We start from the raw sequence: 57,671 nt of genomic DNA, 5'->3' as shown, positions 1-57,671 counted from the left end.
ACGCGGCACTGATGGAGCCGAGGCGGGTCGGCGACGCCGCTGCGCAGCAAAGCGCGTGGCCGGAAGCTGGCAGTTGGCCAGAGGAGCTTCATGGACAGCAGGATAATCAACCAGCCCCGTCATTTTTCATTGCTCCAGGGAAGTTGCCCGCTGGACTGGATAACCTCAACAGCATAGGGGCGGGCGCTTTCGGAGCAGCCGGCTCTCGGCAGTCTGGGGTTCAGGCTGCCACCCGGCCGTTGTTAGCGGTCAGCGAACAGCAGATTCGGCGCTCGCCTGGCGCGATTGACAGGGGCAACCTCCTGCCAACCGAGTGGGTCATCATCAACAATGAACATTCCACAGCGCTGTTGAGGCCAGCGAAGCGGCAGAGGACCCTGAATGCGCCGTCAACCGTCGCCATTCAGCAGCAGCTGAGCGAGATCGGCAATTCAGGCGGCCGCATGCCGATGCAGCCCTCCACCTACCCGGTGGGCGCATTGCCATTGGAAGGGCAGCCCGTTATGCGGGAGAGAGAGGGCGAATACATCCCAAGGCTGCATGCGGAAACTAGCGGGATCGGAGGCGCCACTGCGCAGCTCAGTGCCCCGCATGAAGCTATCGCTTTGCCACCCATGGAAGATTACGATCAGGATCTGCTTTGGGGGGGATTGGATAAGGCCGGCCCACTGCCATCTCTAGGGTCAAGTGCGAGCCATTATCAACCGCCGGCTTCTGCAGGAGCCGTTCATGCTTTGAACGGGCGCCACGACTACCAGTCGGCCGCGGACGAGTTGGCCGGGAGCAACGTCCTGCCGAGGCGGCAGGACGGCGGGTTCGAGGCAATGGTCCATCAGAATCCGCCCACACCATTCGAGCTCAATGCTCGGGTTCCGGCGCCTGATTTTCCTCCGCCGTTTACCGGGCCAGTACCGGTTCATCACCAGGGCGCTCGACAGCCCGGCTCGCAGGAGCTTTCTCCCGTGCCAGCGTCCTCGGACGATGAAGCTTTGGCGTGGTTAAGCGAGGAGTTGGCGCGGCGGCGGATGCAAGAACCGGCGTCACTATCAACTGCCAGAGCTCAGGATCTCTATGCTGGCTTTGAGGCATTGGTTGATCCAGATCCGGCTGAGTTGGGTTACAATGCTCACGTTGCGCCGGCGCCTTCTGTCAGAGCTCCCTCCGACACCTTCGGCGGTCTTCAGTCCTTTGTTGATCTGAATGCGTCCACGCCGTCCGACTTGCGTGATGCTCATTCTGCACCGGTGCGTCCGCGCGGGCAGATGCTCCGCGAGAGGGAGTGGCAGCCCACGATGCAAGGGACAGGGTCCGCCGCCGTCTTGAGGTCGGGAAGGCCCGACGACACCCAGTTCATCCCTCACGGTCAACTTTGGCCGATGGGTGAAGCTGCGCCAGCGCCGCCGGCAAGAGCTCCCCAACCCGCCTCGCCAGTAATCGCTAGGTTGCCAGACACCTATAGCGGTGTTCCCGTGGTTGATTTGACCACCTCCTCCTATGTTGAGATCGAAGCCTTGGATGCGACCGCATTGGCCGAGGCGACGGTGCTCGGCCCCATCGAACACCTCAGCGACGCCCACATCGGCAGGGATTACCTGTTGCTGGCGCAGGAACTGCAGGGGGCCAATCCAGCGCTCGCCGCCCGGACGCGGCTGCTGGAAGGGCTGATGTCCGTGCAACTGCGCTCGCCCCACCTGGACGAGAAGCAGGTGCAAAGCAGATTGAAGGGCATCTATGGTCGCGACAACGACACAGCCGACTTCCTGTTCCTGCCGGTGAACAATGCCAGTCCTGATGATCTTAGCTCCCTCGGCACCCACTGGTCGCTGCTCTTCGTTGATCGCCGCAGCCGGGAAAGAGCGGTCGCCTATCACTACGACTCCGCCGGGCACTACAACCGCAGCATTGCACAACAGCTCGCAGGGCTCCTGAAGGCCACCTTGGCGCCAGCCCCCATGGCCCGACAGCCGAACGATTACGATTGCGGCGTCTATGTGCTGGACGGCACGTGGGCGCTGGTTGGACGATTGATCGCCGAGCAGTGGCCGGACCACGAGCCGCTGCGCCTCGACAACCTCATCGCCGATCGGCAGGCGCTGCAAAACCGACTGAGGGGGCGCATGCCGCACGAGGAGGAGCCCTGGCAGCTATTGGATGATGAACCCGCCTCCCCACCAATGATGGCATTCGAGCCAGGGGAACTCCGGCAGCTGTTGGATGATGAACCCGCCTCCCCACCAATGATGGCATTCGACCCAGCGGAACTCCGGCTACTGTTGGATGATGAGCCTGCCTCCTCTTCGCCAAGAGTTAATTCGACCCCACATGCGCGAACGGACGGTGTTCATCAGCCAACCCAGGCGCAGTGGCTCCCTGAACGCAAAAGATCAGCATGAAGTCGAATTTGAAACGTTTTGCCCAAGCAACTGCGATCGCCTCGCTCTGGACGGTAACCGCTACGTCGGCGAACGAAGGGCTGTGGATCACAGGGTAGGCAAACCCTTCCTGTAGAAGCGCAGGCCCGGTCCGAACTGAACTATGGTGGCAAGCAGCAAGAACACGTACAGCGCCTGCTGCCCGACATTGCCGGGAAGATGTGGTCTGTGGTTGGACCGCTCCCAAGCTGATCGACCTCGCCGCATCGGCAAAGACGCCGACACGATTTACGCCGCGACTGAAGGAGGCCTGTCGGTCAGTAGGAACGGAGGCCTGATCTGGGAAACGGTCGTCGATGGCGGGCCCGTCAATCTCGGAGCTGACGGCCGACGGTTCCGTCTAGGCCCTCCGTGGCCTTTATCGCCGATGATATAATGGAGACCTTCGACCACGTCCGATCCGAGGAGGTCTTCAAACTGTTTGGTGAGATGGCATGTGCCGTCAGGTGATCTACCTGACGCATAACCGACACCTGTGCGAGATCGCCAAGGCAGCTATTCCCAGCGTGACGATCCATGAGCTTGGCCAGTTGTGCTCGTTTTCCGTTGGTGCAAATGCTCGCCTTGGGGTCAATCCAAGCGTATCAGCAGAAATGGCAGCCAAGCCTACAGGACGTCTGGTGCGAAGAAGCAAACCTCGCGATCGCGAAGACAAAGGCTGAACCGCGCGGGATCAAAAGCAGCCTGGGGCGATACACAGCTACGCGTGGACCGAAGTCTCTGCAGCAGGTCTCTCGACCAAAGCGCCTTAACTCGCTGCTCCAACTTGCTCCGGACACCGAGGTCAACCTGTAGCGGTCTCGAGCAGCGCCATCCGATCTTTCTGTCGCCTTTGTCGCGTCCGCTACACGGGCTTGTTCCGACAAGCACTGTTTGCCCTCAGGCTAAATAGCTGAAAAGCAACATCAAACTTTTTTCTTGTGTCCGATCAAGCCAATTGGCACGCATCTTGAGACCCTTTGGGTGTGAGGCGGCGAGAGCTGCCGACCGGCATGTCGCGGGCAGCCGCGATGGATGGAACGAAGGAAGGAAAAGCTACATGTCAGCTCTGCGTCAGATCGCCTTCTACGGCAAGGGGGGCATCGGCAAGTCCACCACCTCCCAAAATACGCTCGCCGCACTTGTCGACCTTGGGCAGAAGATCCTCATCGTCGGCTGCGACCCCAAAGCCGACTCCACCCGCCTGATCCTGAACTCGAAGGCGCAGGATACGGTCCTGCACCTCGCGGCAGAGGAAGGTTCGGTCGAAGACCTCGAACTCCAGGACGTGCTCAAGGTCGGCTATAAAGGCATCAAGTGCGTGGAATCCGGCGGGCCCGAGCCGGGTGTCGGCTGCGCCGGGCGCGGCGTCATCACCTCGATCAACTTCCTCGAGGAGAACGGCGCCTATGACGATGTCGACTATGTCTCCTACGACGTGCTCGGGGACGTGGTGTGCGGCGGCTTCGCGATGCCGATCCGCGAGGGCAAGGCCCAGGAAATCTACATTGTCATGTCCGGCGAGATGATGGCGCTCTATGCCGCCAACAACATCGCCAAGGGCATCCTGAAATATGCCCATTCGGGCGGCGTGCGGCTCGGCGGCCTGATTTGCAACGAGCGTCAAACCGACCGCGAGCTCGACCTCGCCGAAGCACTGGCTTCCAGGCTCAATTCCAAGCTCATCCATTTCGTGCCGCGCGACAACATCGTCCAGCACGCCGAGCTCAGGAAGATGTCGGTTATCCAGTATGCGCCGGACTCCAAGCAGGCGGGGGAATACCGCGCGCTGGCCGAGAAGATCCATGGCAATTCGGGGCAGGGCACCGTGCCGACTCCGATCACCATGGAGGAGCTCGAGGACATGCTGCTCGACTTCGGCATCATGAAGACCGACGAGCAGATGCTTGCCGAGCTTCAGGCCAAGGAAACGACGAAAGCGGCCGCCCAGTAACGAGCGCTGCCGCCACGAGGCGCCGCGTTGAGCTGACGCGCCTTTCAAAGAACGGCGCCTCGTCGGTGAGGCGTCACTCGAACCTTTAAAGGGGTCCCATGAGCCTAGATTACGAGAATGACGGCACTCTCCATGCGAAGCTTATCGAGGAGGTGCTGTCGCAATATCCCGACAAGGCGGCGAAGCGCCGCAAAAAGCACCTCAGCGTCGCAAAGAGCGGGGACGAGGCTGGCGAGGAAGGCGAGGTCGTCTCCGAATGCGACGTCAAATCGAACATCAAGTCCATTCCGGGCGTGATGACGATTCGTGGCTGCGCTTATGCCGGCTCTAAGGGCGTGGTGTGGGGTCCAATCAAGGATATGGTCCATATCTCGCACGGCCCGGTCGGCTGCGGGCAATATTCCTGGTCGCAGCGCCGCAACTACTATGTAGGCACGACGGGCATCGACACGTTCGGGACAATGCAGTTCACCTCCGATTTCCAGGAGAAGGACATTGTTTTCGGCGGTGACAAGAAGCTGGAACAGATCATCGACGAGATTGAGGGACTGTTTCCCCTCAACAACGGCATGAGCGTGCAATCCGAATGCCCGATCGGCCTGATTGGCGACGACACCGAAGCAGTATCCCGCAACAAGGCCAAGGAGCACGGAAAGACGATCGTGCCGGTGCGCTGCGAGGGCTTCCGCGGCGTCTCGCAATCGCTCGGTCACCACATCGCCAACGACGCGATCCGCGACTGGGTCTTCGAGAAGAAGCACGTGGAGTTCGAGGCCGGCCCGTACGACGTCAACGTGATCGGTGACTACAATATCGGCGGCGACGCCTGGGCCTCGCGCATCCTGCTCGAGGAGATAGGGCTGCGCGTGGTCGGCAACTGGTCGGGCGACGCCACGCTCGCCGAGATAGAGCGCGCGCCGAAGGCCAAGCTCAATCTCATCCATTGCTACAGGTCGATGAACTACATCTGCCGGCACATGGAGGAAAAGTATGGCGTCGCCTGGATGGAGTACAATTTCTTCGGCCCCTCCCAGATCGAAGCCTCCCTGCGCAAAATAGCCAGGCATTTTGGCCCTGAAATCGAGGAGAAGACGGAGAAGGTTATCGCCAAGTACAGACCGCTTGTTGATGCCGTCATCGCCAAGTACCGGCCGCGCCTCGAAGGCAATACTGTCATGCTCTACGTCGGCGGACTGCGCCCCCGCCACGTCATCACAGCATACGAGGACCTCGGCATGGTGATCGTCGGCACAGGCTACGAGTTCGCCCACAACGACGACTATCAGCGCACAGGCCATTACGTAAGGAACGGCACGCTGATCTATGATGACGTGACCGGTTACGAGTTGGAGAAGTTCATCGAGGGGGTTCGCCCTAATCTCGTTGGCTCGGGCATCAAGGAAAAATACCCCGTGCAGAAGATGGGCATACCGTTTCGTCAGATGCACTCCTGGGATTATTCAGGACCGTATCACGGCTATGACGGCTTTGCCATTTTCGCCCGCGACGTGGATCTTGCCATCAACAACCCGGTCTGGGGCCTTTACGACGCGCCTTGGAAAAAAAGCCCGAGCCGTGGGCGGGCGATGGCTGCCGAATAACACCCGGCCTTAGCCTGGTCTCCCCAAGGAAGACGATGAACGCCCGCGGCCCCGTGGCCCGCGGGACACCTGAGACGTCTCGACGTCCCTGAGCTGCCTTATGGGGCGGCCAGAAGAAAAAGAGGTAATCACCAATGGCACAGTCGGCTGAAGAAATTCTCGACCACGCTCTCCTGTTCCGCGAGCCGGAATACAGGCAGATGCTCGCCGAGAAGAAGCTGAATTTCGAATGTCCGCACCCGGATCAGATCGTTACCGATCAACGAGAGTTCACCAAGACGTGGGAATACCGCGAAAAGAACCTCGCCCGCGAAGCGCTTGTCGTGAACCCCGCCAAGGCCTGCCAGCCGCTGGGCGCGGTGTTCGCGGCCGCCGGCTTCGAACGAACCATGTCCTTCGTCCACGGCAGCCAGGGCTGCGTGGCCTATTACCGCTCACACCTGTCGCGCCATTTCAAGGAGCCTGCGTCGGCGGTTTCCTCCTCGATGACCGAGGATGCGGCCGTATTCGGCGGCCTGAAGAACATGGTCGACGGGCTCGCCAACACCTACCAGCTCTACGAGCCGAAGATGATCGCCGTCTCGACCACCTGTATGGCGGAGGTCATTGGTGACGACCTGCACAGCTTCATCGAGAACGCCAAGGACGAAAACTCGGTTCCGCGCGACTTCGACGTGCCCTTCGCCCACACGCCGGCCTTCGTCGGCAGCCATGTCGATGGCTATGACGTAATGGTCAAGGGCATTTTGGAGCACTTCTGGAAAGGCCAGGAGCGCACGAAAGCCGGGGGAACCATCAACATCATTCCCGGTTTCGACGGCTTCTGCGTTGGAAACAACCGGGAACTCAAGCGCCTGCTCGATCTGATGAGCGTATCCTACACCTTCATCCAGGACGCCTCTGACCAGTTCGACACGCCGTCGGACGGTGAATACCGCATGTATGATGGCGGCACGAAGATCGAAGACGTGAAGGAGGCGCTCAACGCCGAGGCGACACTTTCGCTGCAGCATTACAACACCCGAAAAACGCTGGACTACTGCCGGGAAGTCGGGCAGGCGACGGCCTCGTTCCATTACCCGCTCGGCGTCCAGGCGACGGACGAATTCCTGATGAAGGTCTCTGCGATTTCCGGCAAGGAGATCCCCGAGACGATCCGCCTTGAGCGCGGCCGACTGGTTGACGCCATGGCGGACAGCCAGTCCTGGTTGCACGGCAAGAAATATGCGATCTACGGCGATCCGGACTTCGTCTACGCCATGGCCCGCTTCGTCATGGAGACCGGCGGCGAGCCGACCCATTGCCTCGCCACCAACGGCAGCTCGGCATGGGCAGCCGAGATGAAGGTACTGCTTGCATCCTCGCCCTTCGGCAAGGATGCCCAGGTCTGGCCGGGCAAGGACCTTTGGGCGATGCGCTCGCTGCTCTTCACCGAGCCGGTGGACCTGCTGATCGGCAATTCCTATGGCAAGTATCTGGAGCGCGACACCGGCACGCCGCTGATCCGGCTGATGTTCCCGGTCTTCGACCGGCACCATCACCATCGCTTTGCGCTCATGGGCTACCAGGGCGGGCTGCGCGTCCTGACGACGATCCTCGACAAGATCTTCGACAAGCTCGATCGCGAGACCAGCGAGACGGGTGTGACGGACTATTCTTATGACCTCACCCGCTAGCAGCGGCGGCCGGCCTTTCGCCGAGGCTGGCCGCCTTCCAATGCACTTTTGGAGACCGACGCAATGTCCTCGCTCAGCGCCAAAATCCAGGATGTCTTCAACGAGCCCGCCTGCGATAAAAACCGCGGCAAGGATGCCAAGGCGCGCAAAGAGGGCTGCTCGAAGCCGCTGACGCCGGGGGCGGCAGCCGGCGGCTGCGCCTTTGACGGCGCCAAGATCGTGCTGCAGCCGATCACTGACGTCGCGCACCTGGTCCATGCGCCGCTCGCCTGCGAGGGCAATTCCTGGGACAACCGCGGCGCGGCTTCGTCAGGGGCAACGCTTTGGCGCACAAGCTTCACAACCGATCTGACCGAACTCGACGTGGTGATGGGGCAGGGCGAGCGCAAGCTTTTCAAGGCGATCCGCGAGATCAAGGAAGCCTATGCGCCGTCAGCGATCTTCGTCTATTCGACCTGCGTGACGGCGTTGATCGGCGACGACATCGAGGCCGTGTGCAAGCGTGCGGGGGAAAAATTCGGCTTGGCCGTGGTGCCGGTCAATGCGCCGGGCTTGGCCGGCTCCAAGAACCTCGGCAACAAGCTCGCCGCCGAGGCGTTGCTCGATCACGTCATCGGCACGGTAGAACCCGACGACGCCGGGCCGTACGACATCAACATCCTTGGCGAATTCAACCTCTCCGGCGAATTCTGGCTGGTGAAGCCGCTGCTTGATCGGCTAGGCATCCGGGTGCGCGCCTGCATTCCGGGCGACGCGCGCTACCTTGACGTTGCTTCCGCGCACCGCGCCCGGGCGGCTATGATCGTGTGCTCGACGGCACTCATCAATCTTGCCCGCAAGATGGAGGAGCGCTGGGACATCCCGTTTTTCGAAGGCTCCTTCTACGGCATTACCGACACCTCGGAAGCACTTCGCAACATTGCTGAGCTGCTCGTGAGGAAGGGCGCCGATCGCGAGATCCTCAACCGCACACGGACGCTGATCGCGGTGGAAGAGGCGATTGCGTGGAGGAAGCTCGAAGCCTATCGGCGGCGGCTTCAAGGCAAGCGCGTGCTGCTCAATACAGGCGGCGTGAAGTCCTGGTCGATCGTCCACGCGCTGATGGAGATCGGCATGGAGATCGTCGGCACCTCGGTCAAGAAATCGACAGTCGAAGACAAGGAGCGCATCAAGCAGATCCTGAAGGACGACAACCACATGTTCGAGCAGATGGCAGCGCGCGACCTTTACGCCATGCTCTCAGAACACAAGGCCGATATCATGCTGTCGGGCGGGCGCACGCAATTCATCGCGCTCAAGGCCAAGACACCCTGGCTCGATATCAACCAGGAGCGCCAGCACCCTTATGCGGGCTATGACGGCATGGTGGAACTCGTACGCCAGATCGACCTCGCCATTCATAACCCGATCTGGTCCCAAGTGCGCGAGCCGGCACCGTGGGATTGCCAGCCTGCGGTGGAGGACGAACTGCCGGGCACGAGGAGCGAGACCGCGACGTTGCACGCTGTCCAGGAAGTCGCCGGCACGACGGCCGACGATTGCGGCCAGCGTTGAGGAAGCCGATGGCCCGCATCCTTTCCCAGACCAAATCGGCAGCCGTCAATCCGCTGAAATCGTCACAGCCGCTGGGTGCGGCCTTGGCCTTTCTTGGGGTCGACGGCGCGATGCCACTGTTCCACGGCAGCCAGGGCTGCACCAGCTTCGCGCTCGTGCTCTTCGTGCGGCATTTCAAGGAAGCGATCCCCCTGCAGACCACCGCGATGGACGAAGTGACGACAATCCTCGGCGGGGCGGACAATCTGGAAGAGGCGATCCTCAACCTCAAGGTCCGCACAAAGCCAAAGCTGATCGGGGTCTGCACGACGGCGCTGGTGGAAACCCGTGGCGAAGATTGCGCAGGCGATATCGCCAGCATCAGGCTGAAGCGCGCGGAAGAGATCGCGGGTACGCAGATCGTGCTGGCCAACACGCCGGATTTCGACGGGGCGATCGAAGAGGGCTGGGCCAAGGCTGTCACCGCGATGATCGAAGGCATTACACGGCCTGGCGAGCAGGTGCGGCAGTCAAAGAAGGTCGCGATCCTGCCCGGCTGGAACCTCACTGTGGCTGACATCGAGCATTTGCGTGAGATGGTTGAAAGCTTTGGGCTGAAGCCGGTGATTTTGCCGGACGTTTCAGGCTCGCTCGACGGCACCGTGCCCGACCGTTGGGTCACGACCACCTATGGCGGCACCAGCGTCGAGGATATCCGCGAGCTTGGCACGGCCGAGCACTGCATCGTTATCGGCGAGCATATGCGCCGCCCGGCCGAGGTGCTGCAGAAGTTGACCGGCGTGCCTTACGTGCTGTTCCAGTCGCTGACCGGATTGAAGGGCGCCGATCGGTTCGTCTCGCTGCTGTCCGCGATTTCGGGCGCGTCGGTGCCGGCCGGGGTGCGCCGTCGCCGGGGCCAATTGCAGGATGCGTTACTCGACGGACATTTCCATTTCGGAGGCAAGAAAATTGCGATCGCTGCTGAACCAGACCAACTCTATCAACTCGCGACGTTCTTCGTCGGCATGGGCTCCGAAATCGCGGCGGCCGTCGCCACGACCGATATGTCGAAAATTCTGGAAAAAGTACCGGCGCAGTCGGTTCAAATCGGCGATCTCGGCGATTTGGAAGCTCTTGCCGCCGGCGCTGATCTCCTCGTCACCCATTCCCATGGACGCCAGGCCGCGCAGCGCCTTGGCATTCCGCTCATGCGCGTCGGCTTTCCCGTCTTCGACCGGCTCGGCAGCCAGCACAAGCTCACAATCCTCTATCAGGGCACCCGCGACCTGGTCTTCGAAGTTGCCAACATTTTCCAGGCTTACTGGAAGGCGCCGACACCTGAAGAACTTGATCCCCTCCGCAAGCGAGAAACGCCAGATGGGCCCCGTCCGTCGCCTCTCACTCGTCACTGACGAGGTTCACGCTGTGATGCCTACACGACGAACAGGCGCATTGCGCGTGGCGATCGCCACGCAAGACATGAAGGACCTCAATGCCCATTTCGGGTCGGCCAAACGCTTTGCTGTCTACGACGTGACGCGCGAGGAGTGGAAGCTCGTGGAAGCCGTGGCCTTCGACGACGTTTCCGACGAAAGCGGGGAGCATCGGAGCGAGGGCGATGACCGCATCACGCCGAAGGTGGAGGCGCTGAAGGGCTGTCATCTGCTGTTTTGTCTGGCGATCGGCGGACCTTCGGCAGCCAAGGTTGTTTCCGCAAAAATCCATCCGATCAAGGTGCCGCAGCCCCAAAGCATCCAGGAGGTGCTGTTGCGCACGCAGATGATGCTCAGGACGTGTCCTCCCCCTTGGCTGCGCAAGGTGCTGGCGGAGGCAGGCGTCACCGAGAAGAAGCCATCCTTCGAGGACGACTGAAATGAGGAGAAGGCGAAATGTCTGATGCCGCGGCTAGCACTGCTGTCGCCGAGGACGAGGCGGCCCTTGCCACCCCGTTCGTCAAATGCCTCGTGCGGCTGATCCGTGCTCAGGATTCCTACGGGTCATGGGAAGGCAAACCGGATGCCGAGTTGCTGGGCGACTTCATCATCACCAAGGAACAGCGCCGTGCGATCCCGATCATCGGCGATCCCGATCCGGACGTGCTGTGGAGGCTCGACAAGTTCTACGCCGCCGTCGGGCTTGCGATCGAGGAGCGCTGCGGCCTGATGGCATCGCCGATGATGGAGATGAGCCATGAGGGCTTTGGGCGCGTGCTCTTCGCGGCCGGACGGCTGGTCGTCCTGTCGAAGACCCTGCGCGACGTCCACCGGTTCGGCTTTGAGACGTTCGGGAAGCTCGCGGCGGCCGGCACGAAACTGGTCGGCGATGGCATCGCAGCTATTGAAGCCTATCCCGACGTGGCACGGGCGTAATGGAACCGAGTTTCGAACAGGGGGGTCATGTCAGGTCTTGAGCAGCCGCGATGGCCAGCCCACTCAACCGACGCGGTCGAGACGGATTTGGTTCCTGGGGTAGCGCTGATGAAGCCACTCGTCCTGATCTGTTCGCAAGATGCCGAGTTCTATCTGTTCCTCAGCCACATATTGGAGGTGGACGGCTTCACCAGTGAGCCGGCAGGCGGCGCGAAGGAAGCACTTGCATTGGCCGACGAACGGGACTTCCAGGCCGTGGTGCTGGACTGCGGGCCAGCGAGCATAACCGGGTCCGCAATCTGCGCCCGGTTCAAGCGGGAGCCCCGGACCGGCGGCCTGCCCATTATTGCCCTGATCGCGCCCGGCGCCGAGAACCAGCACCTCGATCTCCTGAAGGCAGGCATTGACGAGAGCTTTGTGCGGCCGATCGCCCCGGCCAAGCTGCTCGACTGTCTACGGGCGAGGCTGGCGCTGACGAAGCGGGGTGCAAACGGGGTTGAAAACGGCGGCTGGCTCTCCTGTGGCGACCTTGAAATGAGGCTCGATGCCCACCGGGTTCGTGGCAATGGCCACGAGATCCATCTCGGGCCGATCGAGTTCAACCTGCTGCGGCTGCTGCTTGAGACTCCCGGCAAGGTCTTCACTCGGGACGAGCTGATCGGCGCGGCCTGGCCGGCCAACATCCACGTCGGTGTGCGCACCGTCGATGTCCATATGAGCCGGCTCAGAAAGGCGCTGAAGGCGGCCTCGCCCTCCACCGTCATCCGTACCACCAGGTCGGCCGGCTACTCGCTCGAGAGGCCGGACGGCTGAACGGGTACCAGGTGTGGTGCCATCCCATCTCCATCGCGCTGAGAGCCGGTCTTGCGGCTTTGAAACGCGCCTAAACGAATATTCAGGAAGAAGCAGGCAAATGGGTTTTAAAAGCGTACTGTGTGTGACCGGGGCTGACCATTCCGATCAGGACGTCAGAACAGCTGCCGGCTTGTGTGCCGAAGTCGGCGCGCACCTTTCCGTACTGATTATGTCGCCTTCGCCGCTCCTTATGCCGCCTCCGACGCTCAGCGATAGCATCCCCGAGTGGCCTATACTACGCGCTCAGGCCGTTGCCGGACCAGGAACCCGGTTTAGGCAAATCGAGAGATTTTCTAATGACATGGCCAGTCTGGAAAAAACATCCAGGGAAATTCAGAAACTGCTGAAAGCCATGCGGCTTTGCTATGACGTCGATACCGAATACTGCGATCAGACCAGTGTCGGTGACGCGGTGCGACAGCGGGCGCTCTGCGCCGACCTGACAATCGTCGGCCCCGCACTTCTCAACGACGATAAGCTCGGACCTTTCGTAATCAACGGCAGCTTGTTCGATACGGGAAAGCCAGTGCTTGTTGTGCCGAAGGGCGCTGAGGCGACCCTGTCGCCACGGCGCGTGCTGGTCGGCTGGGATTCGCGAGTAGAGGCGTCCCGTGCGGTTCGGGAAGCCCTGGATCTCCTATCCGGTGCTGAGGAAGTTTGTGTCGCCCTGGTCGATCCGAAGGCGAACTACAACGGGAACGGCGCGGAGCCCGGAGCTGACATCGCTACCTATCTCACTCGGCACGGTGCCCGGGTGTCGGTTGACCTGCTGCCGAGCGCCGGCAAACCGGCGGCCACGGTGCTTGCGCAGCACGCAATCGACATGTCCGCCGACATGATCGTCATGGGTGCTTATGGCAGCCGTCGGCTGCGTGAGCGGATCTTCGGAGGCGTGACGAGATGGATCTTTGACAAGCCGACATTGCCGCTGTTTTTGGCCCGATGACTGGTTCCGGGTAGCATCGATGCTGTTCGACGCTTTACTCCCCTGGGTCACCGATCCCGGAGAAAGGTCGCGGCAAACGCGGGAAATTTCGCGAAGCTCCTCGGAGCCAATGTGCACGCGCCGTCGCCGAGAACATCCCGGACGTGTCTAGCGCGCGCTCGGGGGTTCTGCTCGCCCGAGGTGATCCGTACGCGGAGACCGCCCGCGGCGCAGAGGTAGAGGCGCTCCTCAATGGAGCCAAAACCACGGCTTCGCAGGTTGGCATCAGGAGAGAAGGAGAGCCGTTTCAGCGCGGCAGGCCGAGTTTGGAGCCTTAGCGGCATCGCATGCGCGCTATCGCGATCTCCTTCACTATTGGCTGGGAGCTGAACGACGCAAAGACCGTGCCGTGGCCGAGGCTCTCAACTTCAAGTCGAGACGGTTGTGCTCTTGGCCGTAGTCGGCGTGAATCGTCAATCACGTTGTCATCGCCTGGGAGGGTAGCCACTAGCGGCGAGGACGGCCGCATCTTCAGCGTTTTCAGCCGGTCCGGCCCGACCGCGTGGCGACTGAGCGGTCTTTGGGCTGGTCAATTCCGACAACGCTCATATTCGCACCAGTCGGTCCCTGTGGCGCCTGTGCATAGGCGCCATCGAAGATAACGACACGAGAGCAGCAAAATCCCGGAGAGTTCGCCGCCCGGCACATGCCGGCACTCATCCTGGCCTTTTTCGCCACGATCATTATCGTCATCTGACGATGGCGGTATTTGCGAGCCGCAGCTGGACCGGCTTCGTCGTGAAGAACTCCTATGCCGCCAGCTAGGAATTCAATCGCAGGGCGGAAGAGGGCAGGGCACAGGCTCGGATCGAGTAGCCACCTTGCAATCGCAATGGCGGGATGCGCTACCGCCTCAGGGACCGGAACGGCAAGAAGGTCAAGCCAGGTGGCGTGAAGCGGACGATGATACGAGCATGGCGCCAGCCAACGCAGTCATGATGTCCATCTACCGTCCCTCAATCCGAATATATGTTGCGTCGTCCGCAGCCACGCTTTTTCTGGCGGCGCGAAGCGCGTGATGCGTGTCCAAAACCTGACAGCGGCAGAAAACATGTCGGGTTCAATACAACCGGCCATCTTGGCCACTTGGAGGTTTTTCAAAGCGCAATCATGGGCTTATTGCGCGCTGAGCGCGCTGGCACGGCCTTTGCAAATTGAGATGCGGCAACACTGAGTGAAGGCTGACTGCATGCAGACGAACAAGACGAGCGATGCTCTCCTTTCCTTGAACCTTCTGCCCCGTCTCTAAGGGGGGAAACAAGCTCGCGCATAAAGTCGCGCGACCTTTGGCAATAGCTTTGGAGAGCAACATGATATTGCAGATGGAGTCCCCGGCTCCTTCGATCAAAGTGGAGGACTGGCTGCGTGGCGAGCCCCTCACGAACTTCCAGCCCGGCAAAGTGTACATCGTCGAATTTTGGGCGACCTGGTGCGGACCATGCGTGGCGGCGATGCCCCATCTGGTGCAGCTGCAGGAGAAATACAAGGACAGCGGACTTGAGGTCGTCGGGGTCGCGGCGGATGAAGACGCTCCAACGGCCGTTGAGGCCCGAACCAAGTTGGACGCGTGGTTGACCGAAAAGTGCTCAAATCTGAACTATCGGATCGCGTTCGACTACACAGGCGAAATGAACAAGCTTTGGATGGAACCCAGCTTGTCTGTCGGGATTCCGGCCTCGTTCGTGGTCGACCGAGACGGCCACATCGCCTTTATCGGTCATCCGATGCAACTCTATGAGGTTTTGCCGAAAGTGCTTAACGGCAGCTGGCGTACCAGTGATGAAGCGAAAGCCGCTGATAAGGAGCGGATTGCCAGTCACCAACGCACAGCGCGCGAACAATCGCTGACCAAGCCGATATACGCCAAACTTCGGCCGGCGATGGAGGCCAAGGATTGGACGGCGGCACTCACGGCCATCGAAGAAGGCCTCGCCTTGATGCCAGACAATATCGAGTTCCGGCGCACTCATGCGAATCTACTGCTTCACGAGCTGCGCGACATGCGGGCCGGCTTGCCACTCATGCGCCAGTTGGTCGAGGACGCGATCGACAAAAAGTTCGAGGCCGTGTCTTGGATGGCCATGGCCCTGAACCAACTCTTCGATCCCGAGATGGACAACTCCCATCTCCCGCGTGCTGAGCGCTTTGCGATGGGCGACAAGCTCTCGGAACAGATACTGACCCTGAATCCTCCACAAGGCGACGGCCCCCTTAAATTCCTTTGGTACGTCCCGCTCGCTCAGTATTATTACGAGAGCGGCAACAAGGATCGCGCGATCGAGTTGATCGAGGTTGCACTGAAATCGCTGGGTGATCGGGAGCCAATGCCGGACCACATCAAACAGCACTACCTTACCCCATTGCTCCAAGCCCTGGCCAACTACACGGGTGAGCACGCCTGTTACGCGGATCTTTGCGTGGTTCCGCAAAACAAGGCTCCTGAAAATCAAACCGCAGTCGCCTCATGAGCAAAGATCGCAAAGGGATGACAATTGGAATTGAACCCTGGCCAATTCGCCCATTGTCTGCGGCGAGCCTGCAGTAAGTATGTCCATTGCAGCACAGGGCGCATCGCTTGCCGCAGGTTGGAGTTCAAATCTTGTAATGACCTCCGGCCGCATCGCGGGAGACGCGATGTTCGACGCGAATTTTGGCCGCGGTGGAAGACGTCACAGTCGAGGACGTCTTCAAGGTCGGCCACAGGGACATCACTTGCGTGGACTCGGCCGCCTGGAGCCGGACGTCGGCTGCGCAAGTGTGCCCGAAGCAGGCGCCCGAAAACAGAAATCGTCCATCGAGGACGAGGACTGAAATTGAGGAGAAGGCGAAATGTCTAATGCCGCGGCTAGCCCTGCTGTCGCCGAGGACGAGGCGGCCCTTGCCCGCCCGTTCGTCAAATGCCTCCTGCGGCTGATCCGTGCTCAGGACTTCGACGGCTCATGGCAAGGCAGAGCGGACGCCGAGCTGCTGGCCGACTTCATCATCACGAAGGAACAGCGCCGTGCGATCCCCATCATCGGCGATCCCGATCCGGACGTGCTGTGGAGGCTCGACACGTTTTACACCGCCGTCGGGCTTGCGATCGAGGAGCGCTCCGGCCTGATGATATCGCCAATGATGGAGATGAAACCCATGAGGGCTTCGGGTACGAGCTTTTCACGGTCGGGCGGTTGGTCCTTCTGTCAAGACGTCCACCGGTTCGGCTTCGAGACGTTCCGGAAACTCGCGGAGGCCGGTACGAAACTGGTCGACGATGCGACTGCAGCTATTGCCTATCCCGACGTGGCGCGGGCGTGAAGAAACCGATTTTCGAGGAAGGATTTATGTCAAACCTGGATGAGATGGGGAAGAAAGTCCGAAAGCTTCAGCTGCGGGCGGCAGTTGCTAAGATGAAATTGCGCGACCTTGCAGAGGATCTCCCGGTCCAATGGACTGAGATAGAGGAAGTTGCCGAGAAAGCGTACGCCGTTTTTGCCGAGTTGGATGGTGCCAAGAGAGAGCTTGCTGCAATGAAGAATCTACGATGAGGAGCACATTCACCACCCGCGACGGCTCCATATGGCTGCCGGAATATCTGACCGCCATAGATGGCAAGATCTGTATCGGCTGCGGGCGCTGTTTCAAGGTCTGCTCGCGCGAGGTCATGCACCTTCACGGCGTCGATGACGCGGGTGAAATCCTCGGCGTCTGCGACGGCGAAGACGACGACTTCGATGGCGAGCTCAATCGCATGATCATGGTTGTCGATCATGCCGGCCGCTGCATTGGCTGCGGAGCCTGCGCCCGCGTCTGCCCGAAGAACTGCCAGACCCATGTTGCGGCCGACCAGGTCGCAGCATGACTTGATGGGACAAACCAGGAGAACGGCGTTGCCCTTTAGAATCTTTCATCGCGTCCTGTGGTTGGTCCTGTGCAGCAACGCTCTGACTGTCTACTTCGCTTCTCATTCCATCCGTCTAGCAGTCGTCACCACGCTGGCTTGCTCGCTGCTTCTTCAGGTGGCCTATTTCGCAAGCGTGCTCTTTCTGATCTGGCGGTCTGGCTGCGCTAGCAGCGCCGGCCAAAGGGCTAAGCATTTCGGTAGGGGCAAGAAAGTTGGATACCAGCCGCCAGACCATGATGAGGTGAGGAATGAATCTTCAGATGTGCCTCAACTCGTTCCGATGGGCGGCATATCGCTGCTCCGTTGAGGCGCGGTGACAAGATCAGAACTCAGATTCACGCCATTTTGGATCAACCAGGGACATCGAGCTGACCGTCCAAGAATAAGTGCGCTTGAAATGAGCTGGGTGACCGCATCCTGGGCCGTCGAACGGCGGGAGATGCAGCTGTTTGGGTTCGGTTGGCACATAATAGCCGTCGCAGCACGCCAGTATGCGGGTGGCTTTGTCTCGATGACGAACGCGGCGCTGGAAAGAAAATGGGAGCCTTCTGCACTCCGACGACGCAGCTGGCTCCAATCAAAAGCCCATGAGCGAGGGCGGAGCTGGTTCAGCTCAATCACGTGTTGCTGGAGAAAACATGCTGGAAAATTTCGAACGTTACCCGCTCACCTTTGGACCCACACCCATCGAGAAGCTCGACCGCCTCGGCAAGCATCTGGGGGGAAAGGTGGAAATCTACGCCAAACGCGAGGACTGCAATTCCGGTCTCGCGTTTGGCGGAAACAAGCTGCGCAAGCTCGAATACATCATACCCGACGCGATCGCGTCCGATGCCGATACGCTCGTCACCATCGGGGGCGTGCAGTCCAACCATACGCGCATGGTCGCCGCGGTCGCCGCCAAGATCGGCATGAAATGTCTCCTGGTTCAGGAGAGCTGGGTACCCCATGAGGATGCCGTCTACGACCGCGTCGGCAACATTCTCTTGAGCCGCATCATGGGAGCAGAGGTGCGCCTGGTCGACGAGGGCTTTGACATCGGTATCCGCCGCAGTTGGGAAAAAGCGCTCTATGAGGTCAAGGCGAGGGGCGGCAGACCCTATGCGATACCGGCCGGGGCCTCTGTTCATGAATATGGTGGCGTCGGCTATGTGGGGTTCGCGGAGGAGGTGCGCGCCCAAGAGAAACAGCTTGGGTTTGCCTTCGACTACATCGTCGTTTGCACAGTGACAGGTTCAACGCATGCCGGCATGCTCGTCGGATTTGCCAAGGACGGTCGACAGCGCAACGTGATCGGTATCGATGCCTCTGCCACTCCCGCAAAGACCAAGGCGCAGGTGCTTAGCATTGCCCAACATACAGCGACCCTCCTCGATCTCGGAACCGAACTCGTCGAGGATGACGTGGTGTTGCTCGAGGAGTACGCCTACCCCTGTTATGGCATTCCGTCCGAGGGAACGAAAGAGGCGATCCGCCTGTGCGCGCGGCTTGAGGGTATAATTACCGATCCCGTTTACGAGGGCAAATCGATGCAAGGGATGATCGACCTCATCCAAAAAGGCTACTTTCCAGAGGGATCGAGGGTACTCTACGCGCATCTCGGCGGCGCGCCGGCGATCAACGGTTATGGCTACACCTTCCGCAACGGCTGACGCTCGACAGATTGCGATTGCGCCGTCTTGCCGTGCCGGCGATGCGCTCAAAGTTCGCTCGAGGGGTCCCCAGCAAGCACGCTTGCGCGAGAGGCCATGGCATCCGGATTTTCACGACACTTGTAGGAATGAATGGGGCGTGATCTATAACGCTCCCACGGGCTCGGGCTGGGCGGCCGGTTCTGCTAAGTCGCGAACTGGATGATCGGGGGGCTCGGTAGTGCCTTGAACGCCGTCAGCGACGACAGCAGTTACGTTACGTCATCTCTTCTTGTTCAGAATCACATCTCGGCTGTTGCCGACCCAGTGCACGGGCTTTAGTGCTTGGCCTCAATACCGGCAAGAGAAGATGCCGGCGTGGTTCACAGGGGGGTTGGCGAGCATCTGCTCCTGTTTCGAAGAGCAGGAGCAGGGTTGGCCACCGTTCGTTTGGCGGCGGAATAAGACCAATGACGTTGTCGAAGCGCCCAACGCGCCGGAGTGGGCCACATGGTCTCATGGAGGCGAGGTCCGAAGCCGCGAAGCGCGGCAGAGGCATTTGTCATTGCGCTTTCGCCAGCGGATTGGGAAGCTCATGCTTGACCCGAAGGTCGCGATAGCGCTCCAGATGCATCCGGAGCACCGAGTCGGCCGGCCATGGATTCTCAAGAAAAGCCTTACGTTCCTCCAGCCAGAACGCGTCCGACAACATGCGCGGCCTGAGCGCGTCAAAAGCTGCCTCGACTTCTTCCCGCAGGATGCGCCAAAGGCTCGTTCCCGTCAGTTTATACTGTTCGTTGAGGCACCGTGCAATCTCATGAAGATGCATGATGAAGCAGGCATGAATGACGAATGAGCGCACGAAACTGATATCGTTATTGAATGTGCTGGGAAAGATCTTCAGGCGGTGCCCGCGTTCCTTGAACAGGGGCGCAAAGCCTACCTCGAAATCACGGATTAACAGTTTTCGTGGGCGGCCGGTTTCATCGAACAGGATGCTGCTGTTTTGCAGATGCGCCTCAAAGGCGATTCCGAAAAGCAGATACATGCCGAGTGTCGGCCGGATGACGGTGCCTGCATAGGCGCGGAAAAACGCAGATACGGTCGCGTCGCTTTCATCGCCGTTCCTTGCGATCAGTTCGCAAATGAGGGGGCGGCCATCGATCGGGCTTGCCGTCAACAGTGCAGCCGCAGTAACGGGCAAAAGTCCGTCATTGCGTGCCAGAGCGTCGGTATTGCGATAGACAACCGAAAGAAAGCGGCCCGAATGCTCGTCGCCCGTTTCGGGGTGATGCAAGATTGCCCCCAGCTCTTCGGTGAAGATCTCGAGCCTCTCATGGAGATCCTTCTCTTTTGACAGGATATCGGAAATCAGGGTGCTGAGACGCGGCCCCATGCGAATCGACCTGGCCTGCAGAGTACGCTGTCCGCTGGTCATCCAGATCGCTACCGGCAGCTTGATAAAGGGCCTCAGTTCCTGTGTGTCCGGCAGCATCGTGCGGAAGGACATGGATGGCAGCGTCAGGACCTCCGGGCCATCCGGGTCGAAAACACCGGAAGCAATCTCGGACGCGAATTCACGGCGCACAAAATTCTCAAGGTGCCAGCTATGGACAGGCAGAGGAAGCCAGTCCTCAGGCGACTTTCCACGTTGATTCAGACCTTCGGTCCAGTCGCGCCAGAGGTCGGGAAAGTTTTGTGAGAACCATTCCGAATAGCTGCCAACATGTGGCATTTTTTCCACATAAACCCATTCTTTGCGCAGCCCTGTGACGCGCACGCGCACACGAGCGCCGAATTCAGGCGACAACGCGCTGACATCCTTAGGCGATAGGCCGGGCTTGGCCTTCCATGTGGGATAAAAGGGGTGACCTTCCAACGCGCCCCACTGATCGAGGGTCATCGCTGCCAGATGCGGCGGCAGGTTCTTAGCAACATAGGCGAGGAATCCTTGCGCGCCTGCTTCAGCTACTTTTTCTCGCAGCGCGGCGCTCCAGTGCTCCCGGTGACGACGAGCCAAGAAGTCGTTGCGCACGCTGTTATCGACGTCGCGCAAAAGATTCTCCAAGTCGTCCGACGCAGGCAAGATCGCCATGGCGGACGCGACTTGCCTTATGAGATCTGAGGGATCATCAATCCGGTGCCGGACGCCGGTTCCGTCCAGCACTTCGATGGGACCACGATTTTGCAATGTTCCGGCAGGTGCACGACGCAGGTCTATGAAATACAGGACCCGGCGCGACTGCCAAAGGGGGAGCCAGGCTTGGTGGCCGTCTTGCGCCCACAATAATCCATCTGGTTCAAGAAGACGCTCGGCGAACAGGCAGCGTACCAGCCGATTGAGCGCATTGAGCGATGCATTCTTCCAAAGCTGCGCGTCGCGCGCCTGAGTTTCGGCATTTGTCACGGAAGGCATCCTCTTATCCATTAGGTTTCCTCTGGCCATTTGCTTAGCAGGTGGGCCGAGGCGCGTTCTGCCAACCCGCCGTAGTCATTGCGCGCCCAATTGTAGGCATCTGTGATGACGGGAGGTGCCACTTCGAGCCGCGCGGCCATTTCCACGAGCAGTGACCAAAGCCGATATCTTCGTTTCTAGCAAATCGTGATTCGTTGTGACCGTAGTTCGACGCCCGAGCCCGCGATTGGAGGTCTTCGAAGGCAACAGCAAGTTGGAGCGATTCTCTTCAAGCATGATCTTTCCTCAATCACGAGGTTGTCCCACGGCAACGCGCCCATGCTCCTGAAGCGCTCGCTGGCGATCGACCAGATCTGCGTTCACAAGCCAGGTTTAGTCGGAATTCTGGCAGTGGCTCCGCAGTCTTAAACGGTAACCTGTGGTTCGCGCGCCTACCTAGGATGGTAGTATCGTAACGACTTCACCGAAGAGCGAATCGCTCCCTCCCGGCCGACATCCGCAATTGCGATGGCGTTCCTCAGCTTTTCCGACAAATGCTTCCCTGTCATCTGCCACGGCTCATCCTCTGAGGATCGGCCCGGCGCGCCCGAGCAATCCTAGGACGCGCAATGTGGGGCGAGCCACTCACTGATAAAGGCAGACGACTGTCCGCCGTGAGGATTCATACCTCGGGCAAGCCAGACAGCCGCCGCACCCAGTGCGGGCCCAATCAATCATGCCGCGATAGCCAGGCGACCAGATGCGCGTTTGCCCTCCAGCGAAATCGTTGTCTTTTCACGTCAAGCGATCGTTATTCCGTAAGCGCGGCAATCGGCCTCGACCATTTCCGAAACGAGCTCATCGAAGGTGGTCTTTGGCTCCCAGCCGAGCTTCGTAGCCGCCTTGGTGGCGTCACCGATCAGCAGGTCAACCTCGGTCGGACGGAAATAACGCTTGTCTATTCGGATAAGCGCCTGGTTACTCCTGCGTTCGCGGCCCACCTCGTCGACGCCTTCGCCCTCCCAGACGATCTCCTTCCCGACCCGCCTGAAGGCAGCCTCGACAAAGCTGCGGACCGAATGCGTCTCGCCGGTCGCGAGCAAAAATCGTCAGGCTCGTGGTGCTGCAGGATGCGCCACATGCCCTCGACATAGTCGCGCGCCGAGCCCCAGTCGCGCTTTGCCTCCAGGTTTCCGAGATAGAGGCAGTCCTGCTTGCCGGCCATAATCGCGGCTACTGCACGCGTCACCTTGCGCGTGATGAAGGTTTCGCCACGCGTCGGCCCTTCGTGATTGAACAGAATCCCGTTGCTTGCATAGAGCCCGTATGCCTCGCGGTAGTTCACCGTGATCCAGTAGGCGTAGAGAGCTTCGCCACCGCATACGGTGAGCGTGGATAAAACGGGGTAGTCTCCCCCTGCGGGACACCCTGGACCAAACCGAAGAGTTCGGAAGTGGAGGCCTGGTAAAACCGTGTTTTTTCCTCGAGGCGAAGAATGCGGATCGCTTCCAGCAGCCGCAGTGTGCCGAGAGCGTCGGCATTGGCCGTATATTTGGGGGTCTCGAATAAGACTTGAACATGGCTTTGCGCAGCCAGATTGTAGATTTCGTCAGGCTGCGTTTCCTGCAGGAGACGGATCAGGTTTGTCGCATCCGTCATGTCCCCGTAATGCAGGACCATATCGGGATGATCCTCATGAGGATCTTGATAGAGGTGGTCGATGCGCTTGGTGTTCCCGATCAGCGACGCTCGCCGCTTCAGGCCATGCACCATGTAACCCTTCGAAAGCAGCAGTTCGGCAAGCAACGCACCGTCCTGGCCGGTGATACCTGTAATGAATGCTGTACGCCGAGGTGAACTCATTTCTGATATTCCGTGGATGAAGCGTGTGGCAGGAATAGTCAACGGCGCGTAGGAGGACTAACTGCGCGCTACAATCGCGGTGCAATCAACGCTGTATGACCGTCTTAGGGCCTGTTGAAGAACAACTACGTCACGGTTTGGTTCGTGGTGTGATGGTGTAGTTCCATTCGCCGTGGAATGCATGGCGACGGATGTTGATGGTCGCCATTTCCTGGTCGGTGACCTTGACGCCGGCGGGGTAGAGGTTGGGATCGATCTCGGAGCGAACGGTGAGGCCCGCCTTGGTCTTGGTGGCGGCGATCAGTTCGACGATGACTTGATGGCTGAGCAGTGGCCGGCCGCGCCAGTTCTGGGTGATGAACGAGAACAGGCGATGTTCGATCTTGTTCCATTTGCTGGTGCCGGGCGGCAGGTGGCAGACGGTGATGGTCAGGCCCAATTCGTCGGCCAGGGTTTGCAGCCTCAGCTTCCACAGGCGCACGCGCGAGCCGTTGCTGCCGCCGCCGTCGGCCGTGATTACCAGATGTCTAGCCTTGGGATAGCGTGCTTGTCCCATCAGCCGCCACCACCGGCCGATCGCGTTAACTGCGAAGTCGGCGGTGTCATGGTCGATGCCGACGCTGACCCAGCCCTTGTTGTCGCCGATGTCATAGACGCCGTAAGGCGCTGCGCGGCCAAGCTCCGGAACGAGGAAGTCGTGGACCCGTACCGGCTCCGGTTGGCCGGCTGGACGATAGTCGCGCCCGCCATTCTTGAAGTCGCCCACCAGCTCTTTCTTCTTGGTGTCCACCGAGATCGCTGGTTCACCTGCCTCGAAGCGCCGCACCCACCTGGCGGTTGATGTAGTGGAACTGCGCGTCGCGGTCGGGATGGCTGGCGCCTTCCAGGGTCTTGCGGTTGGCCTGCAGGCTATAGCCCAGCCCACGCAGAAGGGTCGCCACCGTGTTGTGGCCGATCTTGTGGCCCAGCGCCCGCAACCCCTCGGCCAGATGGCGCAAGCTCTTGGAGGTCCACAGCAGCGGGGCTTGCGGGTCGCCTCGCGTGACCGGATCAACCAGGCCGCGCAGATCGTCCAGCAAGGTCGCGTCCAGGCTCGCCAGCGCCTTACGTCCTCCGCCAGGCCGTCGCGCCCGGGTCAAATCCAGAGCCGCCTCGTCGCGCAACTCCACAAGGCCCCGACCAATCGTGCTGCGCGCCACGCCCGTGATCCGCGAGACCACCATGATGCCGCCATGGCCCGCCGCCAGAGCCTCGGCCGCTGCAAACCGCCGCCGGCCCCGCTCGTCGAGCAAGAGACCCACCGCCTCATACCTCAAACGGATCGCCGCTTCGTCAATCACAAAGCGAGTCTAGAAAGTCCACCAGCCAAAGGGAATCCTCAAACCGCAAAAAACCGAATTCCGGATTCACATATTGTTCAACAGACCCTAAGCTGGAATCTGCCCCTCGAGTGGTGTTAAAGGCGTGCGGATTACATCGAGTGTGGTGTGCCGTAGGGCACGCCTCCATCTTCCGCACGACGGGAGAGACCTCATGTAGTCGCCGCCTTCCGCAGCGGCGTCTTTTCATGTCCGTTATTGTTCGTAAAATCGATTGTTTCGATGCAATGCATCCACAAGATGGATGAACTCCCATCGATTAAGAGAAGTTTCCGGTGAGGAGCTGGATCGTGTCCCAGGGAGTGGTGTAGCTGACGGCTTGGTCGCCGCGCTCTTCGGCATGGGGCCGGGATGATCGGCGCGCCACGGCTGACAGGCTGATGAGAGGATCATCGCTCATTTGGCTGATGGTTTCCAGATGGGGTGGATGCCAGCCTTCTCCGACGGCATCGCAATGTGCCAAGTTTGTGGTGCTTAACGCCACAAAATGGAAGGAGGCATCCATGGAAAAGGTTACCATCATTGGGGTCGATCTGGCAAAGAACGTGTTTCAGCTGCATGGCGCGGCGGCTGACGGATCAGTCGTGTTCCGCAAAAAACTGTCGCGCCTGCAGTTTTGCAAGTTCATGGCGGGTCAGCCAACATGTGTAGTGGCGATGGAGGCGTGCGCCGGTTCCCATTATTGGGCTCGCGAGATGGTCCGGCTTGGCCATCAGCCGAAGCTGATTGCACCTCGGTATGTCAAGGCGTTCGTCAAGCGGCAGAAGAACGACGCAGCGGATGCGGAGGCGATCGTCGAGGCAGCGCAACGGCCAACGATGCGCTTCGTCGAACCGAAAACCGAGGAGCAGCAGTCTCGGTCCATAATGTTTCGCACCCGAGAACAGCTGGTCAATCAGCGCACTGAGTTGGTCAACGCATTGCGTGCGCACCTTTATGAGTTCGGCCACATCGCGCCGCAGGGAATTCGTTATCTGAACCGACTTGAATGTTTCGTTGAGGACGAGAAAGCCAATTTGCCTGATCTGGCCCGCGAAATCTGCCGCGATCTGCTGGACCGGATCTACCAGCTAACTGGCCGGATCGACGCACTGAAGAAGAAGATCGATGCTCTGTCGAGGGAAGCTGAGGCATCTCGGCGCTTGCAAACCATGCCCGGCGTTGGCCCCATCGCCGCACTGGCGATCGAAACTTTCGCGCCCCCGATGGAGACGTTCAAATGCGGCCGTGACTTCGCCGCCTGGCTTGGGCTCGTCCCGTTGCAGAAATCGACCGGCGGCAAGCAACGACTAGGAAAAACCTCGAAGATGGGCCAATGCGATATTCGACGCCTGCTCATCATTGGAGCCATGGCTGTGGTCCGATGGGCATCGCGGAAGGGCGCGCCCGAGGGCTCCTGGCTCGCGCGCATGATGCCGAAGAAGCCGCGCATGCTCGTGGCCATTGCGCTGGCCAACAAGATGGCGCGTGGCATCTGGGCCATGCTGACAAAGGAAGAGGATTACCGGAATCCGGCAACGGTGCCTGCATGAGCATTCAGCAGCACACCTGAACCGGTCCGTCGGGGATGTGAGGAAGGCCTGAACCGCATGGGCAAATGATCGATCCGATCGGGATCAGGAAACCAGAATGACGCACCGAGCCTCGCGCTCGCTTTCTAGATTTGGACCTGATCCGCGTATCACCATACCGGCCCGCGGCACGTCATGGCCGCAAATCAAGGCCTGACACAAGACCGCACTCGATCACGCGTTCAAAGGTTCAAAATCTTCCTTGCAAAACGGCTGGCATCCACACAAGCGTCATGTATCTGGCGCGCTGGACGGCCCATTTGATGGCATGGACCGCTCCGTTCCCCTCAGCGAAGATGGGGGACGTCTTTTAGCCAAGAAGGAGTGTTTCCATCCTGTTGTTACCATTGGTCTTTGTGCGCGACTGCGACAGCGGTGACGTTCGTCGGTCTGCGTGCCGCGAGTGCAAGCAGCCACGGACGAGGCGTCACGTTCTTGCGGAACAGCGTTCCGACAATCGCTCTCGCGCCATGGATAAGAAGCGCTCGCAGATATCTGTCCCCTCCCTTACTGATCCTGCCGATACGCTCCTTCTTCCCGCTCGCGTGCATCCTCGGTGTCAGCCCAAGCCAAGCCGCAAAGTGCCGTGCTGATTGGAACTGACGACCGTCTCCCACAGCTGCGACGATAGCGCTCGCAGTGATCGGGCCTACGCCTGGTGCAGTCGCCAGCCGGCGGCTATCTTCGTTGTTCTTATGCCACTCAACAATTTGTCGTTCGACAGCAGCGATCTGTTCTTCAAGCATATCGATGTGATCGAACAGGGTATTGATAGCTTGGCAGGCGATCGCTGGCAGGTGGTCTGGCGTCATTGCGTTCATTCGCTGCCGCAGCTCTGACATGCGGTAGCGGCCTTTTGCTGCGATGAGCCCAAACTCACCAACCAATCCACGCACAGCGTTGATCGATGCTGCCGAACCAGCAACGAACGAGATCGATGCAAAGCGAGCACGGCCTGCTGATCTCGAGTCTTGATTGGGACGAAGCGCATGCTTGGCCGAGTCGCCGCCTCGCAAATCGCCTCTGCGTCTGCCGCGTCGGTATTATTCCGTTTGACTAATCGCGAGGTCGCAGGAATGTGAAGGAACGCGTGAAATCCGCACAATTCTGCCGTTCGTCGAGGGATTTGCTCCGCATTATTTTCCGGCGAACCTCTGCGGTCTTTTGACCAGCAGAGGAGCCATTGATGTCGAAATCCGATCGCGAACTGATCACCGAGCTCGAAGCCGTACTGACCAGCCAACAATACAGCCCGGTGGTGGTAGGAAACTATTGTGCTTATGCGCGCGGGTTCCTCGACCATCTTGCGCGGCGAAATATCCTGGTCACGGATGTGACCGAAGCCCAAGTGGAGCGATATCTGCGCGATTCGGTCGCCCTGTTCCGGCAGCGTCGTGGTCGACGTCCTGGTCCGCGCTGGCACCAGATTCCGTGCGCCGGCATTCACGCGCTGCTTCGGCTTGTGCAGGGGCAGTGGCCACCAGCCCCGAAAGCGACCTGCGCCGCCGATGCACTGCGATTTACGATCTGCAACGAATACGAGACCTGGCTTCACGAGGAGCGGGGCTTTGGCCGGCCCAGCATCGACGCGTTCTTGTGGGAGGCTCGACACTTCCTTGCCTGGCAACTTGAACGATGCGGTGTCGAAGGCCTGATGGACCTGAGCATCGGCGACATCGACCGCTATATGGACCTGCGAGCGTTGAAGCTGACGCGCTGCTCGCTGAAAGCTGTAGCGGAGCGGCTTCGCTCGTTGTTGCGTTATCTCCATAGGACAGGCCACATTGCGACCGACCAGTCACCACATATCATCGCGCCACTCCTCTACGCCTATGAAGGGGTGCCCTCGATCCTGGAGCGGGGCCAGATCGCCGCGGTGCTGGAAACCGCGAGGACGGACAAGACGCCGGCGGGGCTGCGGGACCATGCGATCTTGCAAATCCTTGCAACCTATGGACTGCGGGCTGGAGAAATCCGCAACCTGCGGATCGAGGACATCGATTGGCGGACCGAAGCCATCCGTGTCCGTCACAGTAAGACGCAAACCTGCTCGTTCCTGCCCCTGATGGATCCGGTGGGCGAGGCCGTGCTCGCTTATCTGCGTTCCGGACGGCCTGCGACCGATGCCAGGGAAATCTTCATCCGCACGCGCGCGCCCTATCGCAAGCTCGAGAAGCTATACAGCCTGGTCCGACGACGGCTCCGCCATGCCGGCATCAAGCCGCCAGGCAAATGTGGACCACACATCTTCCGTCATGCGCGTGCGGTCGAGATGCTGCGCGCGTCAGTTCCGCAAAAGGTCATCGGCGACCTGTTGGGGCATCGCTCAACCGCGTCGACGGTCCCCTACCTCAAGCTTGCCACCGAGGATCTCAGGGCCATCGCGCTTGATGTGCCGGGCGGGGGATGTCCCGAAGCTTGTTGAACTTCGACTGAGCGACGTTGCGCGATATCATGTTAGGCAGCCCTCGATGCCGGAGCAACGGGCTTTGCGGCGAGGCGCTGCTGATGGGCGATCAGCGCAGCGCCCAGGACCGGCAACTGCTTGTGAGCCTTGAGCTTGCGGAAGCCCTTGGTGGCCTCGATCATGCCGGCTGCGACCCATCTGAGGGCCATCTTGCTATTGCGCCAGCGCTTCACGTTGCGCGTGACGCGGCGGATCGTGCCCATCATGTTCTCGGCAATGTTGGTGCAGGCGAGCGAGCGGCGAAGCTGCACGGGCAGCTTCAGCCGGACGACGGTGAGGATCTCGTCCAGTCCTTCCAGGATGCTGGCCGCGACGCCTGGCCGATCCTGGTCGAGCCGACGCGCGAGGTTTCGGATGAGCTTCTCGGCCTTGCCGGCGTCGTCGAGCTCCCAGGCTTGGCGCAGCACCCGGCGCGTCGAGGCGTGAAGCTGCTTGGGCAGCCTATCCATGATGTTGCGCGCCTTGTGAATCTGGCAGCGCTGGATCAGGCTGTCCTTGCCGAAAGTCGCGCGGATCGCCTTGGACAGCGCCTTGGCGCCGTCGACGATGAACAACCGCGCTACCGCCGGATCGAGCCCACGTTCTACGAGATTGTCCAGAAGCGCCTGAACGGTGGCGGCGTTCTCGGTCGCGCCCTCGACCAGCGCGAGAGGATGCTTGCCGCCTTTGCCGTCAATGCCGATCGCGGCGACGAGCACGAGATCGTCGCTCACATGCAGCCCGTCGATCTGGATGACCAGGAGGTCGAGATCAGACAGATCCGCGCTCATGAAGACGTCGAGCTTCTCCGTCGACAAGGCCACGAAGCGTCGCGACGCAGCCGATTTCGACACGCCGCTGCCATGACCCGCCGGCACATCGCCTTCCGGAAGTCGCACCGCCCGTCCGAACCGCCGCGTCGAGACGTTGATCAGCATCAGGTTCATCGCCCAGCGGCCGAGCCAGTCCTCCGACATCGCGCGATCCCAGCTCGGCAGTGCCATCTCCCGCCCATCGACGGTCCGGATCCGCGGACGCTCGACCGCGACCTTGCCGCCGTGAAACCCGATCCGGCCGCGCGTCGAGCCCCAGCGGTGCGCCTCGCGCTCTTCAACCCGGCCGTGGCGCGGGCCGCAGGCTGCTTCGACGTCCGCCTCCATCATCGCGCCCAGCGCCTCCATTCCGGCCGCAAGGCAGAGCCTCTCGAAGCTCTCCTGAACGTCGGCGAACGCTTCTTCCAAAGCTCCGCTCGCCGCAGCCGTCGGCAATGTGATATTCCTTTTCATGGCGTTGCTCTCCTCAGTGGAATCGACACCCCGAGCCTACAGGCTCGAGGCGAGCAACGCCGCCCCTTCAGAATTTCAACAATGACCGGGACATCCCCGTGCCGGGCGCGGAGGTGCCGGCATGACCGCTCGTTGGCCCGATCGCGATCGCACGACCATTGGCCGCTATCTCGCGAGCCTTGATCTACGCAGCATGAAAAGCCAAACCTGCTACCGTCAGGTCTTGAACGGCTTCCAGGATGTCGTTGAGCGCCACGGCAAACTCGATCAGCACGTGCTGGTCGCGTGGCTGCGGATATCGGCCGAATGCTGGGCAGCGACGACGCGGCTACACCGTACCCGCATCATTGACCGGTTCCTCGATCACCTTCTGAAAGTCGGGGCGATTGACCGCAACCCCATCACTGCCCTGCGCGAAGCGTGCAATATCAAGCAGTGCATGCCGGTCTGGCGCGCTCTGGCGTCGCGCAATCCGGAAAAGGCTTTTGCTCAATTGCGCCGACCACAGCCCTTCGGCAGCGTGCTGGGAGAAGTCATGGCTGAGCACGTCGCGCTGATGCGCAATCGGGGATACAAATACTCCTCGCAGTCGGAGAGATTGTTGAGGTTCGACTACTTCCTGCAGTGGAATCCGGCACTTCAGGATCAACCGATCGGGGTAATGCTCGAACATTGGGCAGCGGAGAAAGCCACGAGCAATCACGCTGTTGAATGTGAAAATCTCAGGCGTATCCTCACGAAAATCTTCCGCCACCGGGACCCATCGATCCCGCCGCGCCGACCGGACCCGAGACCGCAGAAGGAAGTAGTCAAGCATTGGCGTAAACCCCACATCTACTCGCCCGCCGATGTACGGCAGATACTCGACATCGCTCGTTCCTATCCGTCACCACGGGCACCGCTTCGCCCGCTGAGTATCTACACCATGCTGTTGCTGGCCTATTGCGCGGGCCTGCGGCGGGGCGAACTCGCCCGTCTCGATATTGGCGATGTCAATCTTCACAGTGATACGATCACGGTTCGGCAAACCAAGTTCTTCAAAACCAGGATCTTGCCATTGCCCGACAGCGTGATGATCGAGCTTCGGGCCTATATCCATGCACGGCGCCGTGCCGGCGCATCGCAGGATCCGCGCTCCGGCCTGTTCTGGCACGAGCCGGGCCGCACCCGCCGTTACACACCAGAAGCGATCACTTGGCTGTTCCTTGCCGTCATACGTCGCGCCGGATTGAAACCACAGCACGGGCGAACCGGGCCACGCTTACATGACCTGCGTCACTCGATGGTCGTGAACCGTATCCTGGAATGGTATCGGGTGGGCATCAACCCGCAGGGTCGTCTACCGTTCCTCGCGACCTACCTCGGCCATCGGGATATCAACTCGACCCTGGTCTACATCACTGTCACGCAGGATCTGCTGCATCTTGCCAACGAGCGGTTTAGGGCTGTGGGCGCACCATGCCTCAACCTGGCGCAGGAGGTGCGGTCATGAGCAAGGCCAACCCGTTCCCGAACCTGATGCGCGCGTTCTTCTATGAATGGCTTGTTGAGCAGCGTAACGCATCCGTCCACACGGTCCGATCCTACCGCGACACCTGGCGGCTGTTCCTGCGGTTCGTCGCACAGCGCGCGAAAAAGACGGTTGCGATGATCACGCTGGTCGATCTGACCGCCAGCGACGTTGCTGCGTTCCTGAGGCACGCCGAACAAGAACGCGGCTGTACGATCGGCTCGCGGAACTGTCGGCTTGCCGCGATCCGCAGCTTCTTCAACTTCGTGGCGACCAGGGATCCTGCATCGATCGCCCAGTGCGTGGAAATCCTCCACATCCCCAGCAAGCGGGCGCCGGTATCGGAACCCTGTTATCTGGATCCGGCGGAAGTGACGGCGATCCTTGCCCAGCCAGGCCGCTCGACCCTTGAAGGCATGCGCGATCACGCGCTGCTGTCGTTCCTCTACAACAGCGGGGCACGAATACAGGAAGCGCTCGATCTGTGTCCCGAGGTCATCCGGTTCGACAGCCCGGGTTGCGTGCGGCTCCTTGGCAAGGGCCGTAAGGAGCGCATCTGCCCACTCTGGCCAGAAACCGCGCTGCTGCTGAAAAAGCTGTTGGAGCGGCAGCCGCGAGCGCCAAACGAGCGGATGTTCGTTAACCGCTACGGCGAGCCGCTCAGCGCCTCGGGCGTCCGGTTCAAACTTGTGGCTTATGTTAAAGCGGCAGCCGAAACCGTGCCATCACTGCGAGCCAAGCATGTGACGCCACACAGCTTCCGTCACGCCACCGCTGTGCACCTTGTCTCGGCAGGCGTCGATATCACGGTCATCCGCAGCTGGCTTGGCCACGTGAGCCTCGACACCACTAACCACTACGCGAAGGCCAATCTGGAAACGAAGCGAAGGGCCCTGGAACAGGTCGGCGTTCCGGCAACGGCAACTCATCCGCCATCATGGAAACGGGAAGCGAGCTTGCTCGCCTGGCTCGACAGCCTCTGAAATAATGCGAAGGAATGTGAGCGGAAAACGTTACAAATAAGCCAATCTGCACGCGTTCCTTCACATTCCTGCGACCTCACGATTAGTTCGGATATGGTCAGGTGAGCATATTTTCACATAGGGTTTGACATATTGCGGCGCATCGTTCCATGGGCCTTTGCCGAACCCGGATCATACCGGTTTGGAATCACATTCGATTACTCTCGCAAGCCAGCACTGGTCATCGGCACAGTGCTGAAGCTGTTATGCTGCAGACGGTGTGGCAGCAATTGGTTTGCGGTACTTCTCATCGCGCGTCAGCATTGTCCACAAAGCTCGATGCGAGCCAGATGAGCTCGTCCATTTGTCTGGCCGCCGATCCGCGAATACCATCAAGGCCTGCGGCCGAGCGGCTCGCATAAACAGGCCGGATACACGACCGCAAGCTCCGTGTCTGCCGTTATGTTCAATTTCGCCTTGCAAACAGGGAGCGGTCCATACACGTCGTTCTGCTCGAGCAGGATCGCACCGACGAGGCGGACGATGGCGTCGTCGTTGGGGAAGATGCCGACGACCTCGGTGCGCCGCTTGATCTCGCCGTTGAGGCGCTCGATCGGGTTGGTGCTATGCAGCTTGGCGCGGTGCTCCCTGGGGAAGGTCATGTAGGCCAGCACGTCGGGCTCGGCGTCGTCCATGATGGCGGCGAGCTTGGGCACCTTCGGCCGGATCTGGTCGGCGACGGCACGCCATTGGGTGCTGGCGGCTTCTGGCGTCTCCTGGGCAAACGCGGTGGCGATGAAGGCGGAGACGACACGGCGCCCGCTCTTGCCGGCATGCGCCAGCACGTTCCTCATGAAGTGGACCCGGCAGCGCTGCCATGTCGCGCACAGCACCTTGGTGACGGCCGCCTTGATGCCTTCATGGGCATCGGAGACGACGAGCTTGACGCCCCTGAGGCCGCGGCGGGTCAGCTTGCGCAAAAACTCCGTCCGGATCGGCTCGGCCTCAGACGTGCCGACCTCCATGCCCAGCACCTCGCGCCGGCCGTCCGCGTTGACGCCGACAGCGATGATGACGGCGACCGAGACGATGCGTCCGCCGCGGCGCACCTTGAGGTAGGTGGCATCGATCCACAAGTATGGCCAGCCGCCCTCGATGGGTCTTTCAAGGAACGCTTTGACCTTGCCGTCGATCTCTTCGCACAGCCGGCTGACCTGGCTCTTGGAGATGCCGCTCATGCCCATGGCCTTGACCAGGTCGTCGACCGAGCGGGTCGAGATACCCTGGACGTAGGCCTCCTGGATGACGGCCGTCAGCGCCTTCTCCGCCATGCGCCGCGGTTCGAGGAAGCCCGGAAAGTAGGAGCCCTTCCTGAGCTTGGGGATGCGCAGCTCTACGGTGCCGGCCCGCGTCTCCCAGTCCCTGTCGCGGTAACCGTTACGCTGGGCCAGCCGCAGCGGGTTCTTCTCGCCATGGGCAGCGCCGGTGACAGCCCCCACCTCCAGCTCCATCAGCCGCTCGGCGGCAAAGCCGATCATCTCGCGCAGGAGATCGCAATCAGGGTCTTCTCCACGAGCGCGCGCAGGTTCATCATATCGTCGGTCATCGGTGGCTCCTTCGAATCAGGTTGGTGTCAGCAACCCGACCTTACTGGGGAACATCGATGACTGCCGCAAAGCCGCTCGCTCGCTACGGCGCTCCTATGACGATCACGACTGAATGTGCACAAAGTTATTCTGGCACCAAACCTGATGCCGTTGCAAGATGGGGACTTGGCAGGTGTGCTGCGCGACTGTTGCCTGACGACGAGAGATCAAGCACCTATTCGCGGATTGGCTACCGCACGACCCTTTTCCGTCGTGGACCTTCCTCCTTGAGCGGGCATCGACTAAATCTGCCCCCGCGCCGTATCGAGGATTATCCAACGTCAATCTGACCGCGCAGCACGCCAGCCAAGTCCAATGTCTGTTTCCAGTTGCCTTCACTCCTGTTGTGCCTGAAAGCCGTGCGGTCCGAATTGCAACCCCGACCAGCTTCGCCCTGCGCGCTACCGCCGTGTTTCGATGGCGACCGGCGGTGTATGCCGAGCAATATCCCAAACGAAACCGGCAAGCTCACGTGCGACGGCCGCCACGACCTTGACTGTCTGCTTTCCGGACGCGGCAAGTCTTCGGAACTTGGCGCAAAGGCGAACCTGCGCCTTCCAGGCAATGGCTTTGAGATGCTCCGGTAGCTCGGCATTCCGGTCTATCAGGCTTCGCCCCTCGCGGGCAGGGAAGCGGTAATGCCACGCCGATTCAATCAGCATCGTCCGGGCTGCCGCATTCCCGGTTCGGGTGATCTCGCCGCGCTTGATCCTCTTGCCGCTGGAATGCTCGGCCGGCACCAGGCCAAGCCATGCCATCAGTTGTTTGGGGCTGGTCGAGCCGATGCAGATCGCCGATCTTCGCAAACAGGGTGACGGCAGCCGTCAGCTTCACACCTCGCAAAGCCTGAAGTGCATGGACCAAAGGACCCAGCACCCAGCCTGAGACGGCCTCCTTCAAAACGTCGTCTAGCCGGTCGCAACGGTCCATCAGATCGTGAATGCGCCGCTTGTATTCCTCGAAGACGAATTGCTGGTGCGGAAAGGCAAACTTCTGTTCCGACAGCCAGCCCCAATGAGCCTTGCCCCAGATCGCTTTCCCGTTGAACCGTCGACCGTGCCGCAAAAGGAAACTCTTCAAAGCCGACTTGGCCGCCGAAAGATCGTCTTTTCGCCTGCCGTCTATTCTAATTCGAACGGTTGAACGGCGGCAGGGCTTGGTTGTCGCTGTACCCTTTCAACCGTCGCGACCCCAAATAACAAAGGAGCACAACTGTGGGCCGACCGGTCGCTGGACGCCATACTCACAGATTGTGCTTGAGCAGATCCATCATGCGGACCGGCCGAGACAAATCTGCCCGGCGTCACGTTAGCAGTCGACTTGATCGAAGTACGTTTCGCGATGTGCATGGCGTAATCGGGAGGAGCGCTAGCGGTGGCATCCCGATTAACCGAGGCAGTATGAGGTGCGAAGTCAGCTGTGAAACAATGCAGCTGGCAAAACACGCACAATGTTACCCTCCGGAAACGTTAGTGCAACTTAAGCTTCACGCGAAATAACTTTGTGCCCTGCGAGGGCGTGGTAGTGTTGGGCGATGCCGGTCCGCCGATGACGGCGCGGAGAGCCTAGCAGCCGGTAGCCTTTTGCACCTGTGCACCAACGAGAAATATCCGTCGCAAATGGCTGCGGAGCAGAGACTATGGAACGCCCGCCGATGACCGCGGTCTCCCAACTTCGAGAGCAGACAACCAGGGTATCCGACCAGTTTTCTTTGGTCCCGCAAGCAACTGGGGAGGCGGTCGATTTCGACCGATTTCTCGACCAGACTGATAGGATTGTTCAATCCAGGCAGTTGTTTAACCTGTTATCGGCATTTGCCCTGAATTTCAGTTGTCCTTGGATCGCCTATAGCTCTCTTATACCCCGTCAAAAGCCGGTGAGCCGCGAAACGGTGGGCATGTTGAATTATCCTGATGAATGGCGAGAGCGCTATTTTCAAATGGGTTATGACAGAATAGACCCTATCATCAAGACGAGTCGCCAGCGGGCAAGCGCATTTCGATGGAGCGATGTCTACAACGACGCAAACACGACCGAAGATGAACGGCGCGTTTTCGACGAGGCTGCGACGTTTGGCTTAAGGTCAGGCATTAGCGTTCCATTACATGGCCCCGATGACAGTGTTGCAGTTATGAGTTTTGCTCAACCTTGGGACCGCGAAGTTGAAAATAGGACGATCACCTACTTACAACTGGCCGCTTTACATTTCCATCTGAGGGTCGCGAATTTCGCCAAATCGAGTCGCCCTAAGGACTCTCATGACCTTTCCCCAAGAGAAAAAGAGTGCATTCTATGGACAGCGAGAGGGAAATCATCCTGGGAAATAGGCAAGATTTTAGGAATATCGGTAAATACCGTCAATTTCCATATAAAGAATGTCAAGAAAAAGTTAGATGTTGCTAGCAGGACGGTAGCCGCTATAGCGGCGATAAACATGGGAATTATCAAACCGTAAAAGCGGCACCAAAAAAGGTTATGCTCAAGGAGGAGAACACGCAGTCGATGAAGAAGTCGGATGACGTAGCCGGTCACCTTGTACAAAGCCGGAGAACTCAGAACCCAGCAGTCCAAGGATCGGGTCAGTGCCAAAAAGGGACCGGCTTCTAACCCGTTTGATGCACAGCGATCGGCTTTCGGCGCCCTGACGGGTCATCTGGTTAGCGTTGCGGTGCCTTTTGACGAGCTTCATCGGCGCCGGGATTGATCCGTTGTGATGGCAGGCGAGGGTTTGCGGGTTGCGGTCGGCGGTTCGTTTCGAGGCGTCAGCGCCCCGTCGGCTACCTCACGAGCCGCGGGATGCGGTCGAGCACGATGCGCAGGATGCGCTGGTCGGGGCAGGATGTCGGCAGATGCAAGCGGATCTGGTCTTCATCTCGACCACCCGCGCGGCGATCTTGATGAGGCGCAGACGCAGCGTGTCGAATTGGGCGACGGCAAAGCTGGAACGCTTCGGCATTGCGGCGCGCAGGCCCCACATCAGCCAGTAGGCACCGGCATGCAGGAACAACCGGAACTGGTTGGCCGTCGCTCTTGTGCAGGATGTGCGGTCGGCGGCGAGATGCGTCTTCCAGGACTTGATGTGGTTCTCGCCGCTCCGCGCCGGCAGTAGAGATCCTCATAGAGCGCTTGGCTTTCCCGCCTGCAAGATTGGTGACGATGAAGCGGGTGTCAGCACCTTGGGCGCCGACCTCGACGCGGGCGATGATGCGCTCCACGCGGCTCCAGCTGGCGGCGCCGTGTAACCGGGGCAGATTACCGGGCGGTGGGGGTTTGCAGGCGCGTGCGTTCGTGATTCACCCTTTGCGTGACGCTACCACCGACTGATTCGCTTGAAGGCCTGTCGCTTGCGGAACTCCGCGGGCTGGTTTCTGCGCTGATCGGCGAAGTGCGCGGTCTTCAAGGCCGGGTCGAGAGCCTTGAGATCGAGAACCAGGCGCTACGCGCCGAGAACCAGACCCTGAAGGATGAGATCGCCCGGCTGAAGGACCTGCCGCCGCGTCCCCCGGTCAAGCCGACCAAGCCATCGGGCATGGAGAAGGCGACGCAGCCGACATCTGGCAAGGGCAAGCGCCGCCGGCGCGGCGCCAAGCGCGACGGCGGTCGCGTGAGCCGCGAGGTGACGGTTGCGGTGAGCGCTCCTGCGGGCTCTCGCTTCAAGGGGTATGAGACGATCCTGGTGCGCGATCTGGCGTTGTCGGCCGAGGTGGTGCGCTATCGCCGCGAGCGCTGGGTGACACCGACCGGCGAAACGATGGTGGCGCCCTTGCCGGCGGGGATCATCGGCGGCTGGGGCGCGAACCTGCGCCGCTTCATTCTGGCCTGTCACATTCAAGGCCAGGTGACGACGGAGCGGTTGACGGCGTTGTTGACCGGGATCGGGGTCGACATTTCGAAGCGCCAGGTGGTGCGGCTGATTTCGGAGGGCCTGGAGGCCTTCGCGGCGGAGGACCGTGACGTGCTGCGCGCCGGGCTGGCTACGGCGCCCTGGATCACCGTCGATGATACGTCGGCGCGCCACGCCCACCAGGACGGCTACACCACCCAGATCGGCGATCGCCGCTTCACCGCGTTCCGCACCGGGCGATCGAAGTCACGGGAGGCGTTCCTGGCGACGCTGCGTGCCGGGCACAGCGATTACTTCATCAATGAAGAGGCCCTGGCCTATATGCGCGGCCGCAACCTCGCCGGTCCGGTGATCGCGCGGCTGGCGGCTGCGCCGCACAAGGCATTTGCCGACAGCGCCGCATGGCAGGCGCATCTGGCCGCACTCGGCCTCGACCAGCTCGCGGTTGAGCCCAACCCAGTCAGGATCGCCACCGAAGGGGCGATGTGGGGAGCGATCCGCCACCACGGCTTTCTTGGCGATACCGTGGTCGTGTCCGATGATGCCGGCCAGTTCCGCATCGGCGACCATGCTCTGTGCTGGGTCCACGCCGAGCGGCTCGTCCACAAATTGATACCCGTGACCCCGGATCAACGTCAGGCCGTCGACATCATGCGCCAGTTGATCTGGTGGTTCTATCGCGACCTCAAGAGCTACCAGCGTGCTCCTTGTCCGCGCCACGCGGCGGCCCTGCGCGCCCGCTTCGAGCGCCTGTTCAAACGACGAACCGGCTACGTCATGCTCGACCGGCTTCTTGCCAGGCTGCATCGCCGCAAGCATGAACTCCTGCGCGTTCTCGATCGTCCCGAGATCCCACTCCACACCAATGGTTCGGAAAACGACATCCGCACCTTCGTCACCAAGCGCAAGATCTCCGGCGGAACCGTCAGCGAGGCAGGCAAGAACGCCCGCGACGTCCTGCTCGGCCTGATGAAGACCTGCATCAAGCTCGACGTCTCATTCTTCCGCTATCTCGGCGACCGCCTCGGCATACCAACACAAGAGTCGATTCCGCCGCTCCCGGATCTCGTTAGGCAAGCCGCTCAAGCCTGACTGCCCGGTAATCTGCCCCGGTTACCGGCGCCGTCAAAGAACTCCTTGAAGCGGCAGACCTTGTTCGTTTTGGCCGACGCCTCAAAACGCGCCAGCGTGCGGGCTTCCAGGTCCGCGACATGCTTGCGCAGCGTCGTGGTGGGCGCCAGCCCGAGGATGAAGTCGACATCGTTGGCGCGGCACCAGTCGATGACCGGTGGACTGCAATAATGTCCGTCGGCCCGGATCAGGATCCGTGTGTTCGGCCAGTTGCTCCGGATCGCCCGCACCAGGCGGCGCAGGTGGGGGCGGATCTCAGCCCCGCTCGGTCGCTTGGCCGGCCGAAGAACCGCACCGACGAACCGGCCGTCGCCATCGAACACCGCGATCGGCTGGAAGCCGTATTCGTCTTAATGGGCGTTGAACAGGCGCAATTGCTGGCCGCCGTGCACGGCATCATCCCCCCGTCGAAACGGGCGACGACAGACTTGCTGCGAATAGATGACAAACCCGTCAGCGGCAGCGTAGGATCATTCATGGCGGGTGTGGTCTCCGGGACATGGCGCGGATCGGCCTAAGCAACCAAATCCTACGTCATTTCAATGGCTTGCACTGCATCCGCCAACCCACCATGAATTTTCCGGACTAATTGCCACCGGATGAAAGCTTTGGGCGGATCATCCGTTATCAAAAAATGTTGACGACTGAACCGCCGGCGACAGCCGTTCAGTGCATGTTCACCTTTAAGAGCAGCAGAGAATAAGATCAGGGCGCGCAAACCTTGGGAAGCTGTTCAGCACCAAGCGGGCCTTTCCGTTGCTGCCGGGTGAGCCCTTAAACGAAGTCGATCGGGGCGATTTCCTCGGCCCTGGAAATCGCGACAGGGAACGTTCTTAAGATAAGCTGTCGAAGATGAATAGCCCGTGGTCTCCACGCCCTGCGACTGTCGGTCGGTGATTGTTGCGTATGTCTCCAGACCCGCAGATTGCCACTTTGCTCTGCTTTGGTGAGCTAGAAGTTTAGCGCTGCAACGGTATTTTCCGCCATCGTTCGGAAGTTCATAACCATTCCAGGCACATACAACGCCAGCGACGGTTTGCTAGTTGGTGTTGACCGGTCCAAGAAGTTGCGTCTTTAAGAAAAGGGCGGGAGAGCGCGGCCAACCGGCTCCCGCATTTCACGATCCCCGGCAGCCGGCCGCCGTCGGTCGAGGTCCGTGTAGCCGAGTGCAGCTGTGTCCGGTTGAAGACGTCTATGTTCGGGACCCTACACGCTTGAGGCGCAAGTATTCCGCCGGCAGTGCGAAACACATTGTATACCCCCCTCTTTGCGCACAATCCGCCGGTGGCACACCGATTGCAGGGGACACGGTCAAGGATCCGCTTGACGATAGCGATCTCGCAATCTCCAGCCGAGGAGGTCTACATGAAACTTGCTCGAACGATCCAAATCAATCCGATAGACGCTGCGCTGTTGAGTGCAATCCCGCCAATTGAAGCTTTGCGGCGTCCGACGTGGGTGCCGCTGTCATTCTCCCAGCAACAATTTTGGTTCCATTCGCGTCCAGCGGTCTGCGGCGAGGCCTGTCACATCCAGATGGGACTTCGGCTTCGCGGCGAGCTGGACGAGTCGGCCCTGCAGTGGGCGTTGGATGGGTTGGTGGCGCGTCACGAGGTGCTGCGCACCACTTTTGGGCTGGAGGCCGGCGAGCCTTGCCAGACGATCGGGCCGGCGGACGTTGGCCTGCTGCTTAAACGAGACGATCTGACGGCGGCAGCGGATGTGGAGGCGAGGCTCGCGCATCTGATGCGCCATGAAGCCAGGTCGGCGTTTGATCTACGAGCCGGGCCGCTGATCCGTGGAAGGCTGGTACGCCTAGCGGTGAGCGACAATGTGTTGCTGATCACCATGCACCAGATGGTCTCGGATGGCTGGTCGAGGAAGATCCTGACACGCGAACTCAGCGAGCTCTACACCGTTGCTCGGGAATGCCGCGCGGATCGGCTGACACCATTGCTGGTGCAATATGCGGACTATGCCGTTTGGCAGCGCCGTTGGCTGGCGGGCGAGGTCCTGGAGCGTCAGTCGGAATACTGGCTGCAGACGCTGGCGGGCGCACCAACGGTATTGAAGCTGCCGACAGACCGGCCGCGTCCTGCGCAGCAGGACTACAGCGGGAGTTACGTCGAATTCGCGTTACACGAGCCGCTGACCGCGAAGCTCAAGGCGCTGACCCGGCGCCATGGGGCAACGCTTTTCGCGACCCTGCTGGCGGGCTGGGCGCTGGTGCTGGCGCGGTTGTCGGGTCAAGACGAGTTGGTGATTGGCACGCCAAGCGCCAACCGCACACGGTCCGAGATCGAGGGGCTGATCGGCCTCTTCGTTAACACCCTGGCGCTGCGGATCGATCTGTCAGGGGATTTGACGATGGAGATATTGCTGGAGCGGGTGAATGCCGCCACGCTAGCGGCGCAGGCGCACCAAGACCTGCCGTTTGAGCAGGTGGTGGAACTCGTCAATCCGCCCCACACCCTCGCTCACACCCCGATCTTCCAGGTTATGCTGGCATGGCAAAACAACGGCCCGGAGCCGGCGCAACTACCGGGGATCGAACTTGAGTACGTCGACGTTGACGACCGTGTCGCGCAATATGATCTTGCGCTTGACCTTGCCGAGGTCGGCGAGGCGATTCGGGGAAGGCTGATCTACGCCACTTCACTGTTTGAACGGAGCACGGTCGAGCGATTTGCCAGCTATTGGCAGCAGGCGCTGAGCCAGATAGCGGCTGACCCCGGCCAACGGGTCTGGTCGGCGCCGCTCCTGTTGGCGGAGGAACGTCATCGTCTTCAAATGCAGTCGAACCCGACGGAAACGGTCTACCCGCAGGATCGCTGGATTCGCGAGCTATTTGAAGCGCAGGCAGAGCTGGATCCGGAAGCGATCGCAAACGTCTTCGAGAATCAAGGCTTGAGCAATCGAGAGTTGAACGCACGGGCGACCTCGGCGGCGCCTCGCGCTTGCCCGCCTCAATCATCCTCCCGCAACTCAGGCCCGGAGCCCCACACCGCAGTCATGAATTTCATCGAAGGCGAGCGCGTCGTTACAGAAGGTGAGCTGAAAGCCAATAGCATCACGCGTAATCAGGTCACAAAATTCTATCGTGAACAGATCACCAACAGCGGCTACTACGACCAGCTTAAGTACATTGTGGAGCCCTCGTTTGAGGAGTTCGAGAGTCCTGGCAATCTGGATACGAGCGGCGAGCAGGACAACACCGTCGTGCCCGGACTTCAGCACAAGTACGCTCAGACCGGGTTGTTGCTAGTAACGGACCGTTGCGCCTCATATTGCCGTTTTTGCTTTCGCAAACGCATTGTCGGCAAGAACTCCGATGAAATCGCACCTGATTTCGCCCAGATCGCGCAATATATTGGGGGCCATCCTGAGATGACGAATGTGCTGTTATCAGGCGGCGATCCATTCGTGCTCAGCACGGCCAAGCTCGACAAAATTCTCGATCATCTGCTGCCCATCCCCCACTTGGACTCAATTCGATTCGGCACAAAAACAGTCGCCTACGAGCCCAGGCGGTTCGAAGATCCCGCTCTACCGGCTTTGTTCCAACGGATCCATGAAGCGGGTAAGACTGCGGTCATCGTCACTCATTTCGATCACATCGGGGAAATCTCGGTCGATGCGGAGCGCAACATTCGTTTCTTGCGCGCACAGGGCGTGCAGTTCCTCAATCAGTCCGTCCTCCTCGCGAAAGTTAACAATGATCCCGAGATTTTGGCTGCGACCTTCGCCAAGTGTCATCAAATGGGCGTCCGACCTTACTATCTTTTTCAGGCCAGGCCGGTGAAAGGCGCATCACACTTTCAGGTTCCACTGCGCCGCGGACTAGAGATTGCGCACGGCATTACCCAACGTCTCAGCGGCATCCAAAAGACATTCAAGTACATCATGTCCCACTACACAGGAAAGATCGAGATTTTGGACGTCGGAGCCGACGGCCGCGTGTATATGCGATATCATCAAAACAAGACTCCGGGGAAGATCGGAAGGATCTTTTCCCGGCCACTTCTCGAGGGTGCCTGCTGGTTAGACGATTTGCTAGAAGGATGAGATAGAAGGGCGCGCAATGCTGATTACCTACATGAGCGAGTGAAGTACAAAGGCCCCTGCGGCAGAAAAAAAGCGCTTTCTTTGGAAGGCGCTCACGCGCCATAGCCAACCGGGGCGCATCGTCATTTGGCAGTCAGACAAACCGGAGAGGTCATCGTCTCCTACGACGTTGAAAACTACCTGCGGGATCGGTGGCGACGGACGCTGAACCGATCCGCATTCGCATCAGCAAATATTTTAATAACCGGATCGAGCACGATCATCGTCGGATCAAACATAGGCGTAGCGAATGCGCCCTACAAACAGCGATCGCTATTTTGGCCGGCAGTGAGACGGTTCGCATGATGCAGATGCGCAGGGAGGTTTTGCCTTCGATCCAGTCCCGTGCCGCCGGACACAGCTCAAGGCAGTCGTAAATAGAGGCTGCAGCGCGGGAATTCCAGAATTTGCTAACTCAACCAGGCAGGCATGGCTATGGAACAGGGACCGCTCAGGGAGACAATCCTCAAGGCATTCGGCGGCATGTCGAAGCAACTCCAGAACGCTGCGCGCTTCGTGCTCGACCGGCCATGTGATGTCGCTCTTCTTTCGATGCGTGAACAGGCTCGGCAGGCCGGCGTACAACCTGCGACAATGACTCGTTTAGCCAAGCATATTGGCCTGGAGGGGTTCGAAGATATCCGCAACATGTACGCTGACGGCTTGCGGAGCGCAGGTGCTGGATTTGCTGGAAGTGCGCGAAAACATGTTGCACGCCAGCAGCTGAAGGGCGACAACGCACTTGCCGCAGAGATGCTCAATTTAATTGCAAGGCAGGTTGCACAGCTTGCGGAGCCTCGATCTCTTGATCGAGTGATAAGAGCGGCAGCATCGCTGGCTAAGGCCCGCAGGATCTACTGTTTTGGACTGCGCTCCAATCACGCCGTAACTTGGCAGTTACACTATATACTTAGGCTCGTCGGCGAGAAATCGGTGCTTCTCGATGGGATTGCCGGCACCGGGAGCGACGCAATCCGAAGCGCTTGTAAGGATGATGTCTTGCTTGTTGCGAGTGTTTGTTCGTACACCCGGGCGACTGTTGAATTAGCGGAGTTCACGAAATCAAGAGGAATCTCAGTTATTGCTATAACCGACAGCGAGGTCTCCCCCTTGGCACTGATTGCAGAAACCATCGTCCTGGTTTCGACCAATAGTCCATCGCTCGTTCATACGATGACCCCTGCCTTTGCAATTGCCGAGGTCCTAGGGGCCCTGATTATCGGGTGACGAAGTACTGGAATCCATGAAGCGCTTCGACGAACAGCTCGCAGCCTCCAACGTCCATTCGAAACCCCGTATAAGAAGAGGGCTATCTAGCGGCCCTTCATCCGAAGTTTTCTCAATCACCGTTTCGGCGATGGTGAGATCGGTTGCCCAATTGCGTGCCGTCGACCCGACCAAGTTCGTGCAACAGAATGTTTGAAACATCCACGGTCATTTCAATTCAGACACTAACGCGATAGACGTCCGACTGGTCTGCAAAGAAGTATACATTACCTGCGATCTCCCGAAGCTGTTCTTGCGGTGCCGTTGTTCTTCTCAGCATCTCGCGATTGCGTCGCCGGGTGGTCTCCGAGAACGGAAGCCCGGCACAGGACAAGTAGCGAATGGCTCCCTGTGGATCTCGAACTGGGATGACCTCGCCCCGTGTGAAAATACTGGGGCTGAAGGGCACATCGAGCCGGCCTGCTTCAAACGCCTCCACTATAGCCTTGTGAAGATCGCTGGCCTCAACAAGCGGATCGATCAGCTCAGTCACCTCGCGCTCGATCCAATGCATCTCTTCTGTAGTTGCCGATTCGTCGAGTGCGATGAAATCGAACATTCTCGCCAGACCGCATCTGGTCAACTGGATCCCGTCGATGTTAGCCTCCACCGTTGGGATACCGAGCGCCTCTTCATAGGTCTTTGTGACAACCTTTGTGGCGCCTCCAAGCTTCGCGACCAATCCTCCGAGCAGGATAAGCGCGCTCGCCTTTGCCTTATCTCGGGGAAACGGCCCCATGTATTGATGCAGGACCGGATAAACGCGCGGCCCGGAGGACAAATATCGCCGTGCGAGCACGTCGATACATCGCAATGCCGCAACGTCCTGAAGGGTATTGCCGCCTTGGGAATAAGCGATAAGCAGACACCGTACTCCGTCGCGCGCGGCGCTGATTGCTTCAAGAAAGGCGATCGCCAGCGATGTTGAAGGCGGGATCAGGACTGCTGTGAGGGTGCCGAACATTTCGCGCGAAACAATGATGCCTTGATCGGCGAGCTCTCCGCAAAGGCCGTCAATTCTACGCCAGGAAGCAATTGAGTCTTTAAGTGGCACTTTCTTGGCATAGGGCAGATTGTAAGTGACGCCGCCGCCCTCGAAGGATGTGATTCCTGAAGCAATCGCAGTTTCGAACAGATGGTCGGCGATCGGGGAGCCGTGGCGAATATCGAGAGGCCGCTTCGTTCGCTCGTTGAGCTCGCGACCTCTGGGCCAGCCGTGAGCCACTAATGGGTAACCGTTCAGGGCCGCGGGGTTCGTGGCGAGTATCCGGCTAGCATGATCAAACATTCTAAGCCGGGAATAGGAGTCTATGGTGAGGCTCAAAATATCCGGACTGGCTTCAGCCTCGATCCTGGATAGAAGCGCCAGCATCTCGTCGTGGCCGCCGACGCCGGATCTGGGCTGAACGGCGATCGCGCCTGTCCTTTTCGCCTCCGCAAGCACTTGTGCGACGCAGGGTTTGTTCAGGCTCTTTAGATAATCGCACGTGTCTGCCAGTGTAGGGAGTTCGCGCGCATCCGACATGATGTGCAATTGCGCTGTTCCTTTTGTACCCGGAATAGGCGTGTACTAAGGAACGGCCAGTGACGAAACTACCATCCTGGGTAGGCGCACTGGCCGAGGTTGTCGTTTAAAACCGCAGAGCTTCGCCAGAATCCCGACACTGAAGGCGGATCTGGGAGGTCAGCGATTACATCAATAGTGTCGGCGCAGTGCTGTGGGGCTATCGTCTGGTTGAGGAAAGATCATGCTTCAAGAGAGTAGCTTCAACTCGCTATTTGCCTTCGAAAACCTCGAATCGAACGTGCGGTCGTATTCGCGAACCTTTCCTGTTGTGTTTAGGAAGGCCGCAGGAGCCATTCTCGAGGACGAGAATGGCTTCGAGTTTGTCGATTTCCTCTCCGGCGCGGGCGCTCTTAACTATGGCCACAACGATCCCGATTTGATAAGCGACGCGGTGAAGTATTTGACATCAAATGGAATTATGCACGGGTTGGACATGGCGACGTCAGCGAAAAGAGAGTTTATGGAGTATTTTGATGCAATAATATTGCGTCCCCGTGGTCTGAGATACAAATTTCAGTTTCCCGGTCCCACCGGGGCCAATGCCGTGGAAGCCGCTTTGAAACTCGCACGCAAGGCCACTGGCCGGCACAGTATAATATCATTCACCAACGGTTTTCACGGAGTGAGCTTGGGCGCGCTTGCGGTAACCGGTAATCGATACTACCGAGAAGCAGGAGGCCTTCCTACAGTCGGCGCAGTGTTCATGCCCTATGACGGGTACCTGGGAGCCGACAACGACACTTCGGAATATCTGGACAGGGTCCTTGCTGATGCAAGCAGCGGTGTCGACCTGCCGGCAGCCATCATTCTGGAAACCGTCCAAGGCGAGGGGGGCATCAATCCTGCGAGCAAGGATTGGCTGCAGGCGCTCCAGCGTCTTTGCAGAAAGAACAGCATCCTCCTCATTGTTGATGACATTCAAGCAGGTTGCGGACGAACGGGCAATTTCTTCAGTTTCGAATTTGCAGATTTATCGCCAGACATCATTGTTTTGTCGAAGTCCCTTAGCGGCTGTGGATTACCGATGTCTCTCTTGCTGCTCAAACCCGAACTAGACGTTTGGCGGCCGGGCGAACACAATGGAACTTTCAGAGGCAACAACCTTGCGTTCGTGACGGGGACTGCTGCGTTGCGAAAGTTCTGGACGAATGAAAATCTGTCTGAGGGTGTTGCGAAAACAGGGCACATCCTGAGCGAGCGCCTCCGGCAGGTCGCTCAAAGCGGCCCAGATCATGGCCTTTCCGTGCGCGGAAGGGGCATGATGCTGGGGCTCGATTGCGGTACAGGTAAACTCGCTGAAAGAATCGTTCGCAAGGCCTTTGAAGGCGGGCTTGTGGTAGAGCGGTGTGGCGCGGAGGACCAGGTCATCAAGCTACTTCCTCCTTTGACGATTGACGGGCAGATGCTTCAACGTGGTCTGGACATTCTGGCCCACTCTGTGCACGTAAGCGCCTAAAGCGGATCGCTGCGTGATTCATGGCGGGGCCAAGCGCGGGAACCTTAGCCCTATGGCCAGGCTTTCAATTGATAATGTCATGTCTGGATGGCGCCCGTTGGGCAATGTGATTGTTGATGACATTTGGCCTAGCGGGGCGGGTGCAGTCATGTCTCCGGCCTTTAATGCGCGGTGCTTCAATCACCGCTGGCCCGGAACTGTCAGGAATTCCGTGTGCGGGCGGGCATAATGGGTAAAAAGGATTCCCACTATGACCCTACGCAAAGAACCTGTGATACCGAATTATCTTCTCGACCAGCTGCTGGCAGGCGGAGCAGCCAGTGCTGCGTTCGAACAAGGCGGCCTGCTGGATTCGCTGAAGAAGACTCTGACCGAGCGTGTGCTGAACGCGGAGATGGATCATCCTTGCCAGCGGCGAAGACGCTGGCAATACGCGTAACGGCTATGGTCGCAAGACGGTGACGACCGAGACCGGCAAGCTGGAGATCGATGTCCCGCGTGATCGCCAGTCGAGTTTCGATCCTCAGCTGATCGCCAAGTAACAGCGCCGTTTTCCCGATGATGACAAGATCGTATCGATGTACCCGCGCGGCATGAGCACCCGGGAGATCACCGGGCACCGGCGCGATCTGTACGGCATCGATGTGTATGCGGACCTGATCTCAACGGTGACGAACGCCGTGCTCGACGAAGTCGCCACCTGGCAGCAGAGGCCGCTCGGTCCGATTTACCCGCTGGTCTTCTTCGATGCGATCCGGGTCAAGATCCGCGATGAAGGGATGGTCCGCAACAAGGCCATCCACATCGCACTGGGCGTGCGCGCCGATGGTGCAAAGGAGGTGCTCGGCCTGCGGCTCGAGCAGAATGAAGGCGCCAAGTTCTGGCTGCGGGTGATGAACGAGCTCAAGAACCGCGGCACGGAAGATATCCTGCTGGCTGTTGTCGATGGCCTGAGAGGCTTCCCGGACGCGATCACCGCTGTGTTCCCGGAGGCGATCGTCCAGACATGCATCGTCCATCTGCTGCGCAACTCCATGGACTTCGTGTCCTGGAAAGACCGCAAGAGCCTCGGCGGCGAACTCAAGGAAATCTACCGCGCCGTCGATGCCGATGCCGCCGAAAAGGCGTTGGCGGCGTTCAAGATCGGCCCCTGGGGCCTGCGCTATCCCGCCATCGGCCAGAGCTGGCGGCGCGCCTGGGGCGAGGTCATTCCATTCTTCGCGTTCCCTGACGACGTCCGCCGGATCATTTACACGACGAACTCAATAGAGGCGTTGAACTCGAAACTTCGACGGGCTGGCAGGGCCAGGGGCCATTTCCCCAGCGACGATGCGGCGACCAAGCTGCTCTATCTGATCTTGAACCGATCTGAGAAAGAATGGAAAATGCCGCCACGTGCGTGGACCATGGCCAAGGCCCAGTTCCGTCATCTTCGGGCGCTTCATCAGGGCAATGGCGGCATAATGTTCAACAGCCCGCCCGCACACGGAATTCCTGACAGTCCCTTTGGACTCGATCCGCTGATCACCATACCGGCCAGCGGCTTTTGGAAGTGCCGCATTCAAAGGCCTGACAGAAGACCGCCCTGATCACACCTTCATAGGTCGAAAGCTCCTTGCATAACGGTCAGCGGCAGCCAATACTGCTCAACGGCCTAACAGCGGAACTGAAGAAGCATGGCATCCAGATCTGGATGTCCGGGAAAGGAAATCGTTTTGACGCGATCGTCGAGGCCTTCTTCAAGACCTTGAAATCCGAGCTGGTCTGGCGCACTCTAGACGAGAGCCGAGGCCAAGCAGGCGATGAGTCTTTACATCGACGGCTTCTACAATCCCTTGCGGCGTCATTCGACGCTCGACTACGTCAGTCCGGTTCAGTTCGAAAGGCGGGCCGGATAGCTACCAAACCGCTCTCCACAAATGCGGAGCAAGACCACCTTGCATGTGCATCGTCGGGCTATAGCCATGAAACATCACCTCTTCTCTGGTGTTACCCGCGCTGGTGCGGGGAGGTAAGGCCGCAGTCTGTTCCTATTCGTCAACGCTCGGAAATGGTGTGATCGACCAGCTGATTAAGTCGACGGCACGCTGAAGTATGGACTTGGTCCGAGCACGGGTGGGCGAAGCGGCGATGACATGTCCGATCATGTCTCGGTAATCGCCTTTCCGGACGATGGGCGTCTTGGGTTTAACATAAAATCTGACCTCAACGACACCCGGCACAGCAGCCGCCAGACTGGCACCCTCGATCCGATCGAGAATGCCGTCGCGATCAGGAACTACGAACCGCGCGGCCGCAGTGTGCGAATGCCTTGCGCGCAGATCGCATTCGTCGCCGATGACAAGCTTGATGTGCTCGGTTGTGAGATCGATACCGTAAGCCAGGTGAATCAGCCGAGGAGTGGTCCAACCAGGAAGACGTGGATTGACTTCAATTACGACTGGCCCACGCTTTGTCCACCGGAATTCAATGTTCGTTGGCCCCCAGCCAAGGCCGAGAGCTCGCAAGCAGTTCAGCGAAACATCCGCAATACGCTTACGCTCCTCATCAGTTAGCGGGGCCGGAAACATGCTCTCGCGAGGGACAAAATGCGGTGGGCGGTTGAACTCGGCGGCACCATTCGCAATGACCGCGTTTCCCATCGTATTGGCGCTATAGAGTGGGCCTCGTGCGAATTCTTCGACCAGTATTCTCGCCGAAGACTGCCATAGGTGCGTCCCGCCCAACAGATGGGTCGTATGTTCGGCTAACTCATCGGCATTGCGGCACAATTGGACACCGGTGCTGCCGCCGCCTACGGCTGGCTTAAGAATCACCGGCAGGCCGATCTCCGCGGCCGCAATTTGTACCTCCGTCGCATTCGCTGCCAAGCGATAAGCAGGCATTGGAACGCCGGCCTGCGCGAGGAGCTGACGTTGAACGAGTTTGTCGCAGCATTGTTCAATCGATGCGGGGTTTGGTCCCGGTAGCTCGAAATACCGGCAGAGCTTTCCAACTGTGGCATAGACCGACTCGTCGAGGCCCGTAAAACCAGTGATGCCCGCAATGTCATAGGTCGCACGCAGCCGGGAACATTCTTGGATCAGCGCCTCGAGATTGTCTGTATCGACACGGATCGCCTCACTGCCCTCCGCTGCAAGGTAGTCGTACTGAGCGGGATCAGCCGCCAGGGTAATTGGATGAAGGCCAAGACGCTGGGCCGCTTGAACGTGTAGCAGCCCATTACCCCTTGAACCTTCAAGCAGGATGAGTGCTTTTGTTGCCATTGGCTGTTGTCCTTTCGTGCGTGCGACGCGGTAGTCGGAGCGTAAGTCGGCATCAGCATTTCATCCGGGCCTAACCTCAGACTTTGTGGTCAGTGCGCCGAAACAACATGAGTTCTACAGTTCCCGGGCAAGCGCCGATACTACGACATCGGGTAGTTGACGCATCCGCTCGTGGCCCACGACAGCACCCTGCCACCAATGGTAGTCCCTGCGGCGGCTCATGCGCGACAGGCACCTGCAATATACAGCACGGTCTGCTGGATGTTGTTCAGCGTGAGGCATGGCGAGCGCACCCAACACTGCCCACCTACCGATCCTGGTAGTTCTTGAGAATTCTATTCCCGCGTACTTGTGGGCGGTCATCGCCGAAGATACCCCAGTCGGGAGCCTGATGCGATCTCAATAGAGGAAGCAATGAACATGTCTGCTAAGCCGCGACCTGCCACCGAACAGTTCTCTGAAGGTCGGGTCGTTATCCTCGGCGTCGCCGAGAGTGATTGTCATGTGGTTGCGAACAAGCTCATCGAATATGAGCTTAGCCACTCCGGATTTGATGTGATCAACCTCGGCGCATGCACATCCGTCGACGAGTTCGTGGCTGCTTTCCAGTTACATCCGTACGCCGACGCACTAGTTATAGGTAGCTTAAATGGCCACGCCTACGAGGATTTGAAAGCAATAAGAGGTGCGAAGAGAGATCTTCTTATTTCTTGCCCTATCATCGTAGGTGGCAATCTTGGCGTCACCCGGGATCAGGCAGCCAAAACGAGAGAGGAATTGCTTGCGCTCGGCGTGGATTACGTGCTCGATGACGCGGCGGCGTTACCTTTGCTCTTGCACCAGCTCCCCCGACGGAACGTTTCTATCGCGACTTCTGAATGAGGAATCTCATGAGAGCCTTCGATATTTCTATCATTGGGGCCACCGGCGCCGTCGGAGCTGAACTAATCAAGTTGCTGGAAGCAAGCCACATTCCGGTCAATCGGTTGCGGCTGCTCGCGTCCAGCAATTCGACCGGTCGCCGGTCGACGTTTCGGGATGGAATCTGCTTCGTGGAGCCACTCGGCGAGATCGGTGATACCAAATTCGACATCGCATTCTTTTCCGCAGGCGGCGCCGTAAGCGCCGAATATGGACCTCGGTTCGCAGCCGAAGGCGCCCTGGTGATTGACAACTCGAACGCCTTTCGAATGAACCCTGATGTGCCACTCGTCGTACCGCAAGTTAACCCAAGTGCGCTCGCCGTTCGCCCACGGTCCGGGATCGTGGCAAACCCAAATTGCTCCTCGATTCAGCTGGTCCGTGTTCTAAGGCCGCTGGTAGCTGCGTTTGATATTCATCAGATCATCTTGACCACCTATCAGGCCGCCTCGGGGGGCGGCTTGGTAGGGATTGATGAGCTATTGAACGGGACCAGAGCCGCACTGGATGGGCGCGCAGGACCAAGCGCCGAGCGTTTCCCTGTCTCCCTTGCGTTCAATGTCATACCGCAGGTTGGGGCGATCGCCCCGGAGGGCGTGACACTCGAAGAGCGCAAGCTGGTTCAAGAGTCACGAAAAATCTTGGGCATGCCTCATCTCCGGTTAACCTCCACTTGCGTTCGAGTTCCCGTACTGAACGGCCATTCCGAGGCGGTATACCTTGAGTTCGAGGACCCGGTTCGCCTCGAGCAGGTTCATGAGCTCCTGGCGAGAGAACCAGGTGTTCAGCTCTATGCAGACGGAGTTCGCGACGGATATCCAACGCCGCGCTTCCTGCAAGATCCTGCAGATGTTCATGTCGGGCGGGTTAGAGTCAATCCTGAGAACCCTCGCGGGCTCTGGATCTGGGTGGTCGCAGACAATCTGCAGGTCGGTGCCGCACTTAACGCACTTCTCATCGCACAGCATGCAATTGCCAACAACGTGATTGGTGGAACATGAACGTAAGCGTTCTGAAGTTCGGGGGCTCTAGTTTTTTGAATCCTGACGACTACGGTCGAGTTGGTCGGCACATAGCCGACCGACTGGCGGCAGGCGAAAACAAAGTCGTTGCCGTGGTCAGCGCGATGTCGGGAACAACCGGCAACCTGAAAGCCGTCATGCTCGACGTCAACAAAGAAGCATCACCATCGAACCTCGATGCAGCACTAGCAATTGGGGAGATGTTCAGTGCCTGCCTGTTGGAGGCCGCCGTCAGCCGACTAGGGATTCCCGTAACGTCTTTGAACGGCTACTGCCTTGGAATACGTACGAATTCAGACTTCGGTCGGGCGTCAGTAGAAGGCGTAGATCCTAGGCCACTCAGTGCAGCACTGCAGGAGCATGACGTTGTCATTGCCACGGGCGGCCAGGCAATTGATCAGTCCGGCAGGCTAACGATGCTCGGTAGAAACAGCTCTGATCTGACAGCTATCGTCATTGCGTCCATTTTGGGAGAGCACGTTTGCGAAATATACTCGGATCTTCCGGGCGTTTATACGGCAGATCCTTATCTTGTCCCAGCGGCACAACTGATTCCGGAGATTGCCTATGGGACCATCGCACAGATGTCGCGACATGGCGCAAAGGTACTGCACCACAGGGCGGTGGATTACGCCGGAAGGCACGCGGTCGCCATTGTTTGCAAATCGCTCACCAGCGACGGAACCGTCACAGGCACGCTTGTAACAGCCCATGGGAACGCCGGTTCCGTGACAGTGGCTCGCGACGCAGCGGTGATATCGTGCGCCAGCCTTGCGGCACGCGACAACCTCCGTGTGCTTCTTGATCAACATGACATCAGCGCGATTTGTATCGAGGACAACGACAGAGCCGGCCTATGCATTATCAGCGACATTGATTTTGCCATGCGGCTTGTCGCGCTGACGAGCACTCCCCCGGTCTCCATTGGATCGAGCACCGCGGTGACCGAGCTTGACGATGCAATGTTGCGCGTCCACCTGGACGGCGATTATGAGCGCGCCATTGCCCTGGCGCGCCAGATCCACGAACGAATGTATCCTGGAGCAGTTGCCGAACCGTTTGGGTCGAGACCGGTTAAACAGCGCTCGGCCTATAGCTCGCTGCTCATCCGGGGAAATAATGCGCCGGGAAATCCCGAATAAGGCCTTCAGGGCAATGTGGTCATTCGCTCTGGATGTCTCTTTAGCCCACCGTATTTACCCGAGTTGATTGCGGTGATCTGATGTGCGACCCGGGCATGCTGATCCGTTGCGTCTCTTTCACCACGGCGAGGTCTGGACCATGGGGAACGCGTCGGCCGGATTTGGATGGGCTGATGGGGGCGATGGCAGCCCCCGTGCTTAGGGCGATGCCGTCCGCGGCCGAGGTGCGAGAGCCCAAGCAAGACGGCGGAAGAGGTCGGCTTCGGGACAGTAGGACGCGTAAGCCAAGCGGATGCGGCTCGCCGTTTCCTGCACCCGCACGGCGATCTTGAGCAGGCGAAGCCGCAGCGTCGCGAACTCGGCCCGGGCGAGATCGCGCGGCGCGACGAGCGGCGGATCTCCATGGCAGCAGGCAAGATCGCGCAGTTCCCGTTTATGCGACGCGCATTACCAGGGAGATATTCTTTCTCGACAATGTCGAGCACCGCGTTGGCCGCGACGGCGCCGATCGGTGACCCGAGTAGGTATAGCCGTGCGAGAATGCGCCAACCCTGTCAGCACCGCCTTCCAACCTTTTTCAGAACAGCCTGGATCGCCTCCCAATACCCTTCCGGCGGAGGCGTGATGCCGCCCGTGCTGAGCACTGGCTCACCGAGGAAGGCGCCTACATTGTCCGGGCCTAGACGTTCGATCAGCTGGTCAAGCTCGACGGGCGGCGAGCGGAGAATTCGCGCTCGGTCTCGCCCGGGATTGCGCCGCAATTTCGCGCGCCAACAATTCCGAGATGGGCCTTGCTCACTATTGCGCCATCGCCATCAGTCTCAGCAATGCTGCTAGACTACGAGGGTCGGGGACTTAGAGATGGAGTCTCGGCGCCCCTGCCTGCGCTTGGGTCGAGGAACCAATCAGAGCAGCCCTTTCGTCCGCTTGCAGGGCGCGTTTTTGCTCGCGTGAAGTGGGTTGTCTAGGCGGCCCGACAACTATCCGGCGCGCCAGAATCCGCGATGCCTGCCCTATTCCGACGAGCCTTGCCGCGTGGCTTTTCTTCAAGCGAAGCTGCTTCGCACCGGTCAGTGCTCAAATTGCCGGCCGCAACGCTTGCCGATCACGATTTTGCGCATCCGAGCGGATTAACGGTTGTTCTCGAAAGCGGCGTTCACTCGACCGTTGCTCCAGACGGGGCGGAAGGCACGCAAACTCCACTCCCAGAGTAGGTCATGTGAAAATTTTTGACGATTTCTGCCTGCATTGACGTAACACGCTTGATGCATATCTCACGAGATCAAACATTTGTTGCAATCACGCTCGTATTGCGGTAGGCATTCCTTGGAGCGACCAGTTTGGCAATTGGGCGCTTCACTCGGAAACCGGATGCCGGTGCTCGCCGCACCGGTTGGTGTAATGGGAAGATCCTGGGGCGTTACACGCGGCAACCGGTCGGTACGAGGCAGACGCAGGCTTCCTGTATCCCGTTTGACCATTCGCGTGATCGTTTTGTGGTTTCCCGACTGCGTTGAGCAATTGGAAACCCCTTGCCAACGAGCAAGGGAGTGACAGAGGAGAACGAAATGAGCTTTCTGATAAATCGCAGACACTTCATGCAGGCGACATCGTCCGTAATAGCAGTAGGTGCGTTATCCTCCGCGACCGGTCGTGCACGGGCAGCATCCGCCGGCGAGTTGAAAGTCAATATGAGCGGCGGCAATTGGGGCGACGCGGTGATGGAGGCTTATGTAAAGCCTTTTGAGGCGGAGACGGGGGTCAAGGTAACGCCAGTGAAGGCGGACTTCTCCTCGACGCAGATCGCGATGATGGTGGACACAAAGAACGTAGCGGCCGATGTGGTCAACCTCGGGCAAACGAATGTGGATCCGCTTACCGCGAAGGGCTACCTCGAGCAGATCGATTATTCGATCTGGAAGAAGGATGAACTGGAGGCGGTAGCAGACTACGCCAAACAACCCAACGGCTTCGCCTCCTACGTATATTCTTTCAATATGGTGTACAACACGAAGAAGTTCCCGTCTGGAAAGCCGCGGCCGACCACGTGGGCCGAGTTCTGGGACGTCGATAAGTTCCCTGGCGTCCGCTCCCTATTTTCCGGCGAAGGTGGAAGCGGACCTTGGGAGGAGGCCCTCCTGGCCGATGGCGTCCCTATGGATAAGCTCTACCCGATGGATATTGAGCGCGTCTTTGCTAGCCTGGACAAGATTAAGCCGCACATTCGCAAATGGTGGACGGGTGGGTCCGAAATTCTGCAGATAATGCGGGATAATGCCGCCGACATTGTGCAGTCCTACGACGCACGGGCACTTTCACTTATTGATGAGGGTGCCCCAATCGAGATAAGTCGGAATCAGGCTAAGCTGACGACGGATTACTGGTGCATTCCGAAGGGCAGCCCGAATGCGCAGAATGCTCAGAAATTCATCGAATTGACGAGCCGCGCCGAACGGCAGGCGGCTTTTGCTGAGTTAATTGCAAATGCTCCCACCAACAAGAATGCCTATAAAACGATACCTGAAAATGTTGGCCGAAAGCTTGCTTCACATCCCGACTACGCGGCCTCCAGCTTCGCTCTAAATGGCAAGTGGTATGCAGAGGTCGGATCGGATGGCAAGTCGAACAAGGAGCGGCTTGTTCAACGTTGGAACGAGTGGATTCTCCAGTAATCCTCAGCGTTTCATTAGGCATCGGTGGCGCTCATCCAGTCGGTCGGCTTCGCGGCCGTGGCAAATTGGATAGCGCCGCCTTATCCAACGGCCCTGCCTTTCCGGGACTGCACGTGTTGCTATGGCGCACCTGTCCTGCTGGAGTATCGTTAATGAACTTGAGTCTTAAAAATTGTCTTCCTGTCAAGGATCGAGCATTGAAAAAGAGCCTAGCTCCCGCACAGATAGAATTCTGCAACGTCACCAAGATGTACGGACCTATTGCCGCGGTCAAAGACATGTCCCTTTCCGTTTCTCGGGGCGAGTTCCTCACCATTCTCGGCCCAAGTGGTTCGGGCAAAACGACAGCGTTGATGCTTCTCGCCGGCTTCACCGCGCCGAGCAAAGGAGACATCCTCATTGCCGGCAAGTCGGTCTCCGAAGTTCCGTCTTATCGTCGGGACCAGGGCATCGTTTTCCAGAGTTACGCGCTTTTCCCGCACCTCACTGTGCGCCGCAATCTGGAATTTCCGCTTGAAATGCGCGGGATCAAGGCCGCCGACAGGGCAGCACGAGTCAACCGAATGCTTGCACGCGTTCACCTCGATGATTTCGGTGGCCGCCTGCCATCGCAGTTAAGTGGAGGTCAGCAACAACGCGTGGCCCTCGCGCGCGCCTTGATTGCCGATCCACCGGTCCTGCTGCTGGACGAACCGCTCGGTGCGCTCGATCGCAACCTACGTGAGCAGATGCAAGTTGAAATCAAGGACCTGCACAAGGAATTTGGGAAAACTACCATTTGTGTTACGCACGATCAGGAGGAAGCACTCACCTTGTCGGACCGCATCGTCGTCATGCGAGCCGGCCAAATCGAGCAGATCGATACACCGGAAGCCCTCTACGACCGTCCGATAACGCGCTTCGTCGCCAACTTTTTGGGCGAGGCCAACATCCTCGGAAATAACGAGTTTAAAGTCGAATCCGATGTCGTGCCGTCTTCCGGAATGGTCGCAATGCTGCGGCCTGAGCGCATTTGCATTAACGCGCGTTCGGCGGCAAGGCGCGGCGATGCGGACCAAAGACAATCTGTTTCCGGCACCGTCGAAGATATGATCTATGCTGGTCCTTTGAGGAAATACCGCGTGCGCGTGGGGAACACGGTGCTGATCGCACGCGAGCATGTCGCCTCGGGACAGGAGGTCTTCCGTTCCGGCGATGAGGTTCGCCTTGAGTGGCTTCGGTCCGACATTCGGTTTGTTGCTGCGTAACGGGGGAGGACTGCGCTGATGAAGATGATTCAAAAAATGGGCTCAATGCCGATCCTGCTTACGGTGCCAGCCTTCGG

39 protein-coding genes and 11 pseudogenes (2 of these 50 running past the window's edge) are annotated in these 57,671 nt (G+C 59.4%); 35 read left to right on the top strand and 15 right to left on the bottom strand.

Translation table 11 applies throughout. The features are described 5' to 3' along the window. The 17 genes and pseudogenes from BPNPMPFG_RS40100 to BPNPMPFG_RS40020 all read left to right on the top strand — a co-directional run. Positions 1 to 2,393, top strand: partial view of a Ulp1 family isopeptidase gene (locus BPNPMPFG_RS40100; protein WP_258598483.1) — the 3' portion only. 1,600 nt of this gene lie to the left of the window's left edge; the window shows 2,393 of its 3,993 coding nt (coding positions 1,601-3,993); the start codon falls outside the window, past its left edge; it ends in the stop codon at positions 2,391 to 2,393. A 381-nt stretch (positions 2,394 to 2,774) separates the two neighbouring features. Further along, positions 2,775 to 2,956: pseudogene (locus BPNPMPFG_RS43520) on the top strand (hypothetical protein); the annotation flags it as partial. Between the two features lie 515 nt (positions 2,957 to 3,471). Beyond that, positions 3,472 to 4,365, top strand: a complete 894-nt coding sequence (nifH, locus tag BPNPMPFG_RS40090; RefSeq protein WP_258598480.1) for a nitrogenase iron protein — start codon at positions 3,472 to 3,474, stop codon at positions 4,363 to 4,365. A 98-nt stretch (positions 4,366 to 4,463) separates the two neighbouring features. Next, on the top strand, positions 4,464 to 5,966 hold the full coding sequence (nifD, locus tag BPNPMPFG_RS40085) for a nitrogenase molybdenum-iron protein alpha chain (RefSeq protein ID WP_258598479.1): 1,503 nt from the start codon (positions 4,464 to 4,466) through the stop codon (positions 5,964 to 5,966). A 134-nt stretch (positions 5,967 to 6,100) separates the two neighbouring features. After that, positions 6,101 to 7,642, top strand: a complete 1,542-nt coding sequence (nifK, locus tag BPNPMPFG_RS40080; RefSeq protein ID WP_258598478.1) for a nitrogenase molybdenum-iron protein subunit beta — start codon at positions 6,101 to 6,103, stop codon at positions 7,640 to 7,642. A gap of 63 nt (positions 7,643 to 7,705) precedes the next feature. Further along, positions 7,706 to 9,196: a nitrogenase iron-molybdenum cofactor biosynthesis protein NifE gene (nifE, locus tag BPNPMPFG_RS40075; protein WP_258598476.1), complete on the top strand. Its 1,491-nt coding sequence runs from the start codon at positions 7,706 to 7,708 to the stop codon at positions 9,194 to 9,196. Between the two features lie 8 nt (positions 9,197 to 9,204). Continuing rightward, complete coding sequence (gene nifN, locus BPNPMPFG_RS40070; RefSeq protein WP_258598475.1) at positions 9,205 to 10,587, top strand: nitrogenase iron-molybdenum cofactor biosynthesis protein NifN; 1,383 nt, start codon at positions 9,205 to 9,207, stop codon at positions 10,585 to 10,587. Continuing rightward, positions 10,553 to 11,047, top strand: a complete 495-nt coding sequence (gene nifX, locus BPNPMPFG_RS40065; protein WP_258598474.1) for a nitrogen fixation protein NifX — start codon at positions 10,553 to 10,555, stop codon at positions 11,045 to 11,047. Before nifN ends, nifX begins: the two co-directional genes overlap by 35 nt. A 17-nt stretch (positions 11,048 to 11,064) precedes the next feature. Next, positions 11,065 to 11,544, top strand: a complete 480-nt coding sequence (locus BPNPMPFG_RS40060; protein ID WP_183455200.1) for a NifX-associated nitrogen fixation protein — start codon at positions 11,065 to 11,067, stop codon at positions 11,542 to 11,544. A 108-nt stretch (positions 11,545 to 11,652) separates the two neighbouring features. Beyond that, the gene (locus BPNPMPFG_RS40055; protein ID WP_258598471.1) at positions 11,653 to 12,357 is read left to right on the top strand and encodes a response regulator transcription factor; all 705 of its coding nucleotides are present in this window, start codon (positions 11,653 to 11,655) and stop codon (positions 12,355 to 12,357) included. Positions 12,358 to 12,700: 343 nt separating this feature from the next. Continuing rightward, a complete protein-coding gene (locus tag BPNPMPFG_RS40050; RefSeq protein WP_258598469.1) occupies positions 12,701 to 13,345 on the top strand; it encodes a universal stress protein in 645 nt (214 codons plus the stop codon). Positions 13,346 to 14,694: 1,349 nt separating this feature from the next. Next, positions 14,695 to 15,852 (top strand): TlpA disulfide reductase family protein, encoded by a 1,158-nt coding sequence (locus BPNPMPFG_RS40045; protein WP_258598467.1) that lies wholly within the window; start codon positions 14,695 to 14,697, stop codon positions 15,850 to 15,852. A gap of 361 nt (positions 15,853 to 16,213) precedes the next feature. Continuing rightward, positions 16,214 to 16,681 (top strand): NifX-associated nitrogen fixation protein, encoded by a 468-nt coding sequence (locus tag BPNPMPFG_RS40040; RefSeq protein ID WP_258598466.1) that lies wholly within the window; start codon positions 16,214 to 16,216, stop codon positions 16,679 to 16,681. A 26-nt stretch (positions 16,682 to 16,707) separates the two neighbouring features. Continuing rightward, a complete protein-coding gene (locus BPNPMPFG_RS40035) occupies positions 16,708 to 16,911 on the top strand; it encodes a CCE_0567 family metalloprotein (RefSeq protein WP_183465900.1) in 204 nt (67 codons plus the stop codon). After that, the gene (fdxB, locus tag BPNPMPFG_RS40030) at positions 16,908 to 17,225 is read left to right on the top strand and encodes a ferredoxin III, nif-specific (RefSeq protein WP_258598465.1); all 318 of its coding nucleotides are present in this window, start codon (positions 16,908 to 16,910) and stop codon (positions 17,223 to 17,225) included. The genes BPNPMPFG_RS40035 and fdxB overlap by 4 nt, the downstream gene beginning before the upstream one ends. Further along, a complete protein-coding gene (locus tag BPNPMPFG_RS40025; protein ID WP_319946037.1) occupies positions 17,134 to 17,574 on the top strand; it encodes an exopolysaccharide production repressor protein in 441 nt (146 codons plus the stop codon). The genes fdxB and BPNPMPFG_RS40025 overlap by 92 nt, the downstream gene beginning before the upstream one ends. A gap of 331 nt (positions 17,575 to 17,905) precedes the next feature. Next, the gene (locus BPNPMPFG_RS40020) at positions 17,906 to 18,919 is read left to right on the top strand and encodes a 1-aminocyclopropane-1-carboxylate deaminase (protein WP_258598463.1); all 1,014 of its coding nucleotides are present in this window, start codon (positions 17,906 to 17,908) and stop codon (positions 18,917 to 18,919) included. Between the two features lie 541 nt (positions 18,920 to 19,460). Here BPNPMPFG_RS40020 and BPNPMPFG_RS40015 read toward each other — a convergent pair. From BPNPMPFG_RS40015 to BPNPMPFG_RS40000, 4 genes and pseudogenes are all read right to left on the bottom strand, one after another. After that, complete coding sequence (locus BPNPMPFG_RS40015; protein ID WP_258598461.1) at positions 19,461 to 21,326, bottom strand: IucA/IucC family protein; 1,866 nt, start codon at positions 21,324 to 21,326, stop codon at positions 19,461 to 19,463. 767 nt (positions 21,327 to 22,093) lie between these two features. Then, positions 22,094 to 23,156, bottom strand: a pseudogene (gmd, locus tag BPNPMPFG_RS40010) (GDP-mannose 4,6-dehydratase). A 130-nt stretch (positions 23,157 to 23,286) separates the two neighbouring features. Continuing rightward, positions 23,287 to 24,496 (bottom strand): ISAzo13 family transposase gene (locus tag BPNPMPFG_RS40005; protein WP_258598459.1). Its coding sequence is split into 2 segments (ribosomal slippage): positions 23,287 to 23,970 and positions 23,972 to 24,496, totalling 1,209 coding nucleotides; the frame shifts between segments, so codons are not numbered across the junction. Positions 24,497 to 24,794: 298 nt separating this feature from the next. After that, positions 24,795 to 25,040, bottom strand: coding sequence for a hypothetical protein (locus BPNPMPFG_RS40000; RefSeq protein ID WP_258598458.1), 246 nt, complete (start codon positions 25,038 to 25,040; stop codon positions 24,795 to 24,797). Here BPNPMPFG_RS40000 and BPNPMPFG_RS39995 point away from each other — a divergent pair. Further along, on the top strand, positions 25,039 to 26,067 hold the full coding sequence (locus BPNPMPFG_RS39995) for an IS110 family RNA-guided transposase (RefSeq protein WP_258598306.1): 1,029 nt from the start codon (positions 25,039 to 25,041) through the stop codon (positions 26,065 to 26,067). The genes BPNPMPFG_RS40000 and BPNPMPFG_RS39995 overlap by 2 nt on opposite strands. Before the next feature lie 380 nt (positions 26,068 to 26,447). On the opposite strand, the gene BPNPMPFG_RS39990 is transcribed toward BPNPMPFG_RS39995, so the two are convergent. Next, on the bottom strand, positions 26,448 to 27,002 hold the full coding sequence (locus BPNPMPFG_RS39990) for an IS110 family RNA-guided transposase (protein ID WP_258598457.1): 555 nt from the start codon (positions 27,000 to 27,002) through the stop codon (positions 26,448 to 26,450). Between the two features lie 290 nt (positions 27,003 to 27,292). Here BPNPMPFG_RS39990 and BPNPMPFG_RS39985 point away from each other — a divergent pair, with 290 nt between their 5' ends. Continuing rightward, entirely contained in the window at positions 27,293 to 28,531 is a 1,239-nt protein-coding gene (locus BPNPMPFG_RS39985; RefSeq protein ID WP_258598456.1) for a site-specific integrase, read from the top strand. A 32-nt stretch (positions 28,532 to 28,563) separates the two neighbouring features. Here the strand turns inward: BPNPMPFG_RS39985 and BPNPMPFG_RS39980 are convergent, their stop codons facing one another. Beyond that, positions 28,564 to 29,838: an IS256 family transposase gene (locus BPNPMPFG_RS39980; protein WP_258598310.1), complete on the bottom strand. Its 1,275-nt coding sequence runs from the start codon at positions 29,836 to 29,838 to the stop codon at positions 28,564 to 28,566. A gap of 121 nt (positions 29,839 to 29,959) precedes the next feature. On the opposite strand from BPNPMPFG_RS39980, the gene BPNPMPFG_RS39975 reads away from it, so the two are divergent. Both BPNPMPFG_RS39975 and BPNPMPFG_RS39970 read left to right on the top strand, forming a co-directional pair. Next, positions 29,960 to 31,330, top strand: a complete 1,371-nt coding sequence (locus BPNPMPFG_RS39975) for a tyrosine-type recombinase/integrase (RefSeq protein ID WP_258598455.1) — start codon at positions 29,960 to 29,962, stop codon at positions 31,328 to 31,330. Further along, complete coding sequence (locus BPNPMPFG_RS39970) at positions 31,327 to 32,331, top strand: site-specific integrase (RefSeq protein WP_258598453.1); 1,005 nt, start codon at positions 31,327 to 31,329, stop codon at positions 32,329 to 32,331. Before BPNPMPFG_RS39975 ends, BPNPMPFG_RS39970 begins: the two co-directional genes overlap by 4 nt. A 371-nt stretch (positions 32,332 to 32,702) precedes the next feature. Here BPNPMPFG_RS39970 and BPNPMPFG_RS39965 read toward each other — a convergent pair. The 3 genes and pseudogenes from BPNPMPFG_RS39965 to BPNPMPFG_RS39960 all read right to left on the bottom strand — a co-directional run bounded on the left by BPNPMPFG_RS39965 (position 32,703) and on the right by BPNPMPFG_RS39960 (position 35,036). Then, positions 32,703 to 33,916, bottom strand: a pseudogene (locus BPNPMPFG_RS39965) (IS256 family transposase). Between the two features lie 441 nt (positions 33,917 to 34,357). Then, the gene (locus BPNPMPFG_RS43515; protein ID WP_413776927.1) at positions 34,358 to 34,714 is read right to left on the bottom strand and encodes a transposase; all 357 of its coding nucleotides are present in this window, start codon (positions 34,712 to 34,714) and stop codon (positions 34,358 to 34,360) included. Next, the gene (locus BPNPMPFG_RS39960; protein ID WP_258598451.1) at positions 34,608 to 35,036 is read right to left on the bottom strand and encodes a hypothetical protein; all 429 of its coding nucleotides are present in this window, start codon (positions 35,034 to 35,036) and stop codon (positions 34,608 to 34,610) included. The genes BPNPMPFG_RS43515 and BPNPMPFG_RS39960 overlap by 107 nt, the downstream gene beginning before the upstream one ends. Before the next feature lie 574 nt (positions 35,037 to 35,610). Here BPNPMPFG_RS39960 and BPNPMPFG_RS39955 point away from each other — a divergent pair. Then, positions 35,611 to 36,411: a LuxR family transcriptional regulator gene (locus BPNPMPFG_RS39955; protein WP_258598449.1), complete on the top strand. Its 801-nt coding sequence runs from the start codon at positions 35,611 to 35,613 to the stop codon at positions 36,409 to 36,411. A gap of 322 nt (positions 36,412 to 36,733) precedes the next feature. Here the strand turns inward: BPNPMPFG_RS39955 and BPNPMPFG_RS39950 are convergent. Further along, a pseudogene (locus BPNPMPFG_RS39950) lies at positions 36,734 to 37,192 on the bottom strand (transposase); the annotation flags it as partial. A gap of 68 nt (positions 37,193 to 37,260) precedes the next feature. Between BPNPMPFG_RS39950 and BPNPMPFG_RS39945 the strand changes: the two are divergent. Then, positions 37,261 to 38,892: an IS66 family transposase gene (locus BPNPMPFG_RS39945; protein WP_183448093.1), complete on the top strand. Its 1,632-nt coding sequence runs from the start codon at positions 37,261 to 37,263 to the stop codon at positions 38,890 to 38,892. A gap of 8 nt (positions 38,893 to 38,900) precedes the next feature. Here the strand turns inward: BPNPMPFG_RS39945 and BPNPMPFG_RS39940 are convergent. Beyond that, positions 38,901 to 39,329: pseudogene (locus tag BPNPMPFG_RS39940) on the bottom strand (transposase); the annotation flags it as partial. 967 nt (positions 39,330 to 40,296) lie between these two features. Between BPNPMPFG_RS39940 and BPNPMPFG_RS43510 the strand changes: the two are divergent. The 3 genes and pseudogenes from BPNPMPFG_RS43510 to BPNPMPFG_RS39930 all read left to right on the top strand — a co-directional run. After that, a pseudogene (locus BPNPMPFG_RS43510) lies at positions 40,297 to 41,706 on the top strand (condensation domain-containing protein); the annotation flags it as partial. Positions 41,707 to 41,943: 237 nt separating this feature from the next. Further along, entirely contained in the window at positions 41,944 to 42,996 is a 1,053-nt protein-coding gene (locus tag BPNPMPFG_RS43505) for a KamA family radical SAM protein (RefSeq protein ID WP_413776970.1), read from the top strand. Positions 42,997 to 43,470: 474 nt separating this feature from the next. Beyond that, a pseudogene (locus BPNPMPFG_RS39930) lies at positions 43,471 to 44,332 on the top strand (MurR/RpiR family transcriptional regulator); the annotation flags it as partial. Positions 44,333 to 44,479: 147 nt separating this feature from the next. Here the strand turns inward: BPNPMPFG_RS39930 and BPNPMPFG_RS39925 are convergent. After that, positions 44,480 to 45,826 carry a hypothetical protein gene (locus BPNPMPFG_RS39925; RefSeq protein ID WP_258599118.1) on the bottom strand — a complete coding sequence of 449 codons (1,347 nt, stop codon included), beginning with the start codon at positions 45,824 to 45,826 and terminating at the stop codon, positions 44,480 to 44,482. Between the two features lie 223 nt (positions 45,827 to 46,049). On the opposite strand from BPNPMPFG_RS39925, the gene ectB reads away from it, so the two are divergent. The 3 genes and pseudogenes from ectB to BPNPMPFG_RS39910 form a co-directional block, all read left to right on the top strand. Beyond that, complete coding sequence (ectB, locus tag BPNPMPFG_RS39920) at positions 46,050 to 47,324, top strand: diaminobutyrate--2-oxoglutarate transaminase (RefSeq protein ID WP_258598447.1); 1,275 nt, start codon at positions 46,050 to 46,052, stop codon at positions 47,322 to 47,324. A 250-nt stretch (positions 47,325 to 47,574) separates the two neighbouring features. Continuing rightward, a pseudogene (locus BPNPMPFG_RS39915) lies at positions 47,575 to 48,788 on the top strand (IS256 family transposase). A gap of 167 nt (positions 48,789 to 48,955) precedes the next feature. Beyond that, positions 48,956 to 49,222: pseudogene (locus tag BPNPMPFG_RS39910) on the top strand (IS3 family transposase); the annotation flags it as partial. Positions 49,223 to 49,354: 132 nt separating this feature from the next. Here BPNPMPFG_RS39910 and BPNPMPFG_RS39905 read toward each other — a convergent pair. After that, a complete protein-coding gene (locus tag BPNPMPFG_RS39905; RefSeq protein ID WP_258598446.1) occupies positions 49,355 to 50,590 on the bottom strand; it encodes an ATP-grasp domain-containing protein in 1,236 nt (411 codons plus the stop codon). 414 nt (positions 50,591 to 51,004) lie between these two features. Here BPNPMPFG_RS39905 and BPNPMPFG_RS39900 point away from each other — a divergent pair, with 414 nt between their 5' ends. The 3 genes from BPNPMPFG_RS39900 to BPNPMPFG_RS39890 are packed head-to-tail and all read left to right on the top strand — an operon-like array spanning position 51,005 to position 53,675. Beyond that, positions 51,005 to 51,472, top strand: a complete 468-nt coding sequence (locus BPNPMPFG_RS39900; protein ID WP_258598445.1) for a cobalamin-dependent protein — start codon at positions 51,005 to 51,007, stop codon at positions 51,470 to 51,472. 8 nt (positions 51,473 to 51,480) lie between these two features. Then, positions 51,481 to 52,512, top strand: coding sequence for an aspartate-semialdehyde dehydrogenase (locus BPNPMPFG_RS39895; protein WP_258598444.1), 1,032 nt, complete (start codon positions 51,481 to 51,483; stop codon positions 52,510 to 52,512). Further along, positions 52,509 to 53,675: an amino acid kinase family protein gene (locus BPNPMPFG_RS39890; protein ID WP_258598443.1), complete on the top strand. Its 1,167-nt coding sequence runs from the start codon at positions 52,509 to 52,511 to the stop codon at positions 53,673 to 53,675. Before BPNPMPFG_RS39895 ends, BPNPMPFG_RS39890 begins: the two co-directional genes overlap by 4 nt. 198 nt (positions 53,676 to 53,873) lie before the next feature. Here BPNPMPFG_RS39890 and BPNPMPFG_RS39885 read toward each other — a convergent pair. Then, positions 53,874 to 54,053, bottom strand: a pseudogene (locus BPNPMPFG_RS39885) (transposase); the annotation flags it as partial. Between the two features lie 56 nt (positions 54,054 to 54,109). After that, positions 54,110 to 54,432: pseudogene (locus BPNPMPFG_RS39880) on the bottom strand (aspartate aminotransferase family protein); the annotation flags it as partial. Between the two features lie 811 nt (positions 54,433 to 55,243). On the opposite strand from BPNPMPFG_RS39880, the gene BPNPMPFG_RS39875 reads away from it, so the two are divergent. The 3 genes from BPNPMPFG_RS39875 to BPNPMPFG_RS39865 form a co-directional block, all read left to right on the top strand. Continuing rightward, positions 55,244 to 56,347 (top strand): ABC transporter substrate-binding protein, encoded by a 1,104-nt coding sequence (locus BPNPMPFG_RS39875; protein WP_258598383.1) that lies wholly within the window; start codon positions 55,244 to 55,246, stop codon positions 56,345 to 56,347. A 152-nt stretch (positions 56,348 to 56,499) separates the two neighbouring features. Next, a complete protein-coding gene (locus BPNPMPFG_RS39870) occupies positions 56,500 to 57,594 on the top strand; it encodes an ABC transporter ATP-binding protein (RefSeq protein WP_258598382.1) in 1,095 nt (364 codons plus the stop codon). A gap of 18 nt (positions 57,595 to 57,612) precedes the next feature. After that, positions 57,613 to 57,671, top strand: the 5' end (the start) of a protein-coding gene (locus BPNPMPFG_RS39865; RefSeq protein WP_258598442.1) for an ABC transporter permease subunit. 1,714 nt of this gene lie beyond the right edge of the window; only the first 59 of its 1,773 coding nucleotides appear in the window; its start codon is at positions 57,613 to 57,615; its stop codon lies off the right edge, out of view.

Source organism: Mesorhizobium sp. AR07, assembly GCF_024746815.1.
GTDB lineage: Bacteria > Pseudomonadota > Alphaproteobacteria > Rhizobiales > Rhizobiaceae > Mesorhizobium.
Note: the sequence above shows the minus strand (reverse complement) of the source record. Positions and strands in the feature narration are given on the sequence as shown.

Excerpts from the sequence above, each read along its gene's own strand:
- nifE (WP_258598476.1), top strand. The coding sequence starts at position 7,706 with ATGTCCTCGCTCAGCGCCAAAATCCAGGATGTCTTCAACGAGCCCGCC.
- nifK (WP_258598478.1), top strand. The coding sequence starts at position 6,101 with ATGGCACAGTCGGCTGAAGAAATTCTCGACCACGCTCTCCTGTTCCGC.
- BPNPMPFG_RS39975 (WP_258598455.1), top strand. The coding sequence starts at position 29,960 with ATGACCGCTCGTTGGCCCGATCGCGATCGCACGACCATTGGCCGCTAT.
- BPNPMPFG_RS39870 (WP_258598382.1), top strand. The coding sequence starts at position 56,500 with ATGAACTTGAGTCTTAAAAATTGTCTTCCTGTCAAGGATCGAGCATTG.
- BPNPMPFG_RS40000 (WP_258598458.1), bottom strand. The coding sequence starts at position 25,040 with ATGGATGCCTCCTTCCATTTTGTGGCGTTAAGCACCACAAACTTGGCA.
- BPNPMPFG_RS39955 (WP_258598449.1), top strand. The coding sequence starts at position 35,611 with ATGACCGCGGTCTCCCAACTTCGAGAGCAGACAACCAGGGTATCCGAC.
- BPNPMPFG_RS39890 (WP_258598443.1), top strand. The coding sequence starts at position 52,509 with ATGAACGTAAGCGTTCTGAAGTTCGGGGGCTCTAGTTTTTTGAATCCT.
- BPNPMPFG_RS39895 (WP_258598444.1), top strand. The coding sequence starts at position 51,481 with ATGAGAGCCTTCGATATTTCTATCATTGGGGCCACCGGCGCCGTCGGA.
- BPNPMPFG_RS40055 (WP_258598471.1), top strand. The coding sequence starts at position 11,653 with ATGAAGCCACTCGTCCTGATCTGTTCGCAAGATGCCGAGTTCTATCTG.
- ectB (WP_258598447.1), top strand. The coding sequence starts at position 46,050 with ATGCTTCAAGAGAGTAGCTTCAACTCGCTATTTGCCTTCGAAAACCTC.
- BPNPMPFG_RS43515 (WP_413776927.1), bottom strand. The coding sequence starts at position 34,714 with ATGGCATGGCTTGGCCTGGTGCCGGCCGAGCATTCCAGCGGCAAGAGG.
- BPNPMPFG_RS40020 (WP_258598463.1), top strand. The coding sequence starts at position 17,906 with ATGCTGGAAAATTTCGAACGTTACCCGCTCACCTTTGGACCCACACCC.
- BPNPMPFG_RS40040 (WP_258598466.1), top strand. The coding sequence starts at position 16,214 with ATGTCTAATGCCGCGGCTAGCCCTGCTGTCGCCGAGGACGAGGCGGCC.
- nifN (WP_258598475.1), top strand. The coding sequence starts at position 9,205 with ATGGCCCGCATCCTTTCCCAGACCAAATCGGCAGCCGTCAATCCGCTG.
- BPNPMPFG_RS39995 (WP_258598306.1), top strand. The coding sequence starts at position 25,039 with ATGGAAAAGGTTACCATCATTGGGGTCGATCTGGCAAAGAACGTGTTT.
- BPNPMPFG_RS39985 (WP_258598456.1), top strand. The coding sequence starts at position 27,293 with ATGTCGAAATCCGATCGCGAACTGATCACCGAGCTCGAAGCCGTACTG.
- BPNPMPFG_RS40050 (WP_258598469.1), top strand. The coding sequence starts at position 12,701 with ATGGCCAGTCTGGAAAAAACATCCAGGGAAATTCAGAAACTGCTGAAA.
- BPNPMPFG_RS40015 (WP_258598461.1), bottom strand. The coding sequence starts at position 21,326 with ATGGATAAGAGGATGCCTTCCGTGACAAATGCCGAAACTCAGGCGCGC.
- BPNPMPFG_RS40035 (WP_183465900.1), top strand. The coding sequence starts at position 16,708 with ATGTCAAACCTGGATGAGATGGGGAAGAAAGTCCGAAAGCTTCAGCTG.
- BPNPMPFG_RS39900 (WP_258598445.1), top strand. The coding sequence starts at position 51,005 with ATGAACATGTCTGCTAAGCCGCGACCTGCCACCGAACAGTTCTCTGAA.
- BPNPMPFG_RS40045 (WP_258598467.1), top strand. The coding sequence starts at position 14,695 with ATGATATTGCAGATGGAGTCCCCGGCTCCTTCGATCAAAGTGGAGGAC.
- BPNPMPFG_RS39875 (WP_258598383.1), top strand. The coding sequence starts at position 55,244 with ATGAGCTTTCTGATAAATCGCAGACACTTCATGCAGGCGACATCGTCC.
- BPNPMPFG_RS39980 (WP_258598310.1), bottom strand. The coding sequence starts at position 29,838 with ATGAAAAGGAATATCACATTGCCGACGGCTGCGGCGAGCGGAGCTTTG.
- BPNPMPFG_RS40025 (WP_319946037.1), top strand. The coding sequence starts at position 17,134 with ATGCCGGCCGCTGCATTGGCTGCGGAGCCTGCGCCCGCGTCTGCCCGA.
- BPNPMPFG_RS40060 (WP_183455200.1), top strand. The coding sequence starts at position 11,065 with ATGTCTGATGCCGCGGCTAGCACTGCTGTCGCCGAGGACGAGGCGGCC.
- BPNPMPFG_RS43505 (WP_413776970.1), top strand. The coding sequence starts at position 41,944 with ATGAATTTCATCGAAGGCGAGCGCGTCGTTACAGAAGGTGAGCTGAAA.
- BPNPMPFG_RS39925 (WP_258599118.1), bottom strand. The coding sequence starts at position 45,826 with ATGTCGGATGCGCGCGAACTCCCTACACTGGCAGACACGTGCGATTAT.
- nifD (WP_258598479.1), top strand. The coding sequence starts at position 4,464 with ATGAGCCTAGATTACGAGAATGACGGCACTCTCCATGCGAAGCTTATC.
- BPNPMPFG_RS39905 (WP_258598446.1), bottom strand. The coding sequence starts at position 50,590 with ATGGCAACAAAAGCACTCATCCTGCTTGAAGGTTCAAGGGGTAATGGG.
- nifH (WP_258598480.1), top strand. The coding sequence starts at position 3,472 with ATGTCAGCTCTGCGTCAGATCGCCTTCTACGGCAAGGGGGGCATCGGC.
- nifX (WP_258598474.1), top strand. The coding sequence starts at position 10,553 with ATGGGCCCCGTCCGTCGCCTCTCACTCGTCACTGACGAGGTTCACGCT.
- fdxB (WP_258598465.1), top strand. The coding sequence starts at position 16,908 with ATGAGGAGCACATTCACCACCCGCGACGGCTCCATATGGCTGCCGGAA.
- BPNPMPFG_RS39970 (WP_258598453.1), top strand. The coding sequence starts at position 31,327 with ATGAGCAAGGCCAACCCGTTCCCGAACCTGATGCGCGCGTTCTTCTAT.